The 56,449-nt window shown below is 73.7% G+C and carries 49 protein-coding genes and 1 tRNA gene (1 of these 50 only partly in view); 30 read left to right on the top strand and 20 right to left on the bottom strand.

The window, feature by feature from the left end:
* Both ACIO92_RS31240 and ACIO92_RS31235 read left to right on the top strand, forming a co-directional pair.
* Window positions 1-15: the 3' portion of an NAD(P)/FAD-dependent oxidoreductase gene (locus ACIO92_RS31240; RefSeq protein WP_366443832.1), read on the top strand. 1,365 nt of this gene lie to the left of the window's left edge; 15 of the gene's 1,380 nt are visible here — the last part of the coding sequence; the start codon falls outside the window, past its left edge; it ends in the stop codon at window positions 13-15.
* A 202-nt stretch (window positions 16-217) separates the two neighbouring features.
* Window positions 218-1,528, top strand: a complete 1,311-nt coding sequence (locus ACIO92_RS31235; protein ID WP_366443831.1) for a cyclopropane-fatty-acyl-phospholipid synthase family protein — start codon at window positions 218-220, stop codon at window positions 1,526-1,528.
* A 68-nt stretch (window positions 1,529-1,596) separates the two neighbouring features.
* On the opposite strand, the gene ACIO92_RS31230 is transcribed toward ACIO92_RS31235, so the two are convergent.
* Window positions 1,597-4,128 (bottom strand): ABC transporter permease, encoded by a 2,532-nt coding sequence (locus ACIO92_RS31230; RefSeq protein ID WP_402283791.1) that lies wholly within the window; start codon window positions 4,126-4,128, stop codon window positions 1,597-1,599.
* 56 nt (window positions 4,129-4,184) lie between these two features.
* Complete coding sequence (locus ACIO92_RS31225) at window positions 4,185-4,955, bottom strand: ABC transporter ATP-binding protein (RefSeq protein ID WP_366443829.1); 771 nt, start codon at window positions 4,953-4,955, stop codon at window positions 4,185-4,187.
* Window positions 4,956-5,340: 385 nt separating this feature from the next.
* Here ACIO92_RS31225 and ACIO92_RS31220 point away from each other — a divergent pair.
* From ACIO92_RS31220 to ACIO92_RS31210, 3 genes are all read left to right on the top strand, one after another.
* Window positions 5,341-5,425 (top strand) — tRNA-Leu (locus ACIO92_RS31220).
* 471 nt (window positions 5,426-5,896) lie between these two features.
* Window positions 5,897-6,793 (top strand): Bax inhibitor-1/YccA family protein, encoded by an 897-nt coding sequence (locus tag ACIO92_RS31215; protein WP_366443828.1) that lies wholly within the window; start codon window positions 5,897-5,899, stop codon window positions 6,791-6,793.
* Window positions 6,794-6,920: 127 nt separating this feature from the next.
* A complete protein-coding gene (locus tag ACIO92_RS31210) occupies window positions 6,921-7,250 on the top strand; it encodes a hypothetical protein (protein ID WP_351791488.1) in 330 nt (109 codons plus the stop codon).
* A 299-nt stretch (window positions 7,251-7,549) separates the two neighbouring features.
* On the opposite strand, the gene ACIO92_RS31205 is transcribed toward ACIO92_RS31210, so the two are convergent.
* The 3 genes from ACIO92_RS31205 to ACIO92_RS31195 all read right to left on the bottom strand — a co-directional run bounded on the left by ACIO92_RS31205 (window position 7,550) and on the right by ACIO92_RS31195 (window position 11,159).
* On the bottom strand, window positions 7,550-8,383 hold the full coding sequence (locus ACIO92_RS31205; RefSeq protein WP_366443827.1) for a hypothetical protein: 834 nt from the start codon (window positions 8,381-8,383) through the stop codon (window positions 7,550-7,552).
* Between the two features lie 442 nt (window positions 8,384-8,825).
* Window positions 8,826-10,046: an acetyl-CoA C-acetyltransferase gene (locus ACIO92_RS31200; RefSeq protein ID WP_402059059.1), complete on the bottom strand. Its 1,221-nt coding sequence runs from the start codon at window positions 10,044-10,046 to the stop codon at window positions 8,826-8,828.
* Window positions 10,047-10,157: 111 nt separating this feature from the next.
* Entirely contained in the window at window positions 10,158-11,159 is a 1,002-nt protein-coding gene (locus ACIO92_RS31195) for an SGNH/GDSL hydrolase family protein (RefSeq protein ID WP_366443825.1), read from the bottom strand.
* Window positions 11,160-11,262: 103 nt separating this feature from the next.
* Between ACIO92_RS31195 and ACIO92_RS31190 the strand changes: the two genes are divergently transcribed.
* Window positions 11,263-12,654, top strand: a complete 1,392-nt coding sequence (locus ACIO92_RS31190) for a cystathionine beta-synthase (RefSeq protein ID WP_366443824.1) — start codon at window positions 11,263-11,265, stop codon at window positions 12,652-12,654.
* 596 nt (window positions 12,655-13,250) lie between these two features.
* Window positions 13,251-14,096: a MurR/RpiR family transcriptional regulator gene (locus ACIO92_RS31185; RefSeq protein WP_366443823.1), complete on the top strand. Its 846-nt coding sequence runs from the start codon at window positions 13,251-13,253 to the stop codon at window positions 14,094-14,096.
* Window positions 14,097-14,180: 84 nt separating this feature from the next.
* Here ACIO92_RS31185 and ACIO92_RS31180 read toward each other — a convergent pair whose 3' ends face one another.
* The 6 genes from ACIO92_RS31180 to ACIO92_RS31155 all read right to left on the bottom strand — a co-directional run bounded on the left by ACIO92_RS31180 (window position 14,181) and on the right by ACIO92_RS31155 (window position 18,458).
* The gene (locus ACIO92_RS31180) at window positions 14,181-14,552 is read right to left on the bottom strand and encodes a hypothetical protein (RefSeq protein ID WP_366443822.1); all 372 of its coding nucleotides are present in this window, start codon (window positions 14,550-14,552) and stop codon (window positions 14,181-14,183) included.
* 47 nt (window positions 14,553-14,599) lie between these two features.
* The gene (locus ACIO92_RS31175; protein ID WP_366443821.1) at window positions 14,600-15,034 is read right to left on the bottom strand and encodes a roadblock/LC7 domain-containing protein; all 435 of its coding nucleotides are present in this window, start codon (window positions 15,032-15,034) and stop codon (window positions 14,600-14,602) included.
* Window positions 15,034-15,810, bottom strand: coding sequence for a transcriptional regulator (locus ACIO92_RS31170; RefSeq protein ID WP_366443820.1), 777 nt, complete (start codon window positions 15,808-15,810; stop codon window positions 15,034-15,036). Before ACIO92_RS31170 ends, ACIO92_RS31175 begins: the two co-directional genes overlap by 1 nt.
* On the bottom strand, window positions 15,807-16,199 hold the full coding sequence (locus ACIO92_RS31165) for a hypothetical protein (RefSeq protein WP_402283786.1): 393 nt from the start codon (window positions 16,197-16,199) through the stop codon (window positions 15,807-15,809). Before ACIO92_RS31165 ends, ACIO92_RS31170 begins: the two co-directional genes overlap by 4 nt.
* 399 nt (window positions 16,200-16,598) lie before the next feature.
* Window positions 16,599-17,078, bottom strand: coding sequence for an SRPBCC family protein (locus ACIO92_RS31160; RefSeq protein WP_366443818.1), 480 nt, complete (start codon window positions 17,076-17,078; stop codon window positions 16,599-16,601).
* Window positions 17,079-17,111: 33 nt separating this feature from the next.
* Window positions 17,112-18,458 carry a diaminopimelate decarboxylase gene (locus ACIO92_RS31155; protein WP_402283785.1) on the bottom strand — a complete coding sequence of 449 codons (1,347 nt, stop codon included), beginning with the start codon at window positions 18,456-18,458 and terminating at the stop codon, window positions 17,112-17,114.
* A gap of 104 nt (window positions 18,459-18,562) precedes the next feature.
* Between ACIO92_RS31155 and hutU the strand changes: the two genes are divergently transcribed.
* The 4 genes from hutU to hutI are packed head-to-tail and all read left to right on the top strand — an operon-like array spanning window position 18,563 to window position 24,097.
* On the top strand, window positions 18,563-20,287 hold the full coding sequence (gene hutU / locus ACIO92_RS31150; RefSeq protein WP_366443815.1) for a urocanate hydratase: 1,725 nt from the start codon (window positions 18,563-18,565) through the stop codon (window positions 20,285-20,287).
* Between the two features lie 17 nt (window positions 20,288-20,304).
* Entirely contained in the window at window positions 20,305-21,501 is a 1,197-nt protein-coding gene (locus ACIO92_RS31145; protein WP_401238649.1) for an allantoate amidohydrolase, read from the top strand.
* Window positions 21,492-22,832, top strand: coding sequence for a formimidoylglutamate deiminase (locus ACIO92_RS31140; protein WP_366443814.1), 1,341 nt, complete (start codon window positions 21,492-21,494; stop codon window positions 22,830-22,832). The genes ACIO92_RS31145 and ACIO92_RS31140 overlap by 10 nt, the downstream gene beginning before the upstream one ends.
* A 17-nt stretch (window positions 22,833-22,849) precedes the next feature.
* A complete protein-coding gene (gene hutI / locus ACIO92_RS31135; protein ID WP_366443813.1) occupies window positions 22,850-24,097 on the top strand; it encodes an imidazolonepropionase in 1,248 nt (415 codons plus the stop codon).
* A 54-nt stretch (window positions 24,098-24,151) separates the two neighbouring features.
* Here hutI and ACIO92_RS31130 read toward each other — a convergent pair whose 3' ends face one another.
* Together ACIO92_RS31130 and ACIO92_RS31125 are read right to left on the bottom strand one after the other, a co-directional pair.
* Window positions 24,152-24,523 carry a VOC family protein gene (locus tag ACIO92_RS31130; RefSeq protein ID WP_402283782.1) on the bottom strand — a complete coding sequence of 124 codons (372 nt, stop codon included), beginning with the start codon at window positions 24,521-24,523 and terminating at the stop codon, window positions 24,152-24,154.
* A gap of 121 nt (window positions 24,524-24,644) precedes the next feature.
* Window positions 24,645-25,844 carry a cytochrome P450 gene (locus ACIO92_RS31125; protein ID WP_366443811.1) on the bottom strand — a complete coding sequence of 400 codons (1,200 nt, stop codon included), beginning with the start codon at window positions 25,842-25,844 and terminating at the stop codon, window positions 24,645-24,647.
* 290 nt (window positions 25,845-26,134) lie between these two features.
* Here ACIO92_RS31125 and ACIO92_RS31120 point away from each other — a divergent pair, with 290 nt between their 5' ends.
* From ACIO92_RS31120 to ACIO92_RS31100, 5 genes are all read left to right on the top strand, one after another.
* Window positions 26,135-27,223 (top strand): GNAT family N-acetyltransferase, encoded by a 1,089-nt coding sequence (locus ACIO92_RS31120; protein ID WP_366443810.1) that lies wholly within the window; start codon window positions 26,135-26,137, stop codon window positions 27,221-27,223.
* Between the two features lie 562 nt (window positions 27,224-27,785).
* Window positions 27,786-29,093, top strand: a complete 1,308-nt coding sequence (locus ACIO92_RS31115; protein ID WP_366443809.1) for a glycosyltransferase — start codon at window positions 27,786-27,788, stop codon at window positions 29,091-29,093.
* Entirely contained in the window at window positions 29,090-29,899 is an 810-nt protein-coding gene (locus tag ACIO92_RS31110) for a polysaccharide deacetylase family protein (RefSeq protein ID WP_402283779.1), read from the top strand. The genes ACIO92_RS31115 and ACIO92_RS31110 overlap by 4 nt, the downstream gene beginning before the upstream one ends.
* A 443-nt stretch (window positions 29,900-30,342) precedes the next feature.
* A complete protein-coding gene (locus ACIO92_RS31105) occupies window positions 30,343-32,181 on the top strand; it encodes a hypothetical protein (RefSeq protein WP_402283777.1) in 1,839 nt (612 codons plus the stop codon).
* On the top strand, window positions 32,178-32,600 hold the full coding sequence (locus ACIO92_RS31100; RefSeq protein WP_366443806.1) for a hypothetical protein: 423 nt from the start codon (window positions 32,178-32,180) through the stop codon (window positions 32,598-32,600). Before ACIO92_RS31105 ends, ACIO92_RS31100 begins: the two co-directional genes overlap by 4 nt.
* Before the next feature lie 74 nt (window positions 32,601-32,674).
* Here ACIO92_RS31100 and ACIO92_RS31095 read toward each other — a convergent pair whose 3' ends face one another.
* The 3 genes from ACIO92_RS31095 to ACIO92_RS31085 form a co-directional block, all read right to left on the bottom strand.
* The gene (locus ACIO92_RS31095; RefSeq protein ID WP_402283775.1) at window positions 32,675-34,672 is read right to left on the bottom strand and encodes a lipopolysaccharide biosynthesis protein; all 1,998 of its coding nucleotides are present in this window, start codon (window positions 34,670-34,672) and stop codon (window positions 32,675-32,677) included.
* 326 nt (window positions 34,673-34,998) lie between these two features.
* Window positions 34,999-36,195, bottom strand: a complete 1,197-nt coding sequence (locus tag ACIO92_RS31090) for a DegT/DnrJ/EryC1/StrS family aminotransferase (RefSeq protein WP_402283773.1) — start codon at window positions 36,193-36,195, stop codon at window positions 34,999-35,001.
* 155 nt (window positions 36,196-36,350) lie between these two features.
* Entirely contained in the window at window positions 36,351-37,274 is a 924-nt protein-coding gene (locus ACIO92_RS31085) for an RNA polymerase sigma factor SigF (protein ID WP_366443803.1), read from the bottom strand.
* A 223-nt stretch (window positions 37,275-37,497) separates the two neighbouring features.
* On the opposite strand from ACIO92_RS31085, the gene ACIO92_RS31080 reads away from it, so the two are divergent.
* The 6 genes from ACIO92_RS31080 to ACIO92_RS31055 all read left to right on the top strand — a co-directional run bounded on the left by ACIO92_RS31080 (window position 37,498) and on the right by ACIO92_RS31055 (window position 42,733).
* On the top strand, window positions 37,498-37,869 hold the full coding sequence (locus ACIO92_RS31080) for an STAS domain-containing protein (protein ID WP_366443802.1): 372 nt from the start codon (window positions 37,498-37,500) through the stop codon (window positions 37,867-37,869).
* Between the two features lie 74 nt (window positions 37,870-37,943).
* The gene (locus ACIO92_RS31075; RefSeq protein WP_366443801.1) at window positions 37,944-38,363 is read left to right on the top strand and encodes an ATP-binding protein; all 420 of its coding nucleotides are present in this window, start codon (window positions 37,944-37,946) and stop codon (window positions 38,361-38,363) included.
* Between the two features lie 392 nt (window positions 38,364-38,755).
* Window positions 38,756-39,451 carry a peptidase gene (locus ACIO92_RS31070; protein ID WP_366443894.1) on the top strand — a complete coding sequence of 232 codons (696 nt, stop codon included), beginning with the start codon at window positions 38,756-38,758 and terminating at the stop codon, window positions 39,449-39,451.
* A complete protein-coding gene (locus ACIO92_RS31065) occupies window positions 39,451-40,275 on the top strand; it encodes a hypothetical protein (protein WP_401238263.1) in 825 nt (274 codons plus the stop codon). Before ACIO92_RS31070 ends, ACIO92_RS31065 begins: the two co-directional genes overlap by 1 nt.
* Window positions 40,272-41,321: a hypothetical protein gene (locus ACIO92_RS31060; RefSeq protein ID WP_402283770.1), complete on the top strand. Its 1,050-nt coding sequence runs from the start codon at window positions 40,272-40,274 to the stop codon at window positions 41,319-41,321. The genes ACIO92_RS31065 and ACIO92_RS31060 overlap by 4 nt, the downstream gene beginning before the upstream one ends.
* A 14-nt stretch (window positions 41,322-41,335) precedes the next feature.
* Window positions 41,336-42,733: a hypothetical protein gene (locus ACIO92_RS31055; RefSeq protein WP_402283768.1), complete on the top strand. Its 1,398-nt coding sequence runs from the start codon at window positions 41,336-41,338 to the stop codon at window positions 42,731-42,733.
* Window positions 42,734-42,813: 80 nt separating this feature from the next.
* Here the strand turns inward: ACIO92_RS31055 and ACIO92_RS31050 are convergent, their stop codons facing one another.
* Window positions 42,814-44,334 (bottom strand): peptide MFS transporter, encoded by a 1,521-nt coding sequence (locus ACIO92_RS31050; RefSeq protein WP_402283766.1) that lies wholly within the window; start codon window positions 44,332-44,334, stop codon window positions 42,814-42,816.
* Window positions 44,335-44,760: 426 nt separating this feature from the next.
* Here ACIO92_RS31050 and ACIO92_RS31045 point away from each other — a divergent pair, with 426 nt between their 5' ends.
* Both ACIO92_RS31045 and ACIO92_RS31040 read left to right on the top strand, forming a co-directional pair.
* A complete protein-coding gene (locus tag ACIO92_RS31045; RefSeq protein WP_366443796.1) occupies window positions 44,761-45,438 on the top strand; it encodes a response regulator transcription factor in 678 nt (225 codons plus the stop codon).
* Between the two features lie 125 nt (window positions 45,439-45,563).
* Window positions 45,564-46,835, top strand: a complete 1,272-nt coding sequence (locus tag ACIO92_RS31040) for an ATP-binding protein (protein WP_366443795.1) — start codon at window positions 45,564-45,566, stop codon at window positions 46,833-46,835.
* A 104-nt stretch (window positions 46,836-46,939) separates the two neighbouring features.
* Here the strand turns inward: ACIO92_RS31040 and ACIO92_RS31035 are convergent, their stop codons facing one another.
* Window positions 46,940-47,455, bottom strand: a complete 516-nt coding sequence (locus ACIO92_RS31035; protein ID WP_366443794.1) for a GtrA family protein — start codon at window positions 47,453-47,455, stop codon at window positions 46,940-46,942.
* Window positions 47,456-47,643: 188 nt separating this feature from the next.
* Here ACIO92_RS31035 and ACIO92_RS31030 point away from each other — a divergent pair, with 188 nt between their 5' ends.
* From ACIO92_RS31030 to ACIO92_RS31015, 4 genes are all read left to right on the top strand, one after another.
* Window positions 47,644-48,783 (top strand): 5-(carboxyamino)imidazole ribonucleotide synthase, encoded by a 1,140-nt coding sequence (locus ACIO92_RS31030; RefSeq protein ID WP_366443793.1) that lies wholly within the window; start codon window positions 47,644-47,646, stop codon window positions 48,781-48,783.
* 41 nt (window positions 48,784-48,824) lie between these two features.
* Window positions 48,825-49,322 carry a 5-(carboxyamino)imidazole ribonucleotide mutase gene (gene purE, locus ACIO92_RS31025; RefSeq protein ID WP_366443893.1) on the top strand — a complete coding sequence of 166 codons (498 nt, stop codon included), beginning with the start codon at window positions 48,825-48,827 and terminating at the stop codon, window positions 49,320-49,322.
* Window positions 49,319-50,530 carry a dipeptidase gene (locus ACIO92_RS31020; RefSeq protein WP_402283763.1) on the top strand — a complete coding sequence of 404 codons (1,212 nt, stop codon included), beginning with the start codon at window positions 49,319-49,321 and terminating at the stop codon, window positions 50,528-50,530. Before purE ends, ACIO92_RS31020 begins: the two co-directional genes overlap by 4 nt.
* A gap of 138 nt (window positions 50,531-50,668) precedes the next feature.
* On the top strand, window positions 50,669-51,592 hold the full coding sequence (locus tag ACIO92_RS31015; RefSeq protein ID WP_402283761.1) for a membrane dipeptidase: 924 nt from the start codon (window positions 50,669-50,671) through the stop codon (window positions 51,590-51,592).
* A gap of 52 nt (window positions 51,593-51,644) precedes the next feature.
* On the opposite strand, the gene ACIO92_RS31010 is transcribed toward ACIO92_RS31015, so the two are convergent.
* Window positions 51,645-52,730 (bottom strand): alpha/beta hydrolase family protein, encoded by a 1,086-nt coding sequence (locus ACIO92_RS31010; RefSeq protein WP_401238248.1) that lies wholly within the window; start codon window positions 52,728-52,730, stop codon window positions 51,645-51,647.
* Between the two features lie 273 nt (window positions 52,731-53,003).
* Between ACIO92_RS31010 and ACIO92_RS31005 the strand changes: the two genes are divergently transcribed.
* Together ACIO92_RS31005 and ACIO92_RS31000 are read left to right on the top strand one after the other, a co-directional pair.
* Entirely contained in the window at window positions 53,004-54,131 is a 1,128-nt protein-coding gene (locus tag ACIO92_RS31005; RefSeq protein ID WP_401238245.1) for a sensor histidine kinase, read from the top strand.
* On the top strand, window positions 54,128-54,814 hold the full coding sequence (locus ACIO92_RS31000; RefSeq protein ID WP_366443788.1) for a response regulator transcription factor: 687 nt from the start codon (window positions 54,128-54,130) through the stop codon (window positions 54,812-54,814). Before ACIO92_RS31005 ends, ACIO92_RS31000 begins: the two co-directional genes overlap by 4 nt.
* A gap of 83 nt (window positions 54,815-54,897) precedes the next feature.
* On the opposite strand, the gene ACIO92_RS30995 is transcribed toward ACIO92_RS31000, so the two are convergent.
* Window positions 54,898-56,223: a UDP-glucose/GDP-mannose dehydrogenase family protein gene (locus tag ACIO92_RS30995; RefSeq protein ID WP_366443787.1), complete on the bottom strand. Its 1,326-nt coding sequence runs from the start codon at window positions 56,221-56,223 to the stop codon at window positions 54,898-54,900.
* Window positions 56,224-56,449: the final 226 nt, after the last annotated feature.

Below are 56,449 nucleotides of genomic sequence, written 5' to 3'. Positions count from 1 at the left end.
GCCAAGGCCTCCTGATCGCGGGGGCCGGGGACCCCTGTGGACCCCCGCCCCTGAAGTACCGTCACACCCCCGCAAGGGCCGTCCGCCATCCGTGGTGCGGACGGCCCTTCGCGTGTTTTGCCGAGTTGTTGTGTTGTGCCGGGACTGCGCGCGCCCATGAACGGTGTTCCCTTGACGACGGACGTTTCTGGGGCCCGAGATCACGGAGGTGCGCATCATGGCCGACGCCGCGTCGCGGCTGACGACCTTTGCCGAAGAACTGTCGGGAGAACCGTTCCCGGTACGCCTGCGAGCCTGGGACGGCAGCGAGGCCGGACCAGTGGAAGGCCCCGTTCTGATCGTCCGCGACCGCCGCGCCCTGCGGAGGATGATCTGGAAGCCCGGCGAACTGGGCCTGGCCCGCGCCTGGGTGGCCGGGGAGATCGACGTCGAGGGCGACCTGTACGAACTCCTCGACCGGCTCTCCGGAATGCTCTGGGAGCGCGACGACGACCCCCGGGGCCTGCTCGCCTCCGCGCGCGACCCCCGGGTCCGCGCCGCCGTCCGGGGGCTGCTGCGCCTCGCGGGCCCCGCGGTCCCGCCGCGGCCACCGGCCGAGGAGATGCGCGGCCGGGGCGGCAGCCGCCACACCAAGGGCCGTGACAAGCAGGCGATCAGTCACCACTACGACGTGGGCAACGACTTCTACGAGCTGGTCCTCGGCCCGTCGATGGTCTACTCGTGCGCCTACTGGGCCTCCGACGGGCCGGACGCGTCCCTGGAGGACGCCCAGCGGGACAAGCTCGACCTCATCGCCCGCAAGCTGAACCTGAGGGAGGGCGACCGGCTCCTCGACGTGGGCTGCGGCTGGGGCTCCATGGCCCTGCACGCCGCCCGCGCGTACGGCGCCCGGGTCGTCGGCATCACCCTCTCCCGCGAGCAGGCCGCGTACGCCCGCAAACGGGTCGCCGACGAGGGGCTGGCCGACCTCGTCGAGATCCGCGTCCAGGACTACCGGGACGTCACCGACGGCCCGTACGACGCGATCTCCTCGATCGGGATGGCCGAGCACGTCGGCGCCGTCCGCTACCGGGAGTACGCCGGCATCCTCCACGGGCTCCTCAAGCCCGGCGGGCGGCTCCTGAACCACCAGATCTCCCGGCGCCCCCGGCCCGACGAGGAGTCCTACGAGGTCGATCCCTTCATCGACGCGTACGTCTTCCCCGACGGCGAACTCGCCCCGATGGGCCGCACCCTGACGACCCTGGAGGACGCGGGCTTCGAGGTGCGGGACGTCGAGGCGATCCGGGAGCACTACGCGCTCACCCTGCGCCGCTGGGTGGCCAACCTGGAGGCGGACTGGGACCGGGCGGTCCGGCTGACCTCCCCGGGCCGGGCCCGGATCTGGCGGCTCTACATGGCGGCCTCCGCCGTCTCCTTCGAGCGCAACCGGATCGGCGTGAACCAGTTCCTCGCCGTGCGGACCCCGGTGTCGGGGCGCAGCGGTACGGCGCTGCGCCCGCGCGTCTGGAGCGAGGGGACGGCCTGACACGGCGAAGGGCCGGTCCCCCCTCCTCGGAGGGGGGACCGGCCCTTCGCGCGCGGTGCCGCTCGGTGCTACTCGGCCTTGATGGCGGCGAGCATGTTCAGCCTGGCCGCGCTGCGGGCGGGCCACAGCGAGGCGAGGACGCCGACCAGGGCGGCCAGGACCAGGAAGATCCCGATCCGGTCCCAGGGCAGGACCAGGGCGTAGCCGGGCAGGTCCTTCCTGAGGGTCTCGCCGACGGCCCAGCCGAGGAAGCTGCCGAGGCCGATGCCGACGATCGCGCCGAAGACCGAGATGACGACGGCCTCCAGACGGACCATCCGCTTGACGCGGCGCCGGTCGAGACCGATCGCCCGCAACATGCCGATCTCCTGCTGCCGTTCGAAGACGGACATGGCGAGGGTGTTGACGACACCGAGGACGGCGATGATCAGGGCCATGCCGAGCAGGCCGTACATGATGTTCAGCATCATGTTGATCGGGCCGCCGAAGGAGTCGCGGATGTCCTTGTGGTCCATCACCGTGATGGCCGGGTTGTCCCCCATGGCCTTCGACAGGGCCTTCTCGTGGGCGGCGCTGGCGCCACCGGAGGTCGAGACGAAGATCTCGCGGATCTGGGCGTCGTCCTCGTGCTCGCCGATCAGGCGGTGGTCGGCGAGGATCGAGGAGACGAAGGTGCTGGGCTCGTAGACCGCGCCGATGGTCACCTTGCCCTTCTGCTTGTCCATGAACTGGACCGGGACGACGTCGCCGACCTTCAGACGGCTCATCTCCGCCATCTTCGTGTCGACGGCGATGGTGTTGCCACCGAGGGCGGACATCGAGCCCTGGACGACGTCCAGCTTGAGCAGCTTGTCGATGGCTCCGGGGGTGACGCCGGAGGCCGAGCTGTACGCGCCCTTCACCTCAAGGCTGCCCCACTGCTGCGGGGAGACCGCGGTGACGCCGGGGGTCTTCTCCAGCGCGGTCAGCACGTCCTTGCTCAGGGTGTTCCCGCTGGCCATGGAGACCATGTAGTCGGCCTTGATCTGGTCGGTCGTCGTCTTGTCGAGGGACGAGCCGACCGTGGCGCCGAGCACCGAGAGGCCGGTGACCAGGGTCAGGCCGATGGCGAGCGCGGAGGCGGTGGCGCCGGTGCGGCGCGGGTTGCGGACCGCGTTCAGACCGGCGAGCTTGCCGGAGACCCCGAAGAGCTTCACGAAGACCGGGCGGATCACGGCGATCACGGGCCGGGACAGGAACGGGATCAGGATGATCACGCCGATGAGGGTGAGGAACGCGCCACCCGCGATGAGCATCTGGCCCGTGTCGCCGCCCTGGCCCGCGCCGAGCACGATGAGGACCGCGCCGAGGGCGGTGACAGCCGCGCCGATGGAGTTCCGCACGACCAGGGACTTGGTGCTGGCGGTGGCGTGGACGCTGCTCATGGCGGCGACCGGCGGGATCCGCGCGGCGCGGCGGCCGGGCAGCCAGGCGGCGAGCATGGTGATGAGGACGCCGACGGAGAAGGCGCTGACGGCCGGGGTGGAGGTGAGGACCAGGTCGCCGCCGGGGATCTTCAGCTCGAAGGCGGCCATGGCGGAGCGCAGGCCCACGGCGAGGCCGATGCCGAGGGCGTAGCCGACGGCGGAGGCGAGCAGGCCGACGATTCCGGCCTCGGCGAGCACGGAGCGGGTGATCTGCTTGCGCGAGGCACCGACCGCGCGCATCAGGGCCAGTTCCTTGGTGCGCTGGGCGACCAGCATGGTGAAGGTGTTGGAGATCAGGAAGATCCCGACGAAGAGCGCGATGCCCGCGAAGCCCAGGAGGACCTTCTTGAGCGTCCCGAGGCCCGCCTCGATGTCCTTGGCCTGCTTGTCGGCCAGGGCCTTTCCGGTCTCGGCGGTGGCCGACTTCGGGACGACCTTCAGGACCTCGTCCAGGAGCTTGGCGTCACCGGCGCCGGGGGCGGCGGTGACGGTCATGTCGCGGTAGAAGCCGGGCTTCAGGTAGAGCTTCTGGGCGACGGCGGTGTCGAACAGGACGAGGCTGCCGCCCGCCTTGACGGCGCCGTCCTCGGTGGTGAAGACACCGGTGAGGGCGTACTCCTTCACCGGGCCGTTGGTGGCGACGCGGACGGAGTCCCCGACCTTGTAGCCGCCCTTGGCCGCGGTCTCCTGGTCGAGGGCGATCTGTCCGGCCTCGGCCGGTCCGGTGCCCTCGACGAAGTTGTACGCGCGGTCCTTGCCGTCCTTGCCGGGGGCGAAGTTGGTGCCCTTGTTGGACCACCCGACGCCGATCAGCTTGCCGTTCTTGTCCGGCACTCCGGCGAAGCCGTCGACGCGGGGGGTGACGGAGGCGACCCCGGCGAGCCCGGCGACGTCGTCGACGTTCTTCTGGGAGAGGCCGGGGGACTTCCGGGCCTCTTCGGGGTCCGGGTACATCGAGACGGAGACGGCGACGTCGTCGTAGCTCTTCGCCGACTGGTTGCGGAAGGCCTGGGAGAGGGTGTCGGTGAAGACGAGGGTGCCGGAGACGAAGGCCACGCCGAGCATCACGGCGAGCACGGTCATCAGCAGTCTCGCCTTGTGCGCGAGCACGTTGCGCAGGGCGGTACGGAACATGGGTGTGTCCTGGAGGAAGGGTCGGGCGGCGGGCGGGGGCGGGCTGACGCCGGGTGTCAGCTGGTGCGGCCCTTGGCGTCGAAGGCCTTCATGCGGTCGAGCACGCCGTCCGCCGTCGGGTGCAGCATCTCGTCGACGATCCGGCCGTCGGCGAGGAAGATCACGCGGTCGGCGTAGGAGGCGGCGACCGGGTCGTGGGTGACCATGACGACGGTCTGGCCCAGTTCGCGGACCGAGTTGCGGAGGAAGCCGAGGACCTCGGCGCCGGAGCGGGAGTCCAGGTTTCCGGTGGGCTCGTCACCGAAGATGATCTCGGGCTGGGAGGCGAGCGCGCGGGCCACGGCCACGCGCTGCTGCTGGCCTCCGGAGAGCTCGGTCGGACGGTGGGTGAGGCGGCCGGAGAGGCCGAGCATGTCGATGACCTGCTGGACCCACCGCTTGTCGGGCTTGCGGCCCGCGATGTCCATCGGCAGCGTGATGTTCTCCAGGGCGGTCAGGGTCGGCAGCAGGTTGAACGCCTGGAAGATGAAGCCGATCTTGTCCCGGCGGAGCTGGGTGAGGTGCTTGTCCTTGAGGGTGGACAGCTCCGTGTCACCGAGCCGGACCGAGCCGGAGGAGAAGGAGTCCAGGCCCGCGACGCAGTGCATGAGGGTCGACTTGCCGGAGCCCGAGGGGCCCATGATCGCGGTGAACTCACCCTGCCGGAAGTCCACGGTGACGTGGTCGAGCGCGACGACCTGGGTCTCGCCGTGGCCGTAGACCTTGGAGAGGTCCGTGGCGCGGGCTGCCACCGCGGTGGCGCGGGACACGGTGGGGGAGGTGGTCACGGCGGACTCCTGTCACTGCGGGCTTGTCTTGGGAACACCTCCATCGTGTCGAACAATCTTGTTCGAATCGTCCGCCCCTGTGCCCGTTCCCGGGGCAGCCTGGAGTCGGACCGACTCCTCCGGCTCTCCTCCTGAGGTATGACGGCACCCCTGACACGAAGGGTGATGGCGAGCTTCGGCCGAGGTGACAGAAGTGTGGCGACTTTTCGTCATTCCACGAGGTGTGGCTTTGCGCCCGCGACCCCGTCGCAGTTCGGAGAAAAGCCCTTCCACCTGCACTGACGCACCCTCAGACGTCAATAAAATAAGACAACATCGGGGGGATGTTCCGCTGAATGAGGGAAGCGTCCCGATAAGCTCCTGTGCCAACGCGGAGCTTCGCGACGCCCGGATGGTGGAACGCAGACACGGCGAGCTTAAACCTCGCTGGCCTTCGGGCCGTACCGGTTCGAGTCCGGTTCCGGGCACCATTCGATCCCCAGGCGACGGCCTGTGGCCCGACCCTTCCCCTCCCCGCCGTTCCCCCTCCTAAACCAGCCGGTCCGGCAGCCCGCCGCCGTACTCCTCGGAGCGCGGCGGGACACCCGGGGACGCCCCCTCCGGCATCGGCTCCGCGTCGTCGTCCGCGCGGGCGGCGAGCCCGGTGGGCACCACTCGGGCGCCCCCGGCCAGGACACCGGTCCGAGCGGCGCCGAGCGCGGGGCGAAGTCCTGCGCGGTGCCGCCGCCCGGCTGCCGGGTCCCGTCCGGCGGGGTGGTCGCGCGGTTCTCCCGTCGTGGCGGAGCGGACGCCTCCGGGCTCCCGGAACCGGGCGCTCCGGCGGGGACGAAGATCGGAGACCCGGGGGGAAAAGATCCTCCCCGAGCACTAGAGAGTTTCTTTTGCCTACGCATTACTCTTGACGCAAGGCCGTGCCGTGCGGTCCGCCATGGAGGAGTGAGATGAGGAGCAGCAACCCGGTCTTCTCGCGACGGGGGTTCAGCCGCGACGCCGGCCACGCCGGTTTCAGCGCGCAGCCGCAGGCCGGGGGCCCCGCCGTCGGAACCAACCCGTACGCGACGGGCAACCCGTCCGCCGAGGCCGCGACGAACCCGTACGCGACCAACCCGTACGCCCCGCAGGACACGCTCGGAGCCCCGCAGCAGACCCGCGGCGACGTGATGACGATCGACGACGTCGTGAGCCGTACGGCCATGACGCTCGGCACGGTCGTGCTCACCGCCGTCCTGGCCTGGACGCTGCTGCCGGTCGACGCGGCGAACCTGACCAAGTCCTACGGCATCGCCATCGGCGCCGCCCTGGTCGCGTTCGTGCTGGCGATGGTGCAGTCCTTCAAGCGCAGGCCGTCCCCGGCCGTGATCATCGGGTACGCGGCCTTCGAGGGCGTCTTCCTCGGCGTCATCTCGGCCGCCGTCTCGACGTACATCGGCGGCTCCGTGGTCATCCAGGCGGTCCTGGGCACCATGGCGGTCTTCGCCGGTGTCCTGATCGCCTACAAGGCGGGCTGGATCCGCGTCAACCGGCGCTTCTACGGCTTCGTGATGGCCGCCGCGATGGGCTTCGTCCTGCTCATGATGGCGAACCTGCTGTTCTCCGTCTTCGGCGGCGGTGACGGCCTCGGCTTCCGCAGCGGTGGCCTCGGCATCCTGTTCGGCGTCGTCGGCGTCATCCTGGGCGCCTGCTTCCTCGCCCTCGACTTCAAGCAGGTCGAGGACGGCGTGACCTACGGCGCGCCGCGCGAGGAGGCCTGGCTGGCCGCCTTCGGTCTCACCATGACCCTGGTGTGGATCTACCTGGAGATGCTGCGTCTGCTGTCGATCCTGCAGGGCGACGACTGACGTTCCCCGGATCTCGGGGGAAGGGCCCGTCCGGCTTCGTGCCGGGCGGGCCCTTCCGCGTCCCCCGGGGGCCGTCCCCGGGGGGCCGTCGTCGGCGGCGGTCCCCGGCGGCGCGTAGGGTCACGGGGTGCGTGATACGAGTGAACTGACCGCTGCCGTCGAGCGCTTCGCCGACCGGCTGCGGGCCGCCCCGCAGAGCCGCCTCCAGCGCGGTGCGGCGGCCGAAGGACTGGCCCTGGCCCGGGAGCTCGCGGAGCGCGCCCAGCGCGCCGAGGAGCCGGACCGGGAGCCCAGGACCATGCGGGACGCGGGGGTCTTCGCCGTGGCCGACCAGCTGGCCGTCGCCGGGAACGATCTGGCCGAGATCATGCGGACGGCCCCGGCCGGCTCCCACGAGGGGGAACTGGCGGAGGCCGTGGAACGGGTGCGGGCGGCACAGGAGCGCTCGGGGCTGTAGGGGGCCGGTCGGGGGGCCTGGTGGGGCCTGGACGGGCCAGGGAGCCGGAGCGGGGCGGGCGCGGGGAGCGCGGGGCCGCCCAGGGGCCCGGAGAAGGCCCGGGGCGACTCGGGCGGGCGCGGTGTGCGGGCCCGGGAACGCGGGGCGGCCGGAGATGCCCGGAGCGGGCCCGGGACGTGCGGGGCGGCTCGGAGGGGCACTGCGGCGCGGGCCGGGGAGCGTGCGGGCGGTTCCGTGGGGCTCGGGGAGTACGGGGCGGCTCGGAAGGGCCGGTGCCGGGCGGGGGCCCGGCCGGGGACTCAGAGGGACGCGATGACGCGGTCCGCCAGGATGTAGACGTTCTCCTCGTCGGACTCGCCGTACGAGAAGGTCAGGGCGAAGGCGCCCGAGACGCCCGAGCCGCCGAGCAGCACCGGGGTCAGACCGGAGCGCAGGGCCTCCGCGAGGCGTTCCGCGGTCTCCCGGTGCCCCGGGGTCATACAGAGCGTCGTGCCGTCGGCGAAGACGTACACGTCGAGGGTGCCGAGCGGGCCCGGACGCACATCGGTCAGCGCGGTACGGGTGTCCGCCAGCTCCTCCAGACGCGCGACGGTCCGCTCGTGGTCGGTGACGACGGGCGTCTGCACCGGTACGAAGTCCGGGTGCGAGGGGTGCCGTCGGCGGGCGGCGGCCAGCTCCGCCGAGTCCTCCGGGTACTCGTCGAAGGCGTCGAGCGGGTCGGTGCCGTCGAGCGCGGCGGCCTCCGCCTCCATGGCCTCCAGAGCCATCGCCTCCAGGCCCACGAAGTCCGTCTGGCGGGGCACGAAGAAGCCGGTTTCCTCGGCTCCGCCGCCCAGACCGCCCAGCAGGGAGGGGGCGTCGGCCGCGTCCCGGGCCTCCTGCGCGGCCCAGAAGGCCCGTGCCTCGGCGAGTTCGCGCTCGCGCTCCTCGGCCAGCGCCTCCGCGACCGCGGCCCGTATCTCGGCGGCGGGGCTGGTGCGGGCGGCGGGAACGGTGACGCCGTGCCCGGCCGCCAGCTCGCTCCGCAGGGCGGTGACCTGCCTTCGGAGACCGTGGACGGCGTGCAGGGCGGCGGCGCCCACGGCCGTGGCAGCGGCCGTGGTCAGCAGCAGGGCAAGAGGCATGGCGCTCACTGACGTACTCCCGATTCCGAGTCGATCCCCCGACTTCCTACATCAGCTTGTCCTGAGGCGCGGCCCGCTGTCAGTGCATTACGTCACGAAATGGACAGGTATTTGTGCCGGGTGTTTAGTCCCGAAACCGCTGTGACCTGCGAAAACAAACTTCCCCAGGAGATAGGTCACATCCTGGGGGAGATTCGGTCACGGCTGGGACGCGGAGCGGTTGACCGGCACGTTGACCGGATAACCGGACGGGCGCCGGTCCGGGCCACGACCCGGACCGGCGCCCGACGGAAACACCTCCGCTACGGCTCAGCTCAGCCGCACGCTTCTGCGGTCGCGCGCGGCTTGGGCTCAGCTCAGCCGCTCGCTCTCCTGGTCGCGCTGAGCTTCGCCTGCGCTGCGGGCGGGTGCCGCCTTCGTTCCTCAGGCGACCCCCACCCTCCGCTACGGCTCAGCTCAGCCGCTCGATCACCATCGCCATGCCCTGGCCGCCGCCGACGCACATCGTCTCCAGGCCGAACTGCTTGTCGTGGAACTGGAGGCCGTTGATGAGCGTGCCGGTGATCCGGGCGCCCGTCATGCCGAAGGGGTGGCCGACGGCGATGGCGCCGCCGTTGACGTTCACCTTGTCCAGATCCAGCCCCAGCTCCTGGTACGAGGGGATCACCTGGGCGGCGAACGCCTCGTTGATCTCCGCCAGATCGATGTCGTCGATCGTCAGGCCCGCGCGCCGGAGCGCCTGCCGCGACGCCTCGACCGGGCCCAGGCCCATGATCTCGGGGGAGAGGCCGGAGACACCGGTGGAGACGATCCGGGCCAGCGGGGTCAGGCCCAGCTCGCGCGCCTTGGTGTCCGACATGATCACGAGCGCGGCGGCGCCGTCGTTGAGCGGGCAGCAGTTGCCCGCGGTGACCAGACCGTCGGGACGGAAGACCGGCTTGAGGCCCTCCACGCCCTCCAGGGTGACCCCCGCGCGCGGACCGTCGTCGGCGGAGACGACCGTGCCGTCCGGCAGCGTCACCGGGGTGATCTCCCGCGCCCAGAAGCCGTTCTTGATCGCCTGCTCGGCGAGGTTCTGCGACCGTACGCCGAACTCGTCCATCTCCCGGCGGCCGATGCCCTTCCAGCGGGCCAGGTTCTCCGCGGTCTGGCCCATCGCGATGTACGCGTCCGGCACGACGCCGTCCTCGCGCGGGTCGTGCCACGTCGAGCCCTCCGAGGCGGCGACCTCGGCGGTCCGCGCCTCCGCCTCGGCGAAGAACGGGTTGTGCGTGTCGGGCAGCGAGTCCGAGTTCCCCTTCGCGAAGCGGGACACCATCTCCACGCCCGCCGAGACGAAGACGTCGCCCTCGCCCGCCTTGATCGCGTGCAGCGCCATCCGCGAGGTCTGGAGCGAGGAGGAGCAGTACCGGGTGACCGTGCAGCCCGGCAGGTGGTCCAGGCCCATCCGGACGGCCACGATCCGGCCCAGGTTGAAGCCCTGCTCGCCACCGGGCAGACCGCAGCCCAGCATCAGGTCGTCGATGTCGCGCGGGTCCAGCTCCGGGACCTTCGCCAGGGCCGCCGCCACGACGGTCGCGGTGAGGTCGTCCGGCCGCAGGTCCTTGAGGGAGCCCTTGAAGGCCCGGCCGATGGGCGAGCGGGCGGTCGAGACGATCACGGCTTCGGGCATCACGGCTCCATGAGGGTGCGGAGTGGGCGGACAGAAAGGGAAGTTACCCGTACGTACCGCACGGGTCACCGGGCCGGGCGTGTGATGCGGGCCTCTTTTCTAAGCGACCGCTCAGGCAAGGGGGGCGTCGGTGGCCGCCGGGTGCTCCGCCGGAACCGGGAGACGTCGCCTCCGCCGGTGCTTGAGCAGTGCCCACGGTCCCCGCGCGCCCGTCACCTCGGTGCCCGCCTCCCGGGCCGCCTCGGCCGCCGCCTTCGCCACCGGCAGCACGTTCTCCCGGCGGGACGGCTCGATGCGGTCGGTCTCCGGCCAGACGCCGAGCACCGCGCAGAGCGTCGGCAGGACCGCCATCGCCGCCGTCGCGTACCCCTCCGCCGACGGATGGAAGCTGTCCACCCCGAACATCTCGCGCGGGTTCGCCGCGAACTCGGGGCCGAGGAGGTCGCCCAGCGACACCGTCCGGCCGCCCTGCTCGACCGCCACGATCGTCTGCGCCGCCGCCAGCTGCCGGGAGGCCCGCCGGGCCAGCCAGCGCAGCGGCTGGTAGACCGGCTCGATCGTCCCCAGGTCCGGACAGGTCCCGACCACCACCTCGGCGCCCGCCGTCCGCAGCCGCCGCACCGCCGAGGCGAGCATCCGCACCGACTGGGTCGGCGGCATGTGGTGCGTGACGTCGTTCGCGCCGATTATCACCACGCACACGTCCGGCGGCCCGAGGGGCTGCGCGAGCAGCAGCGACACCTGCCGCTCCAGGTCGTCCGAGCGGGCGCCGGAGAGCGCCACGTTCCGCAGCACCACCGGCCGCTCGGCCACCGCCGCCAGCCCCGAGGCGAGCAGCGCGCCCGGTGTCTGGCCGGTGCGCCGCACCCCCTGGCCCGCCGCCGTGGAATCACCCAGAAGGGCCAGCCGCAGCGGGTCGTCCGTGCCGAACGCACGGCCGTACAGCCCGTCCGCCCCCGGCGGCAGCGGAGCCGTACCGACGCCGACGGTCCGCTTGGCGATCTGCACCTCGGCGAGGAGCACCCCGACCGCCGCCACCCCGAGCAGGCCGATGCCCCCGCCCCCGTACGCCGCACCCGCCGCGATCCGCCGCGCCACCCTCGCCCTCGACATGGGGCCGTCACCTCCTTCAAGCCGTTCAGGGTCTAACTGCCCCGTAACCCGCTCCGACTACGCATACGCTGGCCACACCATTACGGAGACCCCGGAGATTACGGTGCAATTCCACGACTCGATGATCAGCCTCGTCGGCAACACCCCGCTGGTGAAGCTCAACAACGTCACAGCGGGCATTCAGGCGACCGTCCTGGCCAAGGTCGAGTACTTCAATCCCGGCGGCTCGGTCAAGGACCGGATCGCCCTGCGGATGATCGAGGCGGCGGAGAAGAGCGGCGCGCTCAGGCCCGGCGGCACCATCGTCGAGCCCACGTCGGGCAACACCGGCGTCGGCCTGGCGATCGTGGCCCAGCAGAAGGGCTACAAGTGCATCTTCGTCTGCCCCGACAAGGTGTCCCTCGACAAGATCAACGTGCTGCGCGCGTACGGTGCCGAGGTCGTCGTCTGCCCCACGGCCGTCGACCCCGAGCACCCGGACTCGTACTACAACGTCTCCGACCGGCTCGTCCGTGAGACGCCCGGGGCGTGGAAGCCCGACCAGTACTCCAACCCGAACAACCCGCGCTCCCACTACGAGACCACCGGTCCCGAGCTGTGGACGCAGACGGACGGGCGGATCACCCACTTCGTGGCGGGCGTCGGCACCGGCGGCACGATCTCCGGCACCGGCAACTACCTCAAGGAGGTCAGCGGCGGGGCCGTCCGGGTCGTCGGCGCCGACCCCGAGGGCTCCGTGTACTCCGGCGGTTCCGGGCGGCCGTACCTGGTCGAGGGCGTCGGCGAGGACTTCTGGCCCACCGCCTACGACCGGAACGTCACCGACCGGATCGTCGCCGTGTCCGACAAGGACTCCTTCCAGATGACCCGCCGCCTCGCCAAGGAGGAGGGCCTCCTCGTCGGCGGTTCCTGCGGCATGGCCGTCGTGGCCGCCCTGGAGGTCGCCAGGGAGCTGGGTCCCGACGACGTCGTCGTGGTGCTGCTGCCGGACTCCGGCCGCGGCTATCTGTCGAAGATCTTCAACGACGAGTGGATGGCCGACTACGGCTTCCTGGAGAACACCACCTCCGCCACCGTCGCCGACGTGCTCCGCCACAAGGAGGGCGTCATGCCCTCGCTCGTCCACATGCACCCGGACGAGACGGTCGGCCAGGCGGTCGAGGTGCTGCGCGAGTACGGGGTCTCCCAGATGCCCATCGTGAAGCCGGGCGCCGGGCACCCGGACGTCATGGCCGCCGAGGTCATCGGCTCGGTCGTCGAGCGCGAGCTGCTCGACGCGCTCTTCACCCAGAAGGCGGCCCTGGAGGACCCGCTGGAGGACCACATGAGCCGCCCGCTGCCGCAGGTCGGCTCCGGCGAGCCGGTCGCCGACCTGATGTCCGTCCTCGGCGACGCCGCCGACGCGGCGATCGTCCTGGTCGAGGGCAAGCCCACCGGCGTCGTCAGCCGCCAGGACCTGCTGGCCTTCCTGGCCAACGGGGGCGGGAAGAAGTAGCGGCCGCCGCCGGTCGGGGGCGTCCGCCCGTCCTCACGACGGCGCCGGGCGCCCGCCCCCACCGCTGACGGGGCCGGGCGAGGCACCCGGACGCTGCCGGAGAGGCCGGGGCGCCTCCCCGTGGCGTCGGCGGACCCGGGCCCGCGAGGCCGAGACCCGGCCCCCGGTTCCGTTCGTCCAACCGGTACGAGCACGACACGTTCGCGCAGCACCCGCTTAACACGCGTCGGGCAGATTGGTGGTCGTCGGCGTCACGGACTTCCGGAGCGGCTCCCGGACCTCCCGACGACGCCACGGACGCGGAGACCGGCCCTGACCCGGGCCCGTGTCCCCGCGGGGACCGCCGTCGTCCCGCCCCCCGGCCAGCCGGGGGTGCGGCGGTCCCCGCGCAAGCTTCCAGGCACTCCGGGCCCCCCGCGTCACGCGGGGGGCCCGGAGTCGTCTCCGGCCCGCCGCCCGCCGCCGAGTCCGGTCCGGGTGCGCCCCCGCCGGGTGCGCCCCCGGCTCCGCGCTTCCCGCGCGGGCTGGTCGCCGCCTCCCGCTGCTGCATATCCTCATACAGAGTCATTCGAGGGTGAATAAATGAAGGGGGCCGTATGAGCGACAGCCCGGCCGGTCGGCTTCAGGGGCTCTTCGAGGGGCACCGGCTGACGCCGACCCAGCGGCGGATCGCGCACTGCATGGTGCGGCGCGCCGCCGACGTGCCGTTCCTGTCGAGCGTCGAGCTCGCCGAACTCGCCGGGGTCAGCCAGCCCTCCGTCACCCGCTTCGCCGTCGCCCTCGGTTTCGACGGCTACCCGGCGCTCCGGCGCCATCTGCGCGAGGTCGCCCCGCCCGGGTCGGACACCGCCGGGGGCGAGCGGGAGAGCCTCAACGAGTACCAGCAGGCCGTCCTCGCCGAGATCGAGAACCTCCGGCACCTCGCCGGGCTCCTCGCCGACCCCGCGCCCGTCGAGCGCGCCGGGCGGCTGCTCGCGGGCTCCCGGCCGCTGCTCGTCCTCGGGCTGCGGGCCGCCTCCTCGCAGGCCCGCGGCTTCGCCTACTTCGCCGCCAAGGTGCACCCCGACGTACGGCTCCTCGACGAGGGCGGGTCGATGCTCACGGACCGCGTCGACGCGGCCGTACGGGCCGGGGCCACGGCCCTGCTCTGCTTCGCGCTGCCCCGGCACCCCCGGGAGGTCGTCGAGGCCCTGGAGTACGCGCGGGCCGCCGGGCTCACGGTCGTGACCGTCGCCGAATCGGCGTTCGCGCCCGTCGCCGCCCACAGCGACCTGCTGATCCCGGCGCCCGTCGGCACCGGGCTCGCCTTCGACACGGCCTGCGCGCCGATGCTGCTCGGCCGGGTCCTCCTGGAGGCGATGGCCGACGAACTCCCCGACGCCCAGGCGCGGCTGGAGGAGTTCGACGCCAAGGCGGCGGCGCGGGGCCTGTTCACCGGGTAGCGGAGCCGGGTGGTGGAGTCGGGCAGCCGAGCCCGGTGGTGGAGTCGTCCAGCCGAGCCGTCCGGCGGAGGACGCGGGCGGAGGTCAGATCTCCAGCTCGGCCTCGATCTTCTTCAGCTGGTGGCGGGCCATCGCCAGGTTCGCGCGCTCCTTGTCCAGGGCCAGGTACAGGAACAGGCCGTTCGTGTTGCGGCCCCGGAGCAGCCGGATCAGGTGGTACTGGCGGCCGAGGGTGATGAGTATGTCCTCGATCTCCTCGCCGAGGCCCAGCATCTCCATCGCCCGGACCTTGGCGCGGACCACGTCGGTGTTGCCCGCCGCGGCGATGTTCAGGTCGAGTTCCTTGCCGCCGCCGATGGTGCCGAGCGCCATGCCGCTGGTGTAGTCGACGAGGGCCGCGCCGATGGCGCCGTCGATCGCGCTGGCTTCCTTGAGCGAGGTCTCGGTGTTCGCCATGGTGTAGTACTTCTTCCTTCTCGGTGTACGGGTTCGTCTGCCGCGTTTCAGTTCGGGTCCCGGCGTTCCAGGGCGCCGTCGACGAGTTCGCCGATCCGGCCGCTGGACCTGCGGGCCTCCAGATGGAGCCGTCCCACGTTGATCCGGGGCTCCGCGAGGAGGGTGAGGACGGCCGAGGCGCCCGCCGCGTAGGTCGCCACATAGCCGCTGTCGCCCCGGACGAGCAGTTCGCGGAAGCCGCCCTTGCCGGTGGAGGCGGTCAGCCGCTGTCCGACGCCGAGGGCCGCCGCCGTCAGCGCTGCCACGTTCTCGGCGGCGCCGTCCACGGTGTCGTGGGCGAGGACGAGCCCGTCGGCGCTGGCCGCTATCGCCCCGGTCAGCTGGGGCAGCCGGGCCCGGAGCCTCCTGAGCTCGCCGAGCACCTCGGCTTCTGCTGTCATGAGCTGTTTCCTTTCGGCGCGCAGGCGCAGGGCACGCCTCATCACGGGTGTGCCTCCAGGGCGTCACGGAGCCGGCGCAGCAGGGCGATGTCGGGATCGGCCACGGCCGCCGGGCCCGGTAAGGAGGCCGGGGGCGGTGCCGGTACGGGGTCGAGGGGGGTCTCGACGAGTCCCGCGGCGGCGAGGCGGCGGACGTCGAGGAGGGTGTGGAAGGCGGGCCGCCCGAGCCGTCGGGCCAGACCGGCCGGGGTGAGCCGTCCGTCGGCGGCGGCGAGCAGGGCGCGCCGGCGGGTGCCCACGGTCTGGCCGGGGGCGGCGGGGCGGGGCACGACGGGGGCGGTGTCGACGGAGCCGTACGGCCAGACGGCGTCGAGGAGTTCGCGGCGGCGGACCGTCTCGCGTTGGACCGCCTCGGTGGAGACCGGCCGCACCGTGCCGAACCAGTGCCCGACCCCGTACCGGAAGCGGGTCGGTCCACTGGCGGGGGAGAGGGCGAAGAAGGCGGCGTCGAAGACCGCGCCGAGGTGGCAGATCTCCAGTTCGCCGTCGTGGAGCCGTCCGCTGTCGACGAGGAAGCGGCCGACCGCGCGGCGGGCCCCGGCCCGGTCGACGGCCTCGTCCCAGTTCTCGCGGGGCAGCCGTCCGCCGGTGGTGAGGAGGACGTCGACGCCGGGGGAGACGGGGCTCTCGGCGTGCACGACGTGCCCGTCGACGAGGTAGAGGGTGCCGTGGTCGCGCAGGAGGGCGCCGGTGGCCCGCTCGGCGGCGAGCCGGACCAGCATGGGGGAGACGGGGGAGGGGGCGGCGACGGCGCTCATCCGAGGACCAGCCTCTCGGCCATGTCCCGGAGCCGGATGCGGGCGAGGGCCAGGTTGCCGGTGTCGCGGTCGAGCCAGAGGTGGAGGAAGACGCTGCTGTCGAAGGAGGTCTCGACGAAGCGGATCACGTGGTACCCGGCGCGGGTGGTGACGATCAGGTCCTCGACCGGGGGCCCCTCGGCCGGGGTGTCGCCGGGGGCGGCGAAGGTGTCGAACTCCGCTGCGGAACGGGCGAGTTCGGCGGTCTCGGCGGCCGTGGTCTCGTGGTCCCCGACCGGTGACTCGCCCGCCGTGCCGAGGGCGAGGCCGCTGGTCCAGTCGACCAGGGAGGCGCCGCGGGCACCGGGCAGGGTCATGGCCTCCGTCAGGCACTCGTCGATTCCGGGCACGCGGATTCCCCTCCCGATGCGGCGTGCGAACGTGCGGCAGTGACGGTGACGTTACTGAACGCAGTGCCGGGGGGAAGGCGTTCCGGCATTTTCCATCGGAACATGCCGGTGTCTGTTGGAAATTGACCCGGAACGTGCGCGGGGTCGTGTGTCAGGTCGGGGCGGGCGGGGGCCTGTGGGGCGGGCCTGTGGTGGTCGGCGGGCGGCGGCCGAGGGTCGAGGGTCGGGGTCCGGGGGCCGGGGATCGAGGGTCCGGGGTCGGGTCGGGCCGCGGGGAGTCCGGCCCGGCCTTGTCGGCTCCGGGCTTCCCGCCGGGCCCGCCCGGAGCGCACCGGTCCCGCGCCTCCGCCGGTCCGCCCGGCCCCGTCAGGTCCGCCCCACAGGCCCGTGCCAGCCCCGTCAGCTCCGGTTCTCCACCGCCCGTGCCAGCTCCGTCAGGTCCTTCGTGAGGGCCTTCGCCACGGCCTTCGCGCCGAGGCGGGCGGTCAGCCGGGACAGGAGTCCGGGGGCGCGGCCGTCGGCGGGCCGGGCCGAGAAGGCCATCCGCAGGGTGGTGCCGCCCGTCCCGTCCGGGGCGAGGGTCAGCTCGGAGACGTACCGCATCCCGTGCGAGGCGGCGGTGGTGACGTACCGGTCGGGTGGCTCGCAGGCGGTGACGGTCATCTCCTCGGTGGCCTCCCGGCCCAGCATCCGGCGGGTCTCGCGCCAGCGCGTGCCCACGCCGAACCCGCCCTCGGTGAGCACCTCCACCCGCTGGACGCCCGACAGGACGCGGGGCAGCGCGCGCAGATCGGTGATCGACTCCCAGACCCGTCCGGGTGAGGCGGCGACCCGGCGCTCGACGACGACGGAGGTGAGGTCCGTACCGGTTGCGGTCATGGCTCCCATGGAAGCGGGGCCGCGCGGCGGGCGCTACCCGGCGGACCGCCCCGTCCGCCGCAGCAGGGCGTCGGCGTGCCGACCGCCGGACTCGGCGACGATCTCCGCGAGCGTCTGGGCGTCCCGTACGACGGTGAACGTCACCCCGCCGTCCTCGTCCGCGGTGAAGCCGTGGACGGCGGGCCGGGGCAGGCTGTTGTAGGCGTAGTGGTGGGCGAAGTAGTAGGCGCCGGTGTCCGGGACGGCCACGACGTCGCCGGGGTGGAGCAGCGGCAGGGCGCGTCCGGTGGCGAGCAGGTCCCCGGCGAAGCAGGCGGGGCCCGCGACGTCCTGGACGGTGACGTCCCCGGTGCGGGGGCGGCCCCCGGCGTCGTAGGCGAGGACGCGCAGCGGCCAGGACTCGGGGGCGTAGACCGTACGGGTGGCGAGCTGGACGCCCGCGTGGGTGACGGCGACGGCGCGGCCCCCGGAGGTCTTGGTGTACTCCACCCGGGCGAGGACCGTGCCGTGCTTGGCGAGCAGGGAGCGGCCGAACTCGGTGACCAGCCGGTAGCGGCCGTCGAAGAGGCCGGGGACGGTGTCGGCGAGCAGCCGCGCGTACTCGGCGTACGTCGGCGTCTCCTCGTCGGAGCCGAAGTCGACCGGAAGTCCGCCGCCGATGTCGAGGGTGTCGATCTGCTGCCGTCCGGCCGCCCGGTTGATCTCCTCGGCGAGCGCGTACGTCTCCCCGACGCCCTCGGCCATCAGGGCGAGCGGGACGCCCTGGGAGCCGGTGTGGATGTGCAGCCGGGTCAGCCGGGGACGGTCGAGGAAGGCCCGGACGACGGTCTCGCGGGCGCCCTCGTCGCGGAGCGCCACCCCGAACTTGGAGGTGGCGGTCGCGGTCGAGAGGGCGCTGATGGAACCGGCTCCGACCTGCGGGTTCACCCGGAGCCCCAGGGGTGAGGCGGTGGGTGCGGAGGCGATCAGGGCGTCGAGCCTGGCGAGTTCCTGGAGGTTGTCGGCGTTGACGGCGATGCCGAGGGCGAGGGCCTCGCGCAGCTCGGCGGGGGTCTTCGCGGGGGAGTCGAGGACGGTGTGGCCGGGCGGGATCCCGGCGGCGCGGGCGAGGGCGAGTTCGCCGGGGCTGGCGACCTCGGCCCCGAGCCCGGCCTCGTGGAGCAGCCGCAGCACGGGGACGAGGGGGCAGGCCTTGACGGCGAAGGCGTGCAGTACGGGAGCGTCGGTGACGGCGGCGAAGGCACTGGTCAGGGCGGCGGCGGAGGCGCGGACGCCCTCGGTGTCGAGGAGGGCGACGACCGGTTCGGCGGGGGAGAGGAGCCCTTGGTCGACGGAGGCTCGAACGGCGAGATCGCGACGGGAGGAGGCCATGGGGCCCATCCCACCACCCCGGCGCGCGGGGGAGGGCGGCATCGCCCTGTTGACTACAACTATTCATGCCGCCAGGATGTGAATACCAAGCGACATTCGAGGAGGCACCCGCCATGTCAGGACCCCGCCCCGTACGGGCCCCGCGCGGTACGGAACTGAGCGCCCTGGGATGGCAGCAGGAGGCCGCCCTCCGGATGCTCCAGAACAACCTGGACCCCGAGGTCGCCGAGCACCCCGACAAGCTCGTCGTCTACGGCGGCACCGGCAAGGCGGCCCGCGACTGGCGCTCCTTCGACGCCATGGTCCGCACCCTGCGCACCCTCAAGCAGGACGAGACGATGCTCGTCCAGTCCGGCCGCCCCGTCGGCGTCATGCAGACCCACGAATGGGCCCCCCGCGTCCTCATCGCCAACTCCAACCTGGTCGGCGACTGGGCCAACTGGGAGGAGTTCCGGCGCCTGGAGCAGCTCGGCCTCACCATGTACGGCCAGATGACCGCCGGATCGTGGATCTACATCGGCACCCAGGGCATCCTCCAGGGCACCTACGAGACCTTCGCCGCCGTCGCCGCGAAGAAGTTCGGCGGCACCCTCGCCGGGACCATCACCCTGACCGCCGGACTCGGCGGCATGGGCGGCGCCCAGCCCCTCGCCGTCACCATGAACGACGGCGTCGCGATCTGTGTCGACGTCGACCCCCGCGCCATCGAGCGCCGTATCGAGCACCGCTACCTGGACGTGCGGGCCGACAGCCTCGCCCACGCCCTCGCCCTCGCCACCGAGGCCCGCGACGCCCGCCGCCCGCTCTCCATCGGCCTCCTCGGCAACGCCGCCGAACTGCTGCCCCGGATGCTGGCCGAGGGCGCCCCGATCGACATCGTCACCGACCAGACGAGCGCCCACGACCCCCTCGCCTACCTCCCCGTCGGCGTCGCCTTCGAGGACATGGCGGACGCCGCCGCCAAGGACCCGGCCGGGTTCACCACCCGCGCCCGCGAGTCCATGGCCCGGCACGTCGAGGCCATGGTCGGCTTCATGGACGCCGGGGCCGAGGTCTTCGACTACGGCAACTCCATCCGGGGCGAGGCCCGGCTCGCGGGCTACGACCGGGCGTTCGCCTTCCCCGGCTTCGTCCCCGCCTACATCCGCCCCCTCTTCTGCGAGGGCAAGGGCCCCTTCCGCTGGGCCGCCCTCTCCGGTGAGGCGTCGGACATCCACAAGACCGACAAGGCGATCCTGGAGCTCTTCCCCGAGAACGAGTCCCTGCACCGCTGGATCAAGCTGGCCGGGGAACGCGTCCACTTCCAGGGCCTGCCCGCCCGCATCTGCTGGCTCGGCTACGGCGAGCGCGACCGCGCGGGCGAACGCTTCAACGACATGGTGGCCTCCGGCGAACTCGCCGCGCCCCTCGCCATCGGCCGCGACCACCTCGACTGCGGCTCGGTCGCCTCCCCGTACCGCGAGACCGAGGCCATGCTCGACGGCTCCGACGCCATCGCCGACTGGCCCCTGCTCAACGCCATGGTCAACGTCGCCTCCGGCGCCTCCTGGGTCTCCCTCCACCACGGCGGCGGCGTCGGCATGGGCCGCTCCATCCACGCCGGTCAGGTCACCGTCGCCGACGGCACCCCGCTCGCCGGGGAGAAGATCCGCCGCGTCCTCACCAACGACCCCGGCATGGGCGTCATCCGGCACGTCGACGCGGGCTACGACATCGCCGCGGACGTCGCCGACGAGAAGGGCGTCCGCGTCCCGATGCGCGAGGGCGACGAGGGCGCCGGGCCCGGTGTCGGCTCCGGCTCCGGCGTCGGCTCCGGCTCTGCGGAAGGCGCCGCGTGAGCGAGAGCTTCCACGCCATGTGGCGGTCGCTGCGGCCCCTCGGCCGCAGCGCCGCCACCGGCGGCTACCGGCGCTACGCCTGGACCGACGCCGACGCCGACGTCCGTCTCTGGTTCCGGATGCAGGCCGAGGCCCGCCGCCTCGACGTCGAGACCGACCGCAACGGCAACCAGTGGGCCTGGCTCGGCGACCCCACCGCGGGCGACGCCGTCGTCACCGGCTCCCACCTCGACTCCGTCCCCGACGGCGGCGCCTTCGACGGCCCCCTCGGCGTCGTCTCCGCCTTCGCCGCCCTCGACGAACTCCGCGCCCGGGGCGTCAGCTTCCGGCGCCCCCTCGCCATCACCAACTTCGGCGACGAGGAGGGCGCCCGCTTCGGCCTCGCCTGCGTCGGCTCCCGCCTCACCGCCGGACAGCTGACGAAGGAGAAGGCGTACGAGCTCCGCGACGCCTCCGGCACCAGCCTCCCGCAGGCCATGGAAGCGGCCGGGCACGATCCTTCGGCGATCGGCCCCGACCCCGAACGCCTCGCCCGGGTCGGCGCCTTCGTCGAACTCCACGTGGAGCAGGGCCGGGCCCTGGACCTCTCCGGCGACCCCGTCGGCATCGCCTCCTCCATCTGGCCGCACGGCCGCTGGCGGTACGACTTCGCGGGCGAGGCCAACCACGCGGGCACCACCCGGCTGGTGGACCGCCGCGACCCGATGCTCGGCTACGCGGAGACCGTCCTCGCCGCCCGCCGCGAGGCCGAACTCGCGGGCGCGGTGGCCACCTTCGGGAAGATCGCCGTCGAACCCAACGGCGTCAACGCCATCCCCTCCCTGGTCCGGGGCTGGCTCGACGCCCGCGCCGCCGACCAGGACTCCCTCGACACCGTCATCGCGGGCGTCGAGGCCGCCGCCCGCGAGCACGCCGCCCGGCACGGCGTCGACCTCACCGTGGTCCGCGAGTCCTTCACCCCCGTCGTGGACTTCTCGCACACCCTGCGCGACGAGCTGTCCCGCATCCTCGGCACCACCGGGAAGGTCCCCGTCCTCGGCACCGGAGCGGGACACGACGCGGGCATCCTGTCCGCGTCCGTCCCGACCGCCATGCTGTTCGTACGGAACCCGACCGGCGTCTCGCACTCCCCGGCCGAGTCCGCCGCCGAGGACGACTGCGTGGCAGGAGTCCTCGCACTCGCCGACGTACTGGAGGAGCTGGCGTGCCGCTGACGACCTACTGGCTGGAACACGCCTGGCTCGACACCCATGTCGAGCCGGGCGTCGCCCTGGACGTGGACGCCGAGGGCCGCGTCGAGACGGTCCGGACGGGCGTCGACGCCCCGCCCCCGGGCGCCGAGATCCTGCGCGGGCTGACGATCCCGGGCCTCGCCAACACCCACTCGCACGCCTTCCACCGCGCCCTGCGCGGCACCGTGCAGGTCGGCAGCGGCACCTTCTGGACCTGGCGCGAGACCATGTACACGGTCGCCCAGCGCCTCACCCCCGACAGCTACTTCGCCCTCGCCCGCGCGGTCTACGCCGAGATGGCCCTCGCGGGCATCACCGCCGTCGGAGAGTTCCACTACCTCCACCACGCGCCCGGCGGCACCCCCTACGCCGACCCCAACGCCATGGGCGAGGCCCTGATCGCCGCCGCCGCCGACGCGGGCATCCGCATCACCCTGCTCGACACCGCCTACCTCTCCTCCGGCTTCGGCGCCGCCCCCGAACCCCACCAGCTCCGCTTCACCGACGGCACCGCCGACGCCTGGGCCGAACGGGTGAGCGCCCTGAAGGAACGCGACGGCGTGCGCGTCGGGGCGGCGATCCACTCCGTACGGGCCGTCCCCGCCGGCCAGCTCGCCACCGTCGCCGACTGGGCCCGGGACCGCCGGGCCCCCCTCCACGTCCACCTCTCGGAACAGACCGCCGAGAACGACGCCTGCCTCGCCGCCCACGGCATGACCCCCACCCAGCTGCTCGCCGAGCACGGCGTCCTCGGCGCCCGCACCACCGGCGTCCACAACACCCACCTGACCGCCGGGGACATCGCCCTCATCGGCTCCTCGGGCACCGGCACCTGCATGTGCCCCACCACCGAACGCGACCTCGCCGACGGCATCGGCCCCGCCGTCGCCCTCCAGAAGGCGGGCTCCCCGCTCTCCCTGGGCAGCGACAGCCACGCCGTCGTCGACCTCCTCGAAGAGGCACGGGCCATGGAGCTGAACGAGCGCCTGCGCACCCGGGCCCGGGGACACTGGACCGCCGCCGCCCTGCTGCGCGCCGCCGCCGCCGACGGTCACGCCGCCCTCGGCAGGCCCGACACGGGCAGCCTGACCCCCGGCGCCCCCGCCGACCTCACCACGATCGCCCTCGACTCGGTCAGGACAGCGGGACCGGTACCGCGTCTGGCAGCCGAGACGGCGGTGTTCGCCGCGTCAGCGGCGGACGTGCGGCACACGGTCGTCGGCGGCCGCCATGTCGTCCGGGACGGGGCGCACGCGACCGTACCCGACGTGGCCGCCGCCCTCGCGGACTCGATCGCCGCCCTGCGCGGCTGAAGGAGACACCCCTCACCATGAACACCGGCCCCGCGGCGAGGAACAACCCGGCGGCGACCTCCGCCCCCACCAGCGCGAACAGCACCGTGGCGACGGCCGCCACCGCCATCGTCAACATCGCCAGTCTCGTCACCAACGATCCCTCCCTCGGTGATGGATCCCCCCTGGGCCTGATCCAGGACGCGGCCGTCGTCATCGAGGGCGACCGGGTCGTCTGGGTCGGTGGATCCAGCAAAGCACCCGCCACTGACAACCGGATCGACGCCGGAGGCCGGGCCGTGCTCCCCGGCTTCGTCGACTCCCACTCCCACCTCGTCTTCGCCGGTGACCGCACCGCCGAGTTCAACGCCCGGATGTCCGGCCGGGCGTACCGGGCGGGCGGCATCCGCACGACGGTCGCCGCGACCCGCGCCGCGTCCGACGCCGACCTGGAACGCAACCTCACCCGCTACCTCGACGAGGCCCTCCGCCAGGGCACCACCACCTTCGAGACCAAGTCCGGCTACGGCCTCACCGTCGAGGACGAGGCCCGCTCCCTGCGCATCGCCGCCGCCCACACCGACGAGGTCACCTACCTGGGCGCGCACATCGTCTCCCCGGACCACGCCGACGACCCGGCCGCCTACGTCGAGCTGGTGACCGGCGAGATGCTCGACGCCTGCGCCCCGTACGCCCGCTGGATCGACGTCTTCTGCGAGAAGGGCGCCTTCGACGGCGACCAGGCCCGCGCGATCCTCACCGCGGGCCGGGCGAAGGGCCTCCACCCCCGGGTGCACGCCAACCAGCTCAGCTACGGCCCCGGCGTCCAGCTGGCGGTGGAACTGGACGCGGCCAGCGCCGACCACTGCACCCACCTCACCGACGCCGACGTGGACGCGCTGGCCTCGGGCGGCACCGTCGCCACGCTCCTGCCGGGGGCGGAGTTCTCCACCCGGGCGCGGTGGCCCGACGCCCGCCGCCTCCTCGACGCGGGCGTGACGGTCGCCCTCTCCACGGACTGCAACCCGGGCTCCTCCTTCACGTCCTCCGTCCCCTTCTGCGTCGCCCTCGCGGTCCGGGACATGGGCATGACCCCCGACGAGGCGGTCTGGTCGGCCACGGCGGGCGGCGCGGCGGCCCTGCGCCGCACCGACATCGGCCGCCTCACGCCCGGCGCGCGGGCCGACCTCACCGTCCTGGACGCCCCGTCCCCCGTCCACCTGGCCTACCGGCCGGGCGTCCCCCTGGTGACCCAGGTGTGGCGGGCGGGGAAGCGGGTCGTCTGACCACGGACGGACCCGCCCCGGCGGACCCGTCAGGACCGGGCCCGGCGGACCGGATCAGATCCGGTCCGCCGGGGGCCGGGTCCGGTGGGACAGGACGTTGACGACCCGGCCGTCCGGGTCCCGTACGAAGAAGCGGCGCACTCCCCACTCCTCGTCCGTCAGCGGGTGCACGATCTCCGCCCCGGCGGCCAGGACCGTCTCGTACACCGCGTCCACGTCCGTCACCTCCACGCTCAGGTCCGGCACCACCGGGGCCGTCAGGTCCCGGGTCATCAGACTGATCTGGGCCGTGGGCGAGGACGGCGAGGCCAGCGTCCTGATCCAGCCGTGGTCCATGACCTCCTCGAAACCGAGCAGCCCGTAGAAGCCGCCGGTCCGCTCGGGGGACGCGGTACGGAGGTTGGGCACGGCACGCCGGACGGTCATCGCGGGCTCCCGGGGGGTGGGCGGCGGAGGTCGTGCGCGGGATTCTCCCGTACGGCGCTCGGCACCACACGGGCCCGGCGCCGTACGGCTCGGCACCGCACGCGCCCACCACCGTACGGACTCACCACCGCACGGGCAGCTCCAGCGGATGGCGCCAGATCGATGTCGTGTTCCAGCGGACGTCCTCCTTCGGCACCGCGAGCGCGAGGTCCGGGAAGCGCCGCAGCAGGGTGCCGATGGCGACCTCCAGTTCCATGGCGGCGAGGGGGAAGCCCAGACAGTGGTGGGAGCCCCAGCCGAAGGCCATGTGCGGCGGCGCCTTGCGGTCCAGGTCCAGCTCGTCGGGCCGCTCGAACTTGCGCTCGTCGCGGTTGGCCGTCAGATACGAGACGTGCACCACGTCACCGGCCTTGATGTCGACGCCGCTCAGCGTCACGTCCTCCAGGGCGACGCGCGGAATGCCCACGCCCTTGCGGAAGGGGATGAACCGCAGCAGCTCCTCCAGCATCTCCGGAATCCCCTCCGGCCGTTCCCGCAGCGCCGCCGCCACCTCCGGCCGGGTGAGCAGGGTGTAGAAGATGTTGCCGAGCTCGTACGAGGTGGTGTCCTGGCCGGTGACGAGCAGGACCATCGCCATCACCGAGAGTTCCTCGTCGCTGAGGATCTCGTCGCCGTCGCGGGCCTGGCACAGCGTGCTGATCAGGTCGTCGCCGGGCTCGACGCGCCGCCGGGCGGTCAACTCGTCGAAGTAGGAGCGGAGTTCGGCCTTTGCCTCGGCCGCGGCCTCCCGGCCGTTCGCGCCGACGCTCACCATGACGGCGGCGTTGCGGCGCAGCCGGGTCCGGTCGGCCTCGGGGATGTCCAGGATCTCGCAGATCGTCGTCAGGGGCAGCGGCGAGGCCACGTGCGCGAACAGGTCGGCGGGCGGGCCCTGCTTCTCCATCCGGTCCAGCAGGTCGTCCACGACGTGCTGGACGCGGACCCGCATCCGGTCCACCTGGCGCGGCGCGAAACCCTTGGCGACCAGACTGCGCAGCCTGGTGTTGGCCGGCGGGTCCATCACATGGATGGCCTCGGCCTGGATGATCGGCTCCGGCGTCATCCGGGGGTAGTCACGGCCGACGATCGCGCCCCGGCTGAAGCGCCGGTCGGTGGTGACCGTCCGGACGTCCTCGTAACGGGTGACGAGCCACGCCTCGCCCGCCCCGTACGACATCCGGACACGGGCCACGGGATCCTCCGTGAGGATCCGCTTGAGCTGGGGGTCGAACTCCAGGGCGTCGGCGAAGTCGAAGGGGCAGGACCATGCGTCGGGTTCCATCGGGGTGGCGCTCCAGTGCTCCGGGTGGGGGATGCCGGGGACCCGGGCGGGAATCCGGCGCGAGCTGCACGAATGCCCGGTTTTCCATCGGGGTAAGTGCCCTCGCGCCCTAATCCGCTCGAAGGGGTGGCGTCCGTCGGGCGGCCTTGCCGCCTCCGCTTCGCCGCTCCGTTCCCGCTCCGTCCCGCTCGGGCCGGTCACGGAAAGGCGGGGATCGCCTGCCCCGGCGGGTGGCGGACGGGTACCGTCCTGTCCTGGCAGGACGCGGGGGAGGACCGGGGGGTCGGCAGGTGAGCGCTGTCCGCGTACGGATCGTGGGGGCGGGCGAGCTGGGGGCGCGCGAGGTCGCGGCCTGGCGTGCGCTGCGGGCCGCGTCCGGGGCGCCCGAGAACCCCTTCATGGAACCGGAGTTCACCGGGATGGTGGCCGGAGTGCGGCCCCGGTCGAGGGTCGCCGTCTGGTGGGAGGGTGACGAGCCCGTCGGCTTCTTCCCTTACGAGAAAGGCCTGTTGGGGAAAGGACGGGCGATCGGACTCGGTGTCTCCGACAGTCAGGGTGCCGTGCTGCGGCCCGGTCTGCGGCCCGGCGCACGGGCCCTGCTGCGCCACTGCGGGCTCGTGGACTGGGAGTTCGACAACCTGGAGGACGGGCAGCCCGTCTTCGAGGGCGCGGCCGTGGAGGCGTTCGCCTCGCCCGTGATCGACGTCGGCGCGGGGTACGCGGCCTACGAGGCCCTGCTGCGCGTCCGGTCGCCGAAGTTCCTGCGGACCACCCTCGCCAAGGAACGCAGGCTCGGGCGGCAGGCCGGGGAGCTCCGGTTCGTCTTCGACGAGCGCGATCCGGCGGCCCTGCGCACCCTCATGGAGTGGAAGTCCGCGCAGTACCGCAGGACCGGCCGCCGCGACCGGTTCGCCGAGGAGTGGATCAGGACCCTGGTCCGGGGTCTGCACGGGCTCAGGGCGCCCGGCTGCTCCGGTGTCCTGTCCGTGCTGTACGCGGGGGAGCGGCCGGTCGCCGCGCACTTCGGGCTGCGGTCGGCGACCGTGCTGTCCTGCTGGTTCCCGGCGTACGACCCCGAGTTCGCCAGGTTCTCGCCCGGTCTCGTGCTGCACCTGCGGATGGCGGAGGCCGCCGCCGACGCCGGGATCGGGCTGCTCGACCTGGGGCGCGGCGACGCCGAGTACAAGGACGCCCTGAAGACGGGGGAGCTGACCGTGTACGAGGGGGCCGTCGTCCGGCCCGGCGCGCGGGCGGCGCTGCACTGGCTGCGCCGGGAGCCGCTCCGGCGGGCCCACGCCTTCGTGCGCGCCCGCCCTGCCCTCGCCGCCCGGGGCCGCACCACCCTGAACGCCCTCGCCCGGCTGAGGAACCCCCGTTGACGGCCCGGCGGCCCCGGCCGAGTCCCCCGCCGGGACCGGGCCCGCGACCCGTTCCTTCGCCGGGCCCGCCGAAGGACCCGGCGCTGTGACCGGCGCGGGCGCGGCTGCCGCCACCGCCGCGGGTGGCGGCGCGGGCGCGGGCGCGGCGACCGCCTCCGCCGCGACGGCGACCGCCCCGGCCGCCGGGCCCGAGGCCGGTCGTGCTCCGGCGCCCGGGTCCGTGGCCGGTCCCGGGCCGGTCCGTGGGCCCGTGAGCGGCCCGGCACTCGTCGCCGGGCCCGTGAGCGACCCCGTTCGGGCACCCGGGGCCGTGGCCGGTCCTCTCCCGGCCCCTGAGCCTGCGAGGGGTCCGGCATCCGCCGCCGGGGCCGTGCGCGATCCCGTCCGGGGGCCCGGGTCCGTGACCGGTCACGCTCCGGCCCCCGGGCCCGCAACCGGTCCCGTCCCCCCGCCCGGTCCCGCTCCCGTCCCTCCGCCTCCGCCCGGTCCCGGTCCGGCGGCCCAGGTCCGGACCCGGGCCCGCCGTCTCCGTCGTCCCTCTCCGTCCGTGGAGCCACCGTCGATGAGCCGTCCCGAACCCCGGCCGATGTCCGTCGTCGAGCTGGACCTCGACGGGCCCGACGGGGCCGTGCTCGGGTTCCGGGCCGTGCCCGGCGGGCCGCCGCCCGTCGTGCCCGGGGACGTCCTCGCGCTCGTACGGCTCCGGGGCCGTCCCGCCGCCACCGTCGTCGGGACGGTCGCCGGGGGCGAGGACCCCGCCGAGGTCCTCGCCGCCCTCGCCCGGCCCCGGCTCGCGGACGCCCGTACCCCCCGCACCGACGCGGAACGGCTCGCCGCCGCCCGCCCCGCCGACGACCGGGCCGTCCCGCCCCGCGCCTCCGTCGTGGTCGCCACCCGGGAGCGCGCCGAGCGGCTCGCCCGCGCCCTCGACTCGCTCCTCGCGCAGGACCACCCGGACTTCGAGCTGATCGTCGTCGACAACGCGCCCCGCACCACCGGCACCCACGACCTGGTCACCCGGAGGTACGCCGACCGGGTCCGGTACCTCCGCGAGGACGTCCCCGGGCTCGCCGTCGCCCACAACACCGGACTCGCCGCCGCCTCGGGCACCGTCGTCGCCTTCACCGACGACGACGTGATCGCCGACCCGCACTGGCTGACCGCCCTCACCCGTCCGTTCGCGGACGACCCCGGTCTCGGCTGCGTGACCGGCCTGATCCTGCCCGCCCGGCTCGCCACCCCCGCGCAGATCCTCCTCGAAGCGCACGGCGGCTTCGCGAAGGGCTTCGCGCCCCGGACGTACGACCCGGCGCGGCCCCCCGCCGACGAGCCGCTGTTCCCCTTCACGGCGGGCGGTTTCGGCTCCGGCGCCAACATGGCGTTCCGCACCGAGGCGCTGCGCCGGGCGGGCGGCTTCGACCCGGCGACCGGCACCGGGACGGCGGCGAGGGGCGGCGACGACCTGTACGCCTTCGTGGCCGTCCTCGCCGCCGGGCACCGCCTGCGGTACACCGCCGACGCACTGGTCTGGCACCACCACCGCGACACCTGGCAGGATCTGCGGAACCAGGCGTACGGCTACGGCGCGGGCCTCACCGCGTACCTCACCGCGATCCTGGTCCGCACCCCCCGGCTGCTGCCCGCGCTGCTCGCCAGGCTGCCGCGCGGCCTCGCCCACGCCCGGACGATGACCGCCCGGCGCGGCGCGGACCCCGGCGGCGGCTCGGTCCCCGGGGAGCACGGCGCCCACCGGCACCCCTGGCCCCGCAGCCTCTCCCGGCTGGAGCGGCGCGGGATGCTCTACGGGCCCGTCGGCTATCTGCGGACCCGCGCGACCGGCACGGCCCGCCCGAAGGGAGGAGACCGATGAGAGGGGCGCCCCTCCACACCCGCATACCCGTCCTCCTCTACCACGCGGTCATGGCCGAACCGCCCGGCTGGATCGCCGAATTCACCGTGGAACCAGGGGAGTTCGCGCGGCAGCTCGACGCGGTGGTCGCCGCCGGGCGCAGCCCGGTCACCGTCGGCACCCTCGTCGGACACCTCACCGCCGGGACCCCGCTGCCGCCCCGGCCGGTCGTCCTCACCTTCGACGACGGCTTCGCGGACCTCGCCGGGCCGACCGCCGAGGCGCTGGCCTCCCGGAGCCTCCCGGCCACCGCCTACCTGACCACCGGGGCCATCGCCCCGGGCCTGCCCTGTCTGCTGCCGCCCGCGCCGATGATGACCCTGGCGCAGGTGCCGGACCTGGAGCGGTACGGGATCGAGATCGGCGCCCACACCGCCACCCACCCGCAGCTCGACACCCTGCCGCCGGGCGCGCTCCGCCGCGAACTCCGCGACCCCAAGGCCCTCCTGGAGGACGTCGTCGGGCACGAGGTGCGCCATCTCGCCTATCCGCACGGCTACAACAGCCCCGCCGTGCGGCGGGCCGCGCGGGCCGCCGGATACGCGTCCGCCGTCGCCGTCCGCCACGCGCTCAGCTCCGCGACCGACGAACCCTTCAGGATCGCCCGGCTCATCGTCCGCAGGAGCCACACCGCCGCCGACGTGGAGCGGTGGATGGAGGGCCGGGGCGCGCGGGCCGCCCCGTACCCCGACTCGCTGCCGACCGTCGGCTGGCGCGCGTACCGCAGGGCCCGCGCCCTGGTGAAGGGCCGGGAGTTCGCGGGCTGAGCCGATCGGCTCAGGACCGGGTACGGGTCCGGCCCGGAGGGGACGGCAACCCCCTCACGTGGGACGGGAGTCACGGCTCCCACGGTGCCGAACGCAGCACCGATACGCAGCACCGATACGCAGCACCGATACGCAGCACCGATACGCAGCACCGATACGCAGCACCGATACGCGGCACCGGCACACGGCATCGATACGCGGCACACGGCACCGGCACACAGGGCCGACCCGCCGCACCGGAACACCGCACCGGAACACAGGACCGAGGCGCCGTCTCCCACCCCACCGGGGGAGCCGGTGGGGGAGAGGGAACCGTGCAGCACCATGGGCCAGGACCGGTCACCGGAGGCGGCGTGCCCGCGCGACCCGCCGCCCCCGACCCGGGTCCGCACCCCCGTCGAGGGTCCGCCCGCCCGGCCGGGGCGCGCCCGCCCCGCACCGGAATGCCCGACCTCCCCTGGCTGCCGCCCGCCCTCCTGGTGCTCGGCCTCGGGCTCTGGGGCCTCGCCCTGCCCCTGACCGACTTCCGTTCCATGGCCGACTACGGGCTCCTGGACCGGCTGCCCGTCCCGTTCTACGCGTCCCTGCTCGTGCTCACCGCCGGGTTCCTGGTCACGCTGCGGCGCGCCGGGACCTCGCCGGGCTGGCCGCTCGTCTACTGCGTCGCGCTGCTCGTCGCCCTCAAGGCCGTCCCGGCCGTGCTGTACGACTCCGCGCGCTACCCCTGGGCGTCCAAGCACGACGCCGTCGTCAACACCCTCCTCGGGTCGGGCGAACTGCGCCCGCACGCAGCCCTGTCCGGGAACATGTCCGCCTACGACCAGTGGCCGGGCTTCTTCACCCTGAACGCGGGCCTCGTCCGCGCCTTCGGCGTCGACGGCACCGCCGCCTACCTCAACTGGGCGCCGATCGCGCTCGGTCTGATCGCCCTGCCCGTGCTGGTGCTGATCTACCGCACCTTCACCGAGGACTGGCGGCTGGTGTGGACCGCCGTGTGGATCTTCCAGCTCGCCAACTGGGTCGGCCAGGACTATCTGGCGCCGCAGGGCCTCGCGTACATCCTGCACCTGACCGTGATCGCCGTCGTGCTGCGGCACTTCGTGCGGCCCGGTTCGGCGGGGCGGCTGCGCGACCGGGCGCACCTCGACCCGGCGGCGGCGACCGTGCCGCCGCCGACCACCACCCGGCAGCGGGCGGTCTGCGTGGCGATCCTCGCCCCGCTGATCCTGGCGGTCAACGCCGTCCACCAGCTCACCCCGGTGATGCTCTGCATGTCCCTGGCCGCGCTCACCCTCACCCGCCGCTACCGCAACCACGGCCTGCTGGCGGTCGCGGCGGGGCTGATGCTGCTCTGGGACCTCACCATGGGCAGGCCGCTGTTCATGGAGACCCTCGGCACCCTGCGCGAGTCGATCGGCAGGCTCACCCAGAACTCGCGCGCCGGATACGCCGGGCAGCTCACCGGCCCCGGGCCCGAGCTGGCGGGCCGGGCCGGGATCGCCATGGCCCTGGCCATCGTCCTGCTCGCGGGCGTCGCCGTGCTCGCCCGCCGCAGGCTGACCCGGGGCGCGCTGCCGCTCCTGCTGGTCTCGGCCGCGCCCGTCCCGCTCTTCGCCGTCAACGACTACGGCGGCGAAATGCTGTTCCGGGTCTATCTGTTCGGGCTGCCGGGCGCCGCGTTCTTCGCCGCCGCGGCGCTCGTGCCCGCCGCAGCCGGGGCCCGCCGCAGCCGGGGCGCGGTCGTCCGCCGCAGGGCGACGGCGGTGGCCCTGCCGGTCGTCCTCGTCGTGCTCCTTGCCGGGTTCCTCCCCGCGTACTACGGCAAGGACGCGATGTACTACACCCCGCCCGCCGAGACACGGCTCGTCACCCGGGCCATCGACCGGCTGCCCGAGGGCGGTCTGCTCCTCGCCACCTCCGGGTCCTTCCCCCAGGCGCTGCACCGCTACGACCGGGTCGAGCACTGGTTCTTCGCCGAGCAGGAGCTGCCGGAGAACGAGAAGATGCTCGCGGACCCGGCCCGCTACCTCGCCGACCGCATCCCGCGCGGTACCACCGCGCACATCGTCCTCACCCGCACCCAGGACATCTACACGGCGGGTGAGGGGCTGCTGCCCCCGGGCGGCTTCGCGGTCCTGCGCGCCCGGCTGAAGGCGTCCCCGCTCTTCACGACCGTCGAGGAGGAGCCGTACGGCATCGTCCTCGCGTACACCCCGAAGACCCCCTCCGCGCCCAAGTCCCCTTCCGCTCAGACCACTTCCACTCCAGGCGGTGCACCGTGAACGCGTCCCCGAACCGGATCAGGGCGGCCGTCGCGGCCTCCGGGTGGGTGGCCCTGGCGGCGACCCTGCTGCCGGACGGCTCGCCGCCGCGCTGGCTCGCCGTACTGGTCTTCGTCTGTCTCGGGCCCGGCGCCGCCCTGCTCCACCCGCAGCCGCGCGGGCTGCGGCCCGGCGCCCGGCTGGAGTCGTTCGCGCTGGCCGCGCCGATCAGCCTCTCCCTCGCCTCGCTCGTCGCCACCCTGCTCTTCCTGGCCGGGAGCTTCTCCGTGCCCGCGTTCCTCGTGCCGCTCGCGGTCTTCACCACCGTCGTCGCCTTCCTGCCGGGCCTGCCGCTGCCCGCCGCCACCCGGGGCGCGGCCGAGCCGGAGGGTTCCGGGACGTTCCGGTTCCGGACACGGGGTACCGGCGACGACCGGTGACGCCGGGGCCGTTCAGGACGGGAAGCGCGCCGGGCCCGTCCCCGTACGCGCCCGGGGCCGGTCCGGGCACGGCGTCAGGCACGTCCCGAGGTCAGGCCGCGGAACGCGCACACCGCCATCGTGCCCCCGGCCAGGCCGAGGAAGAGGGGGAGCGGGGCCGCGGCGAAGCCCTGCTGGCCCGCCCAGCCCGCCCAGACCAGGACCCACACCGCCCCGGCGGTGACCCGGGGGCCCGCCCCGGCCACCCGCAGCAGCACCACCACGAGCAGCAGGCACAGCGCCTGGAGCGCGATGGGCGCGGCGGCCCGGTCCGCCCCGCCGCCCAGGAGCGCGGCGCCGGGTCCCGCCGCGTCCGCCGGGCGCAGCCCGAGCAGCGGGGGCGCGGTGTGCAGGGCGAGGAAGGTGGCCAGCAGGACCGCTCCGGCGAAGACCGGCCGGAAGCCCCGCAGCGCGACGGACACGCCCTGGAGCGCGACGAGGAGCAGCCCCGCGCCCAGCGTCGGCGTCGGTAGCGCGGCGAGCAGTTCCGTCCCCGACAGGTGCGTCACGACCGGCGCGCCGGACCGGACGAGCGGGAGCCAGAACAGGGCGGCGGTCACCGCGAGGAGCGGCCACAGCAACCGCGCCGCCCGGTCCGGGGCGGCCGTTCCCGCCGGAGGGGCCGGGGGCGCCGTCCGGCCCGCCGTGCCGTCGCCGTCCGGCCCCGCCACGTACACGGGAATCCCGAACGCGGGCGTCACCGAGTCGTGCGCCCCCCGCAGATAGGCGCTCTCCCGGGCCCAGTCGGTGCCGTAGCCGTCCTCCGCGCGCGGCTTCGCCCGCGCGGTCTCCCGGGGCGGCTCGGGGGCGGCCCGCCCCTTGAGCGCGGCCCGCAGGCCGGGCGCCGACACCGCCGCCATCAGCGTCATGGAGACGAGGACGGCGATTCCGGCGCCCGCGATGCCGACGGACCCGAGGAGGAGCGTCGCGCCGCCCAGCACCAGGACGCACATGGCGCCCTGGAGCAGGGCGAGGACGCCGGTACGGCCCTGCACGCGCAGCACGCCGATGTACAGCTCCACCACGACACGGGGGAGCGCGGCGGCGGCGAGCAGCCGGAGCACGGTCGTGCCCTGCTCGGCGTAGTCGGCGCCGAAGGGGGCGAGGACCAGCGGCGCGAGGACGACGAGGACGAGGACGACGGGGACGAGGAGCAGCGCCATCCGGCGCAGCGCGCCCCGGACGCCCTCGGCGAGGGACTCGGGGCTGTGGGAGGCGTGCGCGGTGAGCGAGGAGGCCATGTTGATGGCCATGAACTCCATCGTGCCGCCGACGGTGTACGCGGTGTAGAAGAAGGCGTTGTGGGCGGCGTCGAAGCGGACGGCGACCATCACCGGCAGCAGGTTGATCATGGCGAGGCTGAAGAGCGCGCCGACGGAGTCCCCGGCCATGAAGCGGCCGATCTCGCGCAGCCGGGGCGGCTCGCGGTCGCGGTCGGCGCGGGCCTGCCGGGGGATGAGCCGCCGGAAGAGGAGCCAGCCCAGCGGCAGCACGGACAGCGCGATCGCGGCGGACCAGGAGACGAAGACGCCGAGCACCGGCACTCCGGCGGCGAGGACGACGAGCAGGACCAGCTTGCCGAGCGAGAAGACGGCGTTGCCCACGGGGACCCAGACCGCCCGTCTGAGCCCGGTGAGGACGCCGTCCTGGAGGGTGAGGAGCGCCCAGCCGACGCAGGAGGCGGTGAAGAAGATCCCGGCGGAGAGGGTGCCGAGGGGGGCGTACGAGGGGCCCCACCAGTCGAGGGTGAGCAGGAAGCCGCCGCAGGCGACGGCGACGACGACGGTGCTGACCAGGTAGAGGCGCAGGACGAGGGGGCCGGTGGCGCGGCCGGCCCGGGGCACGTACCGGACGACGGCGCCGATCATGGTGGTCGCGGTGAGGGAGGCGAGGAGCCGCTGGGCGGCGATGGCGGCGGAGCCCTGGCCGACGGCCTCCTCCGAGTAGTGGCGGGCGGCGACCAGCCAGAAGCCGAGGCCGAGGGCGGCGGAGACACCGGTGGAGAGCATCAGGGCGTACGCGTTGCGGAACATGGAGCGCTCGTCGGATCCGGAGCCGGAGCCGGAGCCGGGACCAGGACCAGGACCGGAGCCGGGACCGGGGCTGGAGCCGGGGCTGGGGCCGGGGCCGGATGCAGGGCCGGGGCCGGGGCCGGATGCAGGGCCGGGGCCGGGGCCGTCGTGGGAGCCGGGGCCCGATCCGGCGCCGGTTCCGGAGCCGCCGGGGCCGGATCGGCCCGGGGCCGTGTCCTGCCCCCCGTCCGCCGGGCCGTCCTCCGTCCCCCGGCGCGCGGGCGGCGAGCCGTTCTCCATCGGGCCCGTGCCGGTCTCCTCCTGGCCCGGCATCCGTACGGTGTCGGTCACCGGGCGCCGCCGGGGCGGGCCGGGGGCCGGGCCGGGGCGATGCCCGAGGCGCGCAGGACGGCGAGGGCCCGGTCGGCGCGGCGCGGGTCCACCGGCAGGGCGTGCCGGGCGAACCAGGCGGCGGGTGCCGGATCGGGGGAGGGGTCGGTGAAGACCTCGCCCGCGTAGGTGTCGAGCGGCGGATCGTAGAGGTAGCCGGTGGTGATCCGGTGCCGGGCGAGGGCGGCGACGGCCGCGTCCCGGTCCGTGACGAGCAGCGGCACCCTGAACAGCGGCTGCGGCGCCCTTCCTCCGGTCCGCCCGTCCGCGTACTCGCTGGCCGACAGCCTTACGGTGCCCGCCAGATGGGCGTCGAGCACGGAGTCGAGCGCGGCGAGCGCGCGGGCGGTGCGGCGGAGCCTGCCAGGGCCGGGCCGCAGCCGGTAGTCGTGCAGGTCGACCCGGACCCAGGAGTGGAAGGGGTCGAGGGCGGGGGCCTCGGGGAGGGCCTGTTTCAGTTCGTCGGGGCGCAACGGCATCCGGATCCCGGCCCGTTCGTCCAGTCCGAGCAGCCGGAAGGCCGCGCGGGCGGCTCCGGTGAGGCGCAGTGCGCGCAGCGCGGACTCGGCGTACGGGCGGGCCAGATGGGCGAGTTCGGCGGTGGCGCGGGTCGGATGGAGCAACGCGTCCCGGGTGGCGGCGAGTTCGGCGCGGCGGGCCGGGTCGGCGAAGGTGAGGAAGCCGCCGGTCCTGGCGGCGGCGTGCTTGGAGAGGCTGAACACGGAGGCCTCGCCGTGGCCGCCGACCGGGCGCCCGCCGACGGTGGAGCCGATGGCGTGGGCCGCGTCCTCGATCAGCGGGATGCCGAACCGGTCGCAGCGCGCGCGGAGTTCGGGAGCCGGGTCGGGGTTGCCGTACAGATTGGTGGTGAGGACGGCGGACAGGCCGCGCCAGACGGTGTCGGGCACGGCGGAGACGTCGAGGGAGCCGTCGAGCGGGTCCAGCGGCGCCTGGACGGGGCGCAGCCCGGCGGCGAGGACGACGAAGAGGATGACGTCGTCGTTGACCGGCGACATCAGCACCCGGCCGCCGGGCGGGCACCAGTGGCGCAGCGCGAGGTAGAGGCCGAAGCGGCACGACGGCACGTAGAGGCACTCCCGGCCCCCGAGCCGCCCGCGCATACGTCCTTCCAGGTCCGCGTACGCAGAATGCATGTGTTTCCCCCCTGAGCCCCGGGCTCAATGTGGCCCGGATCCGGAGGGCGCGTCAACAGCGGCCTCCGGTCGCGCGGAAGGGCCCGTCCGGGTCGGCAGACCGTGGACGGGCCCTTTCCGCGGCCGGTTCGGCGGCTCGGGGGAGGCGGTGGAGGTCATTCCTCCAGGGTGAGCCCCCGGCGGAGCTTCGCGAGGGTGCGGGAGAGCAGCCGGGACACGTGCATCTGGGAGACGCCGAGCTCCGTGCCGATCTCCGACTGGGTCATGTTGGAGACGAAGCGGAGGGAGAGGATGTGCCGTTCGCGGGCGGGCAGCGAGGCGATCATCGGCTTCAGGGAGGCGATGTACTCGATGCCGGTGAGACCGTGGTCCTCGTAGCCGAGCCGGTCGGCGAGCGTGGACTCACCGCCTCCGCCGTCCTCCTCGTCGGGCTGGGCGTCCAGCGAGCTCGCGGTGTAGGCGTTGCTCGCGGCCATGCCCTCGACGACCTCCTCGGGCGTGATCCCCAGCTCCTCGGCGAGTTCGGCCACGGTGGGGGAGCGGTCGAGGCGCTGGGCGAGCGAGTCGCCCGCCCTGGCGAGGTCGAGGCGGAGCTCCTGGAGCCTGCGGGGCACGTGCACGGACCAGGAGGTGTCGCGGAAGAAGCGCTTGATCTCGCCGATGACGGTCGGCATCGCGAACGTGGGGAACTCCACGCCACGGCTGAGCTCGAACCGGTCGATCGCCTTGATGAGGCCGATGGTGCCGACCTGGACGATGTCCTCCATCGGCTCGCTGCGGCTGCCGAACCGGGAGGCCGCGAACCTCACCAGGGCGAGGTTGAGTTCGACGAGGGTGTTGCGGACGTACGCGTGGTCGTGGGTGCCCTCCTCCAGCTCGGCGAGCCGGGCGAAGAGCTGCTTCGACAGGGCCCGCGCGTCGACCGGTCCGACACGGTCGAGGGGGCGCTCGGCCAGCTCGCCGAGGATCTGGTCGGCGGGGTGGCCGGTGGTGGGAGCCGGGGGGCCGGCCGGGTGGTCGAGGGTGACTGCTGCCGACGGCGCGTCGGGGGTACGCGGGGCGTCGAGCCGGGGTGACATGGGTCTCCTTCGCGGGGTTCTCTGCTGCGGTGTGCGGCGCCTCCGAAGCCGGTCGTGTCGGATGTTCCTTACTAGCCCTACCTGTTCGACACGGGGGCCCGCAAGTGTCGACAATTCACTTTGTCCTGGTTTGTGGTGGACCTCGTGTGCACGGAAGGGGGTCTCGCTTGTAGGGTTCGTGACACGTCAGTCGGCATCCGCGAGAGCGAGAAGAGGCACGGCCATGGACCGCGAGCACATCGGCAGCGCACCGCCCGCGCGGCTGCGGGTCGAGGTCCGCACCGTGGGCGCGAGCGAACTCCTCGCCCCGTCCGGCGAACTCGACCATCACACCGCCGACCTGCTGCGCGACCCCCTCGACGGGGCGCTCGACGCGGGGCGGTCCCGGCTGGTCGTGGACTGCTCGGGCCTGGAGTTCTGCGACTCCACCGGACTCAACGTGCTGCTCGCCGCCCGGCTGCGGGCGGAGGCGGCGGGCGGCGGGGTCCATCTGGTGGCGATGCGCCCCGCGGTGGCCCGGGTGTTCCGCATCACAGGAGCGGAAGCGGTCTTCACCCTCCACGAGACGCTCGCCACGGCGCTGCCCGGCGGCTGAGCCCGGAACCGTACCGTTCTCCCGCACGGCCCACGTCCTGCCCCTGTCCCGTCGATCGGTGAGGTGAAGCGCTGATGGACCAAGCTTCCGACGTCCGGACCCTCGCCCTCGGCGAGACCAGCGGCACCGTGCCGCTCGCCCGCGACTTCACGCGGACCGCGCTCCACGAGTGGGGCTGGCTGCCCGCCGCCACCGCCGACCGCAGGGCCGCCGCCGAGGACGTCCTGCTCGTCGTCTCCGAACTCGTCACCAACGCCTGTCTGCACGCCGAGGGCCCCGAGCGCCTCCGCGTCCTGCGGCTGCCCAAGGTGCTGCGCCTCGAAGTCACCGACCGGGGTGCCGGGCAGCCCGCACCCCGCACCCCGCACCGCTCGGGGCGGCCCGGCGGGCACGGGATGTTCATCGTGCAGCGCCTCTGCCTCGACTGGGGCATCGAGCGCACCCCCGGCGCCCCGGGCAAGACGGTCTGGGCCGAACTGTCCTCACCCGCTTAGGAGTCGAGCGCGAGAGGCTCCACCGGTCGCCCCGGCCCGCCTCCGGCCCGCCTCCGGCCCCCTTCCGGCCCCCCTCCGGTCCGCCCCTGGCCCCGCCTCCGGCCACCTCCGGTTCTCCTCCGGCCCTCTCCCGGTCCGCCCCCGGCCCTCCTCTCGTTCCGGCCCCCGCCCGGCCCCCGCCCGGCCGGGAGCCTCCCCGCACCCCTCCCGTCCGGCTCTCCCGTCCGGCTCTCCCGTCCGGCTCCCCCGTCCGGCTCCCCCGGACGCTCCGAGGACCTTCACAACTCCACCCGTTCCCCTGCCTTCCCTCCGCGGGGTCTCCGGCGTACCTTGACGGCCAATCTGAAAGACCGTCAGTTACGTTGCGGTGAGGGGTGTTACCGGTGTCCAAGGTGCCGAACCGAAGGAGAACGGCCGCCGCGCTCACGGCCGCCGCGACGGTGACGGGCGCGGTCGTGCTGACCGCCGCCCCGGCCGCCCACGCGGCCGTCGTCGACGTCAACTACGCCTGCGAGACCAAGATCGGCCCCAAGAGCGCCGTCTCGCCCGTGGACATCAAGGCGGTGAAGAACGGCGGCTCGTACACGATCACCATGTCCTTCGAGAAGGGCGTCTCCGACAGCCCCGTCGAACTCCCCAAGGGCGTCATGACCCCCCGCGCCGAACTCGTCCTCGGCGGCGCCGGTTCCGGCACCGTCAAGGTCAAGGGCACCCCCAACACCGCCGCCATCCCGCCCGACACCCCCATCTCCATCGGCACCCTGACCGGCACGTACACCCCGAAGAAGAACGGCAAGGTCACCTTCACCGCCGGGACCCTCACCGTGCACGCACTCGGGATGGACGCCGCCGTCTGCACCCCCGGGAACAGCCCGAAGCCCTCGCTCGTACTCGACGTGACCGGTGCGGCGGGCGGCTCCGACGCCCCGCCGCCCGCCGACGACCCCGGAACCTCCGGAGGAACCGGCGCCGAACTGCCCAGGACCGGCCCCCTCGACTCCGCCGTGGCCCTCGGCACCCTCGGCGGCACCGTCCTGCTGACCGGCGCCGCCGGAGTCCTCTGGCTCACGCGGCGCACGGCACGCTGATGCGGGCGGCGGCGCGCCCGGGGCTCGTGGCCGCCGCGACCGCCCTCTGCGGCGTGGTCGCGGCCGCTCCCCCCGGGGACCCGGCCTGGACGGCGGCGCCCGCCGCCGGACGCCCGTACGTCTATCTGGAGGGCCCCGCCGGGAGCGTCCTCCAGGACACCCTGTCCCTGACCAATCCGGGCGCCCGGCCGCTCACCGTGCGCCTCAGCGGGCGCGGCGCCCCCGTGGCCTTCGCCGCGCCGTCCGTGACCGTGCCCGCCAGGACCCGCGCCGACGTGCCCTTCGCCGTCACCGTCACCGCCGACACCCCGCCCGGTGACCACCGCGGCACGGTACGGGCCGTCGCCGACGGCCGCGAGGTCCGCGTCGACCTGCGGCTGCGGGTCCCCGGCCCGCGCCTCGCCGCGCTCACCGTCGAGGACGTCCGCGTCGACACCGGCACCGGCACCCTGCGCTACACCCTGGTCAACCGGGGGAGCACGGTCCTGGCCCCACGGCTCGCCGTACGGGCCGAAGGGCTTCTCGGCACCCTCCTGGAGCGGCCGGAGCGCCCGCTGCCCGTGACCCTCCGCCCCGGCGAGCGGACCACCCGCGCCGAAGCCTGGCCCGACCCGCCCGCGCTCGACTCCGTCACCGTCCTGCTGACCGCCACCGCCCCCGGCGCGAGCCCCGCCACCGCCCGCGCCGGGGCCGCCTTCGCCTCCGGCCCGGCGCTCGCCGGGGCCGCCGGACTGCTCCTGGCGGCGACCGCCGGGGCCGTACGGGCACTTCGGCGGCGCGCCCCGACCCGTACCCCACGAGCCCCGGCGGGAGCGACACCATGAGAACGATCCGTACGGCCGCCGCCCTCCTCGCGGCCCTGGCCCTCGCGCTGCTGCCCGGCGCGCCCGTGACCGCGGCCCCCGGCCCGGCCGTGGAGCTGTCGGCGGCGGAGGGAGGCAAGGGCGGCGAGATCACCGTGAGCGGCAGCGGCTGGCGGCCGGGCTCGCTGCTCATGCTGCTGATCTGCGGTCAGGGCGCCCCCGGCAAGGGAGTCGTCGGCGGCACCAACTCCTGCGCCAACGCCGAGGGCCGGGCCGCCACCGTCGACGCCCGGGGCGGTTTCAGCGCGAAGCTGCCCGTCGTCGAACCGCCCAAGCCCTGCCCGTGCGTGGTGCACGTGGCCGGGGTCACCGGACCGCAGGACGCCGTCGACCGGGCGTTCGCGGTCGCCGGGCACCCCACCGCCCCGCTCCCCGAGGCCTCCGGCGACGGGCGGCTCGCCGTCCTCGACGCCGCCCGGCTCGAAGGCTCCGGCGGACTGCTCGTGTGGTTCGGGGCGCCGCCCTCCCGGGAGATCGTCTTCACCGTCGGCAACCTCGGTCCGACGCCGGTGAAGGACCCCGTCTTCCAGGTCGGCAGCGGCCACGGCGTCTTCGCCCCGCAGTACGAGGAACGCAGGTGGCGCGGCACGGTCGACCCGGGCAAGAAGGCCCGGGTGCGGCTCCCGGTGGAACTCGCGGCGGGCGCGCACGGCGACTACCAGGTCTCCGTGACGTACGCGGACAAGGTCCTGGTCGAGCAGCCGTGGGGGGTCGGCAGGCCGTGGGGCGTGACGCTCTTCTGGCTGCTGCTCGCCGTGGTCGTCCCGGCCGCGCTGTTCCGGATCGGGATGGCCGTCGTGGACCGCGCCCGGCCCGTCCGCGCCCGGCCCGTCCGCTCCCCGGCGGGGGCCGGATCCCCCGCCGTCCGGCGCCGTCCCCGCACCCCCGCCGGGCCCGTTCCCCGCGAGCCGGGGGACCCCGAGACCACCGCGGTCCTGCCGTGGTTCAGTCCTGACTCCGCACCGTCAGCCCCAGAGAGCAGCCCGACGACGAAGGGACATGCGTGAGTACGCAACGGAGGATGAGCGCGGCCGGGATCGCGCTGGTGCTCGGCGGCGCGGGGATCCTGATTTCCGCCGGTCCCGCCGGGGCCGCCGAGATCTCGTACGCGACGGAGTGCGTCCCGCCGCCGATCTCCGGGCTTCCGCCCGTACAGGGCACGACGAAGGTGCTCGTCACCGCACCGGCCGAGGCCAAGGTCGGCGACGAGGTCGAGATCGTCTGGAAGACCGTGCAGGCCGCGTCGAAGAACCCCGACGTGCTCGACCTGGAGAAGGACACGGTCAAGCCGACCGGTGTCCTGACCGTGGGCGGCGCGGCGACCGGCACGGTCGCGATGGAGGGTCCCCGGCAGAACCCGCCGATCCCCAAGAACAGCCCGATGGTGCTGCCCGAGATGAAGGGGAAGCTGAAACTGACCAGGGCGGGCGAGGTCACGCTCACCCCGGACAAGTACACGATCAACGTGTCCAAGCCGCTGTCCACGGACACGAAGTGCGCCCCGAAGGCGGCGGCGCCGGTCGGCGCGACCATCAAGGTCAAGGACGGCGGGGGCACGACGACGTCTGGCGGCACGACGACGTCTGGCGGTACGACATCGGGCGGCACGACGACGACCGGCGGGACCACCACGGGGGCGACCACGTCCGGCGGCACCACCAAGGGCGGCACGACCACCACGGGCGGTACCACCTCCGGGGGTGCCACCACGGGCGGTGCCACCACCTCCGGCGGTTCCTCCGGGGGAAGCGGCGGCCAGACCTCCTTCCCCGGCAAGGAGGTCTCCGTCTCCTTCAGCTGCCAGGCCCCCGGGCCCGCCGCCATCAACTCGAAGGTGACGATCGACGCCCGGCGCGACGGCGGTGGCTACGCCCTCACGGTCAAGACGGCCAAGGGCGTCATGGACAGTCCCGCCCCGCTGCCCGCCGGGGCGCTCAAGGCCTCCATGGCGGTCAGGGTCGGCGGCGCCGACAACGGCACGGTGACGGTCACGGGACCGCCCAACGCGACCGCCCTGAACATGGGCGACCCGGTGAACCTGCCGGACATGAAGGGCACGTACCGGCCCGGCGCGACCGGCAAGGCCACGCTCAGCCCCGGCACGCTGACCATCGACGTCACCCTCGGCAGCTCCAAGATCCAGATCCCGTGCCAGGTCAAGGGCGCGGTCCGGACCTCCCTCACGCTGGACACCAGCAAGCAGGAGGGCGGGGTCACCGGCGGTACGTCCGGCGGCTCCACGGCGTCCGGCGGATCCGGGACCCCGGGCGGCTCGGGCGGTTCCGGCGGCGGGGACCTCGCCCACACCGGCGCCGACGACGCCGGAGCCCTGCGCGCCCTCGCCCTGGTCGCGGGCACGGTGATCCTGCTCGGCGGCGCGGTCTTCACCTTCACCCCGTGGGCACGGCTGAGGCGCTGACGCGGGGCGGGAACGGCGGAGGGCCGCCGCACCGGACGGGTGCGACGGCCCTCACGGCCGTACCGCGGGCGGGGGAGGCGTCAGCGGACGCCTCCCATCAGGCCTTGGACCTTCTTGCGGTACATGAAGATCGCGAAGCCCGCGAAGACGGCCAAGGAGGCTTCCATCGCGATCACCCCCGTCCCGTTCAGGTCGACGCCCGCCAGCGAGAGCAGGCCGGTGGTGCAGTCGCCCGCGGTGACCGCGAGGAACCAGACACCCATCATCTGGGAGGCGTACTTCTGCGGCGCCATCTTCGTGGTGACGGAGAGGCCCACGGGGGAGAGGCACAGCTCACCGATGGTCTGGATCATGTAGATCGAGACGAGCCACATCGGGGAGACCTTGGTGCCGTCGCCCGCCATGTTCATCGGGACGATGAAGACGAAGAAGGACGCGCCGACCAGGACCAGGCCCATCGCGAACTTCACGACGGTGCTCGGTTCCTGGTTCTTGCGGGCCAGCCAGAGCCACAGCCAGGCGAAGACCGGGGCCAGCGACATCACGAACAGCGGGTTCAGCGACTGGTACCAGGTGGCCGGGAAGCCGAAGCCGAAGACGCTGTCGGCGGTCTTGCCGTCGGCGAACAGGGCCAGCGTCGAACCGCCCTGGTCGTAGATCATCCAGAAGACGGCGGCGGCGACGAAGAACCAGATGTAGCCGGTCATCTTCGACTGCTCGGACTTGTCGAGCTCCTTGTCGCGCTTGATGCGGACCAGGACGGCGACCGGGATGATCAGACCGGCGAGGGTGATCGGGACGAGCGCCCACTTCAGGGTGTACATGCCCAGGGCGACGACGGCCCCGTAGAACGTGGCGGCGAGGGCGACGACGAGCGCCGCCTTCACCAGGACGCCCTTGCGCTCCTCCGGCGTGAGCGGGTTCGGGACGACGTTGCTCTTCGGGCTCAGGCTCTTGGTGAAGGCCAGGAAGCAGGCGAGGCCCACGCCCATGCCGACGGCCGCGAGGGCGAAGCCCAGGTGCCAGTTGACCTTCTCGCCGAGGGTGCCGACGGCGAACGGGGCCACGAAGGCACCCAGGTTGATGCCGACGTAGAAGAGCGTGAAGCCGCCGTCGCGGCGCGGGTCGTCCGGCCCGTCGTACAGGTGGCCGACCATCGTGGAGATGTTGGCCTTGAGCAGACCGGAGCCGACCGCGACGAGCGCGAGGCCGACGAAGAACATCGCCTGGCCCGGCAGGGCCAGCGAGGCGTGACCGGCCATGATGACGAAACCGGCGATGGCGACGGTCTTGCGGGCGCCCCAGACGCGGTCGCCGAACCAGCCACCGGGCATGGCCATCAGGTAGACCATCGACACGTACACGGAGTAGATGGCCGTGGCCGTGGCGGCGGTCATGGCGAGGCCGCCGCCCTGGCTGCCGGTGGCCGCGTCCGCGCCGCCGGAGACCAGGTACAGAACGAGAAGGGCCCTCATGCCGTAGTAGGAGAAGCGCTCCCACATCTCGGTGAAGAAGAGGGTGGCCAGACCACGGGGGTGGCCGAGGAACGTCTTCTCGGAACCAGGGGTTCCGTTCGAAGCCGTCGTCAGGCTGGACGCCATGTCGATCCTTGCTCTGTCGGGACGCGCGCTTTGTGAGCGTGGTGCGCCCGGTGGGGGAGGCCGGCACCGGTGGCGCCGCGGGCGGCCCCACCGGGATCCACGCTCCGGGACGCGTCGTCGCGTCCCGGAACCCGGCCCACAGGTCATTCACTGTCTTCCAAGGTGCGGCAGGCCGACCTCACGCAGAAGAGGACCTTGGCTCACGAAACTGGCCAAAGGTCCCCGTGTACCGCTACAGACGTCTCGCCACCATACGACACGACACTGTCGGATATGGAAGGACTTGAGAGATGGATCACAGGGGATGATGCAACCGAATGGGAACATTCGAAGGTCTCGCGCGCGACCACCACAAGATCCGCAGGCGTTCTTCCGGCCCGGCCGATCACGCCCCGGCCCGGCACCCGCGCGGACTACCATCACCCCATGACCCGTGTACTGCTCGCCGAGGACGACGCATCCATCTCGGAGCCGCTGGCCCGCGCCCTGCGGAGAGAGGGGTACGAGGTCGAGGTCCGCGAGGACGGCCCGTCCGCCCTCGACGCCGGACTCCAGGGCGGTGTCGACCTGGTCGTGCTCGACCTCGGACTGCCCGGCATGGACGGACTCGAAGTCGCCCGGCGGCTGCGCGCCGAGGGCCACACGGTCCCGATCCTGGTGCTCACCGCGCGCGCCGACGAGGTCGACACCGTCGTCGGGCTCGACGCGGGCGCCGACGACTACGTCACCAAGCCCTTCCGGCTCGCCGAACTCCTCGCCCGCGTCCGCGCCCTGCTCCGGCGCGGCGCCACCGAGCCCGCCGTCGCCCCCTCGACCCACGGCGTCCGCATCGACGTCGAGTCGCACCGCGCCTGGATGGGCGAGGAGGAGCTCCAGCTCACCGCCAAGGAGTTCGACCTGCTCCGGGTCCTGGTCCGGGACGCGGGCCGGGTCGTCACCCGCGACCAGCTGATGCGCGAGGTCTGGGACACCACCTGGTGGTCCTCCACCAAGACCCTCGACATGCACATCTCCTGGCTCCGCAAGAAGCTCGGCGACGACGCGGCGAACCCGCGCTACATCGCCACCGTCCGGGGCGTCGGCTTCCGCTTCGAGAAGAGCTGACCCGCCCGCCAGGGTCCGGCCCGGGAAGGGCCGGACCGTCGGGGGCCCGTACGGGAACGGCCGGACCGTCAGGGTCCGCCGCCCGGGGGCCCGGACCCGGACCCGGAAAGAGCTGACACCGCACCGTGCGCCGCCGCCTCATCAACTCCACGCTCGCCGTGGTGCTCGTCGTCATCGCCGTCTTCGGCGTCTCCCTGGTGATCGTGGAGACCCGGACCATCACCAGCAGCGCCCAGGAGAGCGTCGACTCGGAGGCCCTGCGGATCGTCTCCATCGTCGACAGCCGGCTGATCGGCGGCGAGCCGGTCAACCCCGACATCCTCGCCGAGCAGAGCGGCGCCAAGCGGTACGCCGTCATCGACATCCCCGGCCGCTCCCCCATCGAGATCGGCACCCGCCCCAGGGGCGACGTCCTCAAGGGCTTCGCGGAGGGCGAGCGCGGCGAGACCGTCACCGTCGAGGAGTCCCGCTCCGCCGTCACCGCCGAGGTCGGCCGGACCCTCATGATCATCGGCGCGGTGGCGCTGCTCGCCGTCATCGCCGCCGTCCTGCTCGCCGTACGGCAGGCGGACAAGCTGGCCTCCCCGCTCACCGACCTCGCGGAGACCGCCGAACGCCTCGGCTCCGGCGACCCCCGCCCCCGCCACAAGCGCTACGGGGTCCCCGAACTCGACCGGGTCGCCGATGTCCTCGACGCCTCCGCCGAGCGCATCGCCCGGATGCTCACCGCCGAGCGCAGACTCGCCGCCGACGCCTCCCACCAGCTCCGCACCCCCCTCACCGCGCTCTCCATGCGCCTGGAGGAGGTCGCCCTCGCCGACGACCTGGACACCGTCAAGGAGGAGGCGACGATCGCGCTCACCCAGGTCGAGCGGCTCACCGACGTCGTCGAACGGCTGCTCACCAACTCCCGGGACCCCCGGACGGGCTCCGCCGTCGCCTTCGACCTCGACGAGGTCGTCAAGCAGCAGATCGAGGAGTGGCGGCCCGCCTACCGCAGCGCCGGACGGGCCATCGTCCACTCGGGCAAGCAGGGGATGCGGGCGGTCGGCACCCCCGGCGCCGTCGCCCAGGTCCTCGCCGCCCTCATCGAGAACTCCCTCATGCACGGCGGCGGCACGGTCGCCCTGCGGACCCGGGTCACCGGCAACCAGTCGGTGATCGAGGTCACCGACGAGGGCCCCGGCGTCCCCGCCGACCTCGGCGCGCGGATCTTCGAGCGGGCCGTCAGCGGCCGCAGCTCCACCGGCATCGGACTGGCCGTCGCCCGGGACCTCGCGGAGGCGGACGGCGGCCGTCTCGAACTGCTCCAGCAGCAGCCGCCGGTCTTCGCGCTCTTCCTGAGCCGCGAGGTCCGGAGCGTCTCCGACACCCCCAGGGAACGGCCCGTACGGTGACGGGGCCGCGCTCCGTACGGTGACGGGCGGGTCTCACCGGAAGGCGCCACCGGAAGGCCCGAGCGGGATCCGGAGGGTCCGGGAAGGAAGCCCCTGGAAGGCCGTCAGACCCGGTCGGGCTGGCGGCGGCTCGCCTGGCGCGGGGCGTGCTCCAGGAACGATTCGGCGGTCTGCACCGCCTCCTTCGCGGGCAGCGCGCGGAACACCCAGGTGCGGTACGACCAGAAGCGGAACAGGGTCGCCACACCGATGCCGAAGAACTTGAAGAAGTTGCTCGCCAGCGGGCCGTCCCAGCCGAGACCGTACGTCGCCGTGTAGAGCACACCGTTCTCGATGACCAGCCCGACCGCGCTGAACAGCAGGAACAGCGACATCTCCCGGGTCCGCCCCGAATTCTCCCGGTCCCGGTACGTGAAGTAGCGGAAACCCACGTAGTTGAAGACGATGGCGACCACCGTGGCGATCACGCTGGCCCGCACCATCGGGATGTCCGTGAAGTGGCGGACCAGATTGAAGACGGCCAGGTTCACCAGGACGCCGACGCCACCGACCAGCCCGAACTTGGCGACCTCCCGGCCGAGCCGGTCGAGTCGCGTGCGCAGCGCGCCGGGTTCACTCATGGTGATGGCTCTGTCCCGTCCGTTCGGGTGGCGTCCGGATGACGTCAACCCGACCATGCTAACCAGCGCCCCCGTCACCCGCCCGTGTACCTCGGAAACCACGGAAGAACCCCCTCCCCACCCGCCCCTTCGTTGTGCCAAAGCACAGCCGGACGAGTGTTCCCCGATGGTGCGGATACCCTAAGGGGGTGACGTTCCCGGTAGTCGGTATGGTCGGTGGCGGTCAGCTCGCCCGTATGACCCACGAGGCGGGCATCCCCCTCGGCATCAAGTTCAAGCTGCTCAGTGACACCCCGCAGGACTCGGCGGCCCAGGTGGTGAGCGAGGTCGTCATCGGCGACTACCGCGACCTGGACACGCTGCGTGACTTCGCGCGCGGCTGTGACGTGATCACCTTCGATCACGAGCACGTCCCCACGGAGCACCTGAGGGCCCTCGAAGCGGACGGCGTCCCCGTCCGCCCCGGGCCCGACGCGCTGGTGCACGCCCAGGACAAGGGGGTGATGCGCGCCCGGCTCGACGAGATCGGCGCACCCAGCCCCCGGCACCGCATCGTGACGGACCCCGAGGACGCGGCGGCCTTCGCCGCCGAGACCGGGGGCTATCCGATCATCCTCAAGACCGTGCGCGGCGGCTACGACGGCAAGGGCGTCTGGTTCGTCCGCACCCCCGAGGACGCCCACGAGCCCTTCCGCGCGGGCGTCCCCGTCCTCGCCGAGGAGAAGGTCGACTTCGTCCGCGAGCTCGCCGCCAACATCGTGCGCTCCCCGCACGGACAGGCCGTGGCCTACCCGGTCGTCGAGTCCCGCCAGGTCGACGGCGTCTGCGACACCGTGATCGCCCCCGCCCCCGATCTCGACGAGCGGCTCGGCGGACAGGCGCAGGAACTGGCGCTGCGGATCGCCGCGGAACTGGGCGTCGTCGGCCATCTGGCCGTCGAGCTGTTCCAGACCGCGGACGGCCGCATCCTCGTCAACGAGCTGGCGATGCGCCCGCACAACTCCGGGCACTGGACCCAGGACGGCGCGATCACCTCCCAGTTCGCCAACCACGTCCGCGCGGTCCTCGACCTGCCCCTCGGCGATCCGCGCCCGCGTGCCCCGTGGACCGTGATGTGCAATGTCCTGGGCGGCGACTACCCGGACATGTACTCCGCGTATCTGCACTGCATGGCCAGGGACCCGCAGCTCAAGATCCACATGTACGGCAAGGACGTGAAGCCCGGCCGCAAGGTCGGTCACGTCAACACCTACGGCGACGACCTGGACGACGTGCTGGAGCGCGCCCGCCACGCCGCCGGATACCTGCGAGGAACGATCACCGAGTGAGCAGCACGAGCAGCGCCCCCGCCCCCGTCGTCGGCATCGTCATGGGCTCCGACTCCGACTGGCCCGTCATGGAGGCCGCCGCGCAGGCCCTCGCCGAGTTCGACGTCCCCTACGAGGTCGACGTCGTCTCCGCGCACCGGATGCCCCACGAGATGATCGCGTACGGCGAGGAGGCCGCCGGGCGCGGCCTCAAGGCGATCGTCGCGGGCGCGGGCGGCGCCGCCCACCTGCCGGGGATGCTGGCCTCCGTCACCCCGCTGCCCGTCATCGGCGTGCCGGTGCCGCTGAAGTACCTCGACGGCATGGACTCGCTGCTCTCCATCGTGCAGATGCCCGCGGGCGTTCCCGTCGCCACCGTCTCCGTCGCGGGCGCCCGCAACGCGGGCCTGCTCGCCGTCCGGATGCTCGCCGCGCACGACCCGGCGCTGCTCGACCGGATGCGCGGCTTCCAGCGGGAGCTGAACGAGCAGGCCACCGAGAAGGGCAGGAAGCTCCGGGCCAGGGTCGAGAGCGCCGATTCCTTCGGTTTCCACGGATGAGCGCCGCCGACCGCCTCGAAGAGGCCCGCGCGCTGCTCGCCGCACATCCCGTCGCCGACGGCCACAACGACCTGCCGTGGGCGCTGCGCCGCCGCGCGGGCTACGACCTGGACCGGCTGGACATCGCCGCCGACCAGAGCGGCGCCCTCCACACCGACCTCGCCCGGCTGCGGGCCGGGGGCGTCGGCGCCCAGTTCTGGTCGGTGTACGTGCCCTGCGGTCTCGCCGGGGACGACGCCGTCAGCGCCACCCTGGAGCAGATCGACATCGTCGACCAGCTCCTGGAGCGGTACGCGGCCGACCTCGCGCCCGCCCGCACGGCGGACGACATGGAGGCGGCCCGCGCACAGGGCCGCATCGCCTCCCTGAAGGGCGCCGAGGGCGGCCACTCGATCAACAACTCGCTGGGCACCCTGCGCGCGCTGCACGCCCTGGGCGTGCGGTACATGACGCTCACCCACAACGACAACAACGACTGGGCGGACTCGGCGACCGACGCGCCCCGCGTCGGCGGTCTCTCCGCCTTCGGCCGCGAGGTCGTCCGCGAGATGAACCGCTGCGGGATGCTCGTCGACCTCTCGCACGTGGCCGCCACCACCATGCGGGACGCGCTGGACGCCTCGGCGGCGCCGGTGATCTTCTCGCACTCCTCGGCGCTCGCGGTCTGCGACCACCCGAGGAACGTTCCGGACGACGTCCTGGAGCGGCTGCCCGTCAACGGCGGTGTCGCGATGGCCACCTTCGTGCCCAAGTTCATCCTCCCCGCGGCCGTCGAGTGGACCGCCCGCGCCGACGAGAACCTGCGGGCGCACGGCCTCGACCACCTCGACACCACCGAGCGGGCGATGGCGCTGCACCGCGCCTTTGAAGAAGCGGAGCCGCGCCCGGTCGCCACCGCCGCCACGGTCGCCGACCACCTCGACCACATGCGCGAGGCCGCGGGCATCGACCACATCGGCATCGGCGGCGACTACGACGGCACGGCCTTCACCCCGGCCGGACTCGACGACGTCGCCGGATACCCGAACCTGGTCGCGGAGCTGCTGCACCGGGGCTGGTCGCACCCGGACCTCGCCAAGCTGACCTGGTCCAACGCGGTCCGCGCGCTCCGGGACGCGGAGGCCGTCTCGCGCGATCTGAAGGGCCGTACGGCCCCGTCGAACGCGACGCTCGACTCCCTGGACACCCCGGCCCCGCAAGGCGCCTGACGGGCCGTACGGGCCGTCCCCGCCTCACCCGGACGGCTCAGTCCGCCGCGCTCCTCCGGGGGCCCGGTGGCACGGTGGACGGTACTGCCCCGCCGCACATGGCGGGGCGGTACTGCATCACCGAGTTCGGAGTACCCCATGGCGGAACTGCTAGACGCCCACGCCCCCCTCCCCACCGTTCCCGCCACCGGCGGCGAGCCCGAGGCTCCCGAGCCGCCCCCACCGCCCGACGAGACCAGCCGGGCCCGTGCCCTGCTGGCCGCCCAGCCCGTCACCGAGGGGCACACCGAGCTGCCCCGGTCCCTCGACCCGGAGGACCTGCCGCCCGTCCGGGCGGCGGAGGCCGGAGCCCAGTTCTGGTCGCTGCGGGTGGACGGCGACGACGGCGTCGTCGGGACCCTGCGGCGCATCGACGCGGTCCGCGCGCTCGTCGCCGCCTGCCCCGAGGACCTGCGCCTCGCGCACACCACCTCCGAGATGGCCCACGCCCGCAACTGCGGCCGGGTCGCCGCCCTGCTCGGGCCGGTCGGCTGGAACGCGCTCGGCGGCTCGGCCGCGACCCTGCGGGCCTACCACGCCCTGGGCGTACGGGCCGTCGGCCTCACCCGCTACGACCGCTTCGCCCACGGCGCGGTACGGGAGATGAACCGCATCGGCCTGGCCGTGGACCTGTCGGGCGCCGACCAGGACACGCTCCGCCGGGTCCTCGCGGTCACCCGCGCCCCCGCGCTGCTGACCCGGGCGGCCCCGGAGGGCCTCGCCGACGACGTCCTCGGCCTCCTCGGCGAGAACGGCGCGGTCTGCATGGTCACCGTGACCGACGACCCGGCCGCCGTCGCCGACGTCCTCGACCGGGTGCGGGCCCTGGCCGGTCCGCACTGCGCGGGCCTCTCCGGCACCACCGCCCCGGCCGTCGGCTACGTCCCGCTCTTCGCGGAGCTGCTCCGCCGGGGCTGGCCCGCCCGGGAACTGGTGGGGCTCGCCCACGCCAACGTCACCCGGGCGCTGCGCGAGACGGAGTTCCTGTCCCGGACGAACCGCATCCGGCCCGCGGCGGCCTGACCGTACGACGGGAGGAGGGGGTGCGGGCGTCCCGCACCCCCTCCGGGGCGTCTCACCGGGTGTGGCCGACCTCGGGGAAGTCGGGGGAGGGGCCGTCGAGCAGCCGCCCCCGGTCGCGGAGGTGGAGGTCGAAGAAGGCTCGCGGATAGGCGCGTTGGAACGCCTGTGCCCGGTGCCCGGGAATCGTCCCGACCTCTTCCTCCAGTTCGCGCGGTGACATGCCCAGGAGAGGGGCGATCAGCGGCAGGATCAGCGCGTCGTCGCCGAACGACTGGTGCGCGGCTCCCCGTACGGTCAGACGCAGTCGCCAGCCGCGCAGATTCGACCAGAACGCGCGCAGGGCGGGGTTGTTCTCCATGCCGCCCTTGCCCGGGGTGTCCACGACCAGGAACGGGCGGTCGAGCCCGGCGTCCACCACCGGGCCCGCCGCGCCTCCGTCCAGGCTCGCTCCCGCCGTGATCCGTCCGTCGGTGAGCATCGTCGCGGCGGTGGTGGCGCCGCCCAGGGAGTGGCCGAGCATCCCGACGCGCCGAAGGTCGAGCGCCCCGCGCAGGCCTCCGGGCAGCGGGGTGCGGCAGACGCCGGGGTGGCCGCCCGAGCGGAGGACGGCGAGCCGGTCCAGGACGAAGCGGATGTCGGCGGTACGGACCGCGAGGGCCTTGGCGTAGTCGCTGATCCCGCCCGCCGGGTTCGTCTCGACGCGCCCACCGGGAAAGGCGACCGCCGCCGCGTCGTAGGTGTGGTCGACGGTGACCACCAGAAAGCCGTGACCTGCGAGGTCTTCCACGATGCCCGTGCCGAACGACCGTGACGCGTCGGCGCCGGGAGAGTAGAGCACGACGGGCAGGGGGCCCGGTGGGCCGCCGACGGGAACGCCCTCGTGGCCGTGGGTCCGGCCCAGCCGTACCCGGCCGGGAGGCAGCCCGAGGAGGCTCAGGTACCGGTCGGCCGCCGCCTGAGGCATCCAGGGAACGGCGGGGCGGGCCGCCCCGCCGCGGGCCGGGTACCAGATGCTGATCATCAACTCGCGGCAGGGGCGGGAGGGCACCCAGGGGTCCGGCCGCGCGGTGTCGGCCAGGTGCAGCGAGACCGTACCCAGCGGGTAGGGCCCGTTCGGGGCGGGCAGGTGGAACCGCACGGGTTCCTCCCGCCGCGGTCGCGCGACGGCCGTCGGCGCGAGCGGACCCTGGATCACGGCCGCGGCCAGACCGGCGCACGAGGACAGAAGTGTTCTCCGATTCATACGCTCCACTGTTCTGCCCGACGAGCCCGGCGGCTTCGCCCCCGGGGAGGAACCCCGTGTCGGCCCAGGAGGGTACGACGGGCATCAGCCGCGCGGATGACTCAGCCTCCGAGATGACGTCCTCCGGGCTGACCGGCCCCGGGCCCCCGTCCGGATAGCGTGGCCGGCATGGACGACGGGGAGTCACGGCCGTTGGTGGCCAGACGTCTGCGGGACGGACACTGGCACGGCGTGGACACGGCCGCGGCCGTGCTCCTCGCCCTGGCGTTCGGCGCGAGCGAGACGCGGAGCGGTGGCTGGGGCGCGGGAGCCGTGGCGGCGGCGGTCTGGCTGCCGGTCGCGGTACGGCGCAGATGGTCCGTCCCGGTGCTGTACACGGTCCTGGCCGGAGCGGTCTGCGCCCTGGCGCTCACCGGATGGGAGGAGTCATGGGTCCCCGTCGGGGCAGCCCTGTACACGGTGGCGGCGCGGGAACCGCGGCGCCGGTCCGCGACGGCGCTCGGCTGCTCGCTGGGCGCCGTCGCGGCGGCCATGGCCCTCGTACCGCGACCGGTCCCGGTCTCCGAGGTCGCGTCGGGCGTCGTCTTCGCGTCTCTGATGATGACCCTGCCGTGGCTGGTCGGCACCGCGCTGAGAGAGCAGCGGTCGTACGCGGAACTCGCCGCCCGGCAAGCCGTGACGGACGAGCGCCTGCGGATCGCCCGGGAGCTCCACGACGTGGTGGCCCATCATCTGACCGTCATCACGGTACGGGCCGAGGTCGCCCGTGCGGTGGCCTCCACCAGCCCGCAGGAGGCCGAGCGGACCCTCGCGCTGGTCGGGGCGGCGGGCCGGACGGCGCTCACCGAGATGCGCCGGATGCTCGGCGTCCTGCGATCACCCGGTGACGGGGCCGAGCGGGAGTCCGCCCCCGGTCTGGCGGACCTGCCCGCGCTCGCGGACGGCGCGGGCCCGCGCGTGAACCTGTCCGCCGACCCGTATCCGCCGCTCCCCCCGGGTGTGGAACTGGCGGTCTACCGGATCGTCCAGGAAGCCCTCACCAATGTCGTCCGGCACGCGGGATCGGCGGACTGCCGGGTGGCCCTGTCCCGGACGGGCCCCGGAGCCGTCGAGATCGAGGTCGTCAACGACGCTCCGTCCCGGCCGCCCTCCCGGCGTCCCGGCGGCGGGCACGGGCTCATCGGGATGCGGGAGCGGGCGGCCATGTGCGGCGGGACCCTCTCCGCAGGTCCCCTGGCGACGGGCGGTTTCCGGGTGCACGCGCGGCTGCCCTGCGGACCGGGGACAGCACGGTGAACCGGCCGGTCCGGGTTCTCATCGCCGACGACCAGGCCCTGTTGCGGGCGGGCTTCCGGCTGCTCATCGAGAGCGTGCCGGACCTCACCGTCGCGGGCGAGGCCGTCAGCGGCGACCAGGCCGTCGAACTCGCGCTGCGGCTGCGGCCCGACATCGTGCTGATGGACATCCGGATGCCGGGCACGGACGGACTGGAGGCCACCCGGCGCATCTGCGCGGACCCGGAAGCCACCGGCACCCGGGTGCTGGTCCTCACCACGTTCGACCTGGACGAGTACGTGTACGCGGCACTGCGCGGCGGGGCCAGCGGATTCCTCCTGAAGGACATCCTCCCCGCCGATCTGCTGACCGCCCTGCGGGTGGTCGCCTCCGGCGACGCCCTGCTCGCGCCCACGGTCACCCGCCGTCTGATCCGCGAGTTCGCCGGACGCCACGAGCCGCGCCCGCGGCTCGCCCGGGAGCTGGCGGGCGTGACCCCACGGGAACGGGAAGTCCTCCGCCTGGTGGCCCGGGGCCTGCCCAACTCCGTGATCGCCGAACACCTCGGGCTGAGCGTCTCGACCGTCAAGACACATGTACGGCGGCTGCTGGCCAAGCTCCACGCCCATGACCGGGCCCAGCTGGTCGTCATCGCCTATGAAACGGGCCTGGTCACCGCGGCCGGCCCCCCGGCCGACGACTGACGCCTCCCCGGCTGGGACGGTTGAACCCGAACGGGACGCCCGGCGCCCCGGAGGTTCACACCTCCGGCCGGGTCACCGGCGTCTCAGGCGCGCGGGCGGCCCATCGCCCGGTAGGTCCAGCCGGCCGCCCGCCAGCGCTCGGCGTCCAGCGCGTTGCGGCCGTCCAGGATCACCGGGGAGGCGGCCACCCCGGCCAGCTCCGCCGGGTCCAGCTCGCGGAACTCGCGCCACTCGGTCAGGTGCAGCACCACGTCCGCGCCGCGCACGGCCTCCCGCGCCGAGTCCGCGTACCCCAGGGTGGGGAAGACGCGGCGGGCGTTGTCCATGCCCTTCGGGTCGTAGACGGTGACCTGGCCGCCCTGGAGGTGTATCTGTCCGGCGACGTTCAGCGCGGGGGAGTCGCGGACGTCGTCCGAGTCGGGCTTGAAGGTGGCGCCGAGGACGGCGACCCGGCGGCCCAGGAAGGAGTTCCCGCCGAGGACCTCGCGGGTCATCTCGACCATCTGGCCGCGCCGCCGCATGTTGATGGAGTCGATCTCGCGCAGGAAGGTCAGCGCCTGGTCGGCGCCCAGCTCTCCGGCGCGGGCCATGAACGCCCGGATGTCCTTGGGCAGGCAGCCGCCGCCGAAGCCGATGCCCGCGCGGAGGAACTTGGCCCCGATGCGGTCGTCGTGGCCGATGGCCTCGGCGAGCCGGGCCACGTCACCGCCCGCCGCCTCGCAGACCTCGGCCATCGCGTTGATGAAGGAGATCTTGGTGGCGAGGAAGGAGTTCGCGGCCGTCTTCACCAGTTCGGCGGTCGGGAAGTCGGTGACGACGAACGGGGAGCCCGCGCCGACCGGGACGGCGTACACCTCGCGCAGCAGTTTCTCGGCCCGCTCGCCGCGGACGCCGACCACGACCCGGTCCGGACGCAGGGTGTCCTGGACGGCGAAGCCCTCCCGCAGGAACTCCGGGTTCCAGGCCAGTTCGACGCCCTCGGGGAGGACGTCCGCGAGCCGTTCGGCCGAGCCGACGGGCACGGTCGACTTGCCGACGACCAGGGCCCCTTCGCGGACCACCCCGGCGAGGGAGGTGAAGGCGGCGTCGACGTAGCTCATGTCGCAGGCGTACTCGCCGTGCTTCTGCGGGGTGTTCACACAGACGAAGTGCACGTCGCCGAAGGCGCCGACCTCCTCCCAGGAGGTGGTGAAGCGGAGCCGTCCGGTCGATCCCTCGATGCCGACGACGTGCTTCGCGAGGAGTTCCTCCAGACCCGGTTCGTACATCGGGACCCGGCCGGTGGAGAGCAGTTCGATCTTCTCGGGGACGACGTCGAGTCCCAGCACGTCGAAGCCCAGCTCCGCCATGGCCGCGGCGTGGGTGGCGCCGAGGTAGCCGGTGCCGATCACAGTGATCTTGAGGGCCATGCGGTTCTCCAGGGAAGATCGGGCGAATGCCTGCCCGAGCATAGTCCTGCCCTGGTCGGGACTCCCGGCGCGGCCCGTCCTCCGGGACGTACGAGAAGGGGGGCCCCCCCCGGGGGGCCCCGCCCGGGGGGGGGGGGGGGGGGCCCGGGGGGACACCCCCGGGCCGCCCGGTGGGGGTTTGTATTGTAGCCCACCCGCCTGCACAGTCGCCATGACCCCAAAAAGG

The sequence above is a fragment of the Streptomyces sp. NPDC087215 genome (genome assembly GCF_044744885.1).
GTDB lineage: Bacteria > Actinomycetota > Actinomycetes > Streptomycetales > Streptomycetaceae > Streptomyces.
The sequence above is the reverse complement of the archived record's forward strand: the minus strand, read 5'-3'. Positions and strand labels throughout refer to the sequence as shown.

What these genes read in the sequence shown, in the direction of transcription:
- ACIO92_RS31235 (WP_366443831.1), top strand. Translation starts at nt 218, where the DNA reads ATGGCCGACGCCGCGTCGCGGCTGACGACCTTTGCCGAAGAACTGTCG.
- ACIO92_RS31230 (WP_402283791.1), bottom strand. Translation starts at nt 4,128, where the DNA reads ATGTTCCGTACCGCCCTGCGCAACGTGCTCGCGCACAAGGCGAGACTG.
- ACIO92_RS31215 (WP_366443828.1), top strand. Translation starts at nt 5,897, where the DNA reads ATGAGGAGCAGCAACCCGGTCTTCTCGCGACGGGGGTTCAGCCGCGAC.
- ACIO92_RS31200 (WP_402059059.1), bottom strand. Translation starts at nt 10,046, where the DNA reads ATGCCCGAAGCCGTGATCGTCTCGACCGCCCGCTCGCCCATCGGCCGG.
- ACIO92_RS31195 (WP_366443825.1), bottom strand. Translation starts at nt 11,159, where the DNA reads ATGTCGAGGGCGAGGGTGGCGCGGCGGATCGCGGCGGGTGCGGCGTAC.
- ACIO92_RS31185 (WP_366443823.1), top strand. Translation starts at nt 13,251, where the DNA reads ATGAGCGACAGCCCGGCCGGTCGGCTTCAGGGGCTCTTCGAGGGGCAC.
- ACIO92_RS31180 (WP_366443822.1), bottom strand. Translation starts at nt 14,552, where the DNA reads ATGGCGAACACCGAGACCTCGCTCAAGGAAGCCAGCGCGATCGACGGC.
- ACIO92_RS31175 (WP_366443821.1), bottom strand. Translation starts at nt 15,034, where the DNA reads ATGAGGCGTGCCCTGCGCCTGCGCGCCGAAAGGAAACAGCTCATGACA.
- ACIO92_RS31170 (WP_366443820.1), bottom strand. Translation starts at nt 15,810, where the DNA reads ATGAGCGCCGTCGCCGCCCCCTCCCCCGTCTCCCCCATGCTGGTCCGG.
- ACIO92_RS31160 (WP_366443818.1), bottom strand. Translation starts at nt 17,078, where the DNA reads ATGACCGCAACCGGTACGGACCTCACCTCCGTCGTCGTCGAGCGCCGG.
- ACIO92_RS31155 (WP_402283785.1), bottom strand. Translation starts at nt 18,458, where the DNA reads ATGGGCCCCATGGCCTCCTCCCGTCGCGATCTCGCCGTTCGAGCCTCC.
- hutU (WP_366443815.1), top strand. Translation starts at nt 18,563, where the DNA reads ATGTCAGGACCCCGCCCCGTACGGGCCCCGCGCGGTACGGAACTGAGC.
- ACIO92_RS31145 (WP_401238649.1), top strand. Translation starts at nt 20,305, where the DNA reads ATGTGGCGGTCGCTGCGGCCCCTCGGCCGCAGCGCCGCCACCGGCGGC.
- hutI (WP_366443813.1), top strand. Translation starts at nt 22,850, where the DNA reads ATGAACACCGGCCCCGCGGCGAGGAACAACCCGGCGGCGACCTCCGCC.
- ACIO92_RS31130 (WP_402283782.1), bottom strand. Translation starts at nt 24,523, where the DNA reads ATGACCGTCCGGCGTGCCGTGCCCAACCTCCGTACCGCGTCCCCCGAG.
- ACIO92_RS31125 (WP_366443811.1), bottom strand. Translation starts at nt 25,844, where the DNA reads ATGGAACCCGACGCATGGTCCTGCCCCTTCGACTTCGCCGACGCCCTG.
- ACIO92_RS31115 (WP_366443809.1), top strand. Translation starts at nt 27,786, where the DNA reads ATGAGCCGTCCCGAACCCCGGCCGATGTCCGTCGTCGAGCTGGACCTC.
- ACIO92_RS31110 (WP_402283779.1), top strand. Translation starts at nt 29,090, where the DNA reads ATGAGAGGGGCGCCCCTCCACACCCGCATACCCGTCCTCCTCTACCAC.
- ACIO92_RS31105 (WP_402283777.1), top strand. Translation starts at nt 30,343, where the DNA reads ATGCCCGACCTCCCCTGGCTGCCGCCCGCCCTCCTGGTGCTCGGCCTC.
- ACIO92_RS31095 (WP_402283775.1), bottom strand. Translation starts at nt 34,672, where the DNA reads ATGTTCCGCAACGCGTACGCCCTGATGCTCTCCACCGGTGTCTCCGCC.
- ACIO92_RS31090 (WP_402283773.1), bottom strand. Translation starts at nt 36,195, where the DNA reads ATGCATTCTGCGTACGCGGACCTGGAAGGACGTATGCGCGGGCGGCTC.
- ACIO92_RS31085 (WP_366443803.1), bottom strand. Translation starts at nt 37,274, where the DNA reads ATGTCACCCCGGCTCGACGCCCCGCGTACCCCCGACGCGCCGTCGGCA.
- ACIO92_RS31080 (WP_366443802.1), top strand. Translation starts at nt 37,498, where the DNA reads ATGGACCGCGAGCACATCGGCAGCGCACCGCCCGCGCGGCTGCGGGTC.
- ACIO92_RS31075 (WP_366443801.1), top strand. Translation starts at nt 37,944, where the DNA reads ATGGACCAAGCTTCCGACGTCCGGACCCTCGCCCTCGGCGAGACCAGC.
- ACIO92_RS31065 (WP_401238263.1), top strand. Translation starts at nt 39,451, where the DNA reads ATGCGGGCGGCGGCGCGCCCGGGGCTCGTGGCCGCCGCGACCGCCCTC.
- ACIO92_RS31060 (WP_402283770.1), top strand. Translation starts at nt 40,272, where the DNA reads ATGAGAACGATCCGTACGGCCGCCGCCCTCCTCGCGGCCCTGGCCCTC.
- ACIO92_RS31055 (WP_402283768.1), top strand. Translation starts at nt 41,336, where the DNA reads ATGAGCGCGGCCGGGATCGCGCTGGTGCTCGGCGGCGCGGGGATCCTG.
- ACIO92_RS31050 (WP_402283766.1), bottom strand. Translation starts at nt 44,334, where the DNA reads ATGGCGTCCAGCCTGACGACGGCTTCGAACGGAACCCCTGGTTCCGAG.
- ACIO92_RS31045 (WP_366443796.1), top strand. Translation starts at nt 44,761, where the DNA reads ATGACCCGTGTACTGCTCGCCGAGGACGACGCATCCATCTCGGAGCCG.
- ACIO92_RS31035 (WP_366443794.1), bottom strand. Translation starts at nt 47,455, where the DNA reads ATGAGTGAACCCGGCGCGCTGCGCACGCGACTCGACCGGCTCGGCCGG.
- purE (WP_366443893.1), top strand. Translation starts at nt 48,825, where the DNA reads ATGGGCTCCGACTCCGACTGGCCCGTCATGGAGGCCGCCGCGCAGGCC.
- ACIO92_RS31020 (WP_402283763.1), top strand. Translation starts at nt 49,319, where the DNA reads ATGAGCGCCGCCGACCGCCTCGAAGAGGCCCGCGCGCTGCTCGCCGCA.
- ACIO92_RS31015 (WP_402283761.1), top strand. Translation starts at nt 50,669, where the DNA reads ATGGCGGAACTGCTAGACGCCCACGCCCCCCTCCCCACCGTTCCCGCC.
- ACIO92_RS31005 (WP_401238245.1), top strand. Translation starts at nt 53,004, where the DNA reads ATGGACGACGGGGAGTCACGGCCGTTGGTGGCCAGACGTCTGCGGGAC.
- ACIO92_RS30995 (WP_366443787.1), bottom strand. Translation starts at nt 56,223, where the DNA reads ATGGCCCTCAAGATCACTGTGATCGGCACCGGCTACCTCGGCGCCACC.